The organism is Micrococcus sp. EWR3.9.1 (assembly GCF_052615555.1).
Genome location: NZ_JBQXFD010000010.1, coordinates 1 through 55186, shown reverse-complemented (window position 1 = coordinate 55186; position 55186 = coordinate 1). Strand labels below are relative to the sequence as shown.

Annotated in this window: 48 protein-coding genes, 2 tRNA genes and 3 pseudogenes; 18 read left to right on the top strand and 35 right to left on the bottom strand. The window is 74.4% G+C overall.

Annotated features, from left to right (window positions below; all coding sequences use genetic code 11):
• Positions 1–96 precede the first annotated feature (96 nt).
• The 3 genes from gcvP to ACUJ8O_RS07750 all read left to right on the top strand — a co-directional run bounded on the left by gcvP (position 97) and on the right by ACUJ8O_RS07750 (position 5164).
• Entirely contained in the window at positions 97–3033 is a 2937-nt protein-coding gene (gene gcvP / locus ACUJ8O_RS07760; RefSeq protein ID WP_069941309.1) for an aminomethyl-transferring glycine dehydrogenase, read from the top strand.
• 13 nt (positions 3034–3046) lie between these two features.
• Positions 3047–4213 (top strand): glycine cleavage system aminomethyltransferase GcvT, encoded by a 1167-nt coding sequence (gene gcvT / locus ACUJ8O_RS07755; protein WP_044659070.1) that lies wholly within the window; start codon positions 3047–3049, stop codon positions 4211–4213.
• 117 nt (positions 4214–4330) lie between these two features.
• Positions 4331–5164, top strand: a complete 834-nt coding sequence (locus ACUJ8O_RS07750) for a thermonuclease family protein (RefSeq protein WP_002856692.1) — start codon at positions 4331–4333, stop codon at positions 5162–5164.
• 11 nt (positions 5165–5175) lie between these two features.
• Here ACUJ8O_RS07750 and ACUJ8O_RS07745 read toward each other — a convergent pair whose 3' ends face one another.
• The gene (locus ACUJ8O_RS07745) at positions 5176–5859 is read right to left on the bottom strand and encodes a response regulator (protein WP_158184181.1); all 684 of its coding nucleotides are present in this window, start codon (positions 5857–5859) and stop codon (positions 5176–5178) included.
• A 151-nt stretch (positions 5860–6010) separates the two neighbouring features.
• Here ACUJ8O_RS07745 and ACUJ8O_RS07740 point away from each other — a divergent pair, with 151 nt between their 5' ends.
• Positions 6011–6184, top strand: a complete 174-nt coding sequence (locus ACUJ8O_RS07740) for a hypothetical protein (protein WP_002856694.1) — start codon at positions 6011–6013, stop codon at positions 6182–6184.
• Positions 6185–6205: 21 nt separating this feature from the next.
• The gene (locus ACUJ8O_RS07735) at positions 6206–7465 is read left to right on the top strand and encodes a sensor histidine kinase (RefSeq protein ID WP_371506761.1); all 1260 of its coding nucleotides are present in this window, start codon (positions 6206–6208) and stop codon (positions 7463–7465) included.
• Between the two features lie 252 nt (positions 7466–7717).
• Here ACUJ8O_RS07735 and ACUJ8O_RS07730 read toward each other — a convergent pair whose 3' ends face one another.
• The 3 genes from ACUJ8O_RS07730 to ACUJ8O_RS07720 all read right to left on the bottom strand — a co-directional run bounded on the left by ACUJ8O_RS07730 (position 7718) and on the right by ACUJ8O_RS07720 (position 10251).
• A complete protein-coding gene (locus ACUJ8O_RS07730; protein WP_020624818.1) occupies positions 7718–8203 on the bottom strand; it encodes a hypothetical protein in 486 nt (161 codons plus the stop codon).
• A 90-nt stretch (positions 8204–8293) separates the two neighbouring features.
• The gene (locus tag ACUJ8O_RS07725) at positions 8294–9349 is read right to left on the bottom strand and encodes a hypothetical protein (protein WP_155933753.1); all 1056 of its coding nucleotides are present in this window, start codon (positions 9347–9349) and stop codon (positions 8294–8296) included.
• Positions 9350–9405: 56 nt separating this feature from the next.
• Complete coding sequence (locus ACUJ8O_RS07720) at positions 9406–10251, bottom strand: hydroxymethylpyrimidine/phosphomethylpyrimidine kinase (RefSeq protein ID WP_036341136.1); 846 nt, start codon at positions 10249–10251, stop codon at positions 9406–9408.
• Positions 10252–10381: 130 nt separating this feature from the next.
• On the opposite strand from ACUJ8O_RS07720, the gene ACUJ8O_RS07715 reads away from it, so the two are divergent.
• From ACUJ8O_RS07715 to ACUJ8O_RS07705, 3 genes are all read left to right on the top strand, one after another.
• Positions 10382–10846, top strand: a complete 465-nt coding sequence (locus ACUJ8O_RS07715; protein ID WP_445373290.1) for a DUF4126 domain-containing protein — start codon at positions 10382–10384, stop codon at positions 10844–10846.
• Positions 10843–11166, top strand: a complete 324-nt coding sequence (locus ACUJ8O_RS07710) for a putative quinol monooxygenase (protein ID WP_010079505.1) — start codon at positions 10843–10845, stop codon at positions 11164–11166. The genes ACUJ8O_RS07715 and ACUJ8O_RS07710 overlap by 4 nt, the downstream gene beginning before the upstream one ends.
• A 99-nt stretch (positions 11167–11265) precedes the next feature.
• A complete protein-coding gene (locus tag ACUJ8O_RS07705; protein WP_102708201.1) occupies positions 11266–11901 on the top strand; it encodes a GNAT family N-acetyltransferase in 636 nt (211 codons plus the stop codon).
• A gap of 10 nt (positions 11902–11911) precedes the next feature.
• Here the strand turns inward: ACUJ8O_RS07705 and ACUJ8O_RS07700 are convergent, their stop codons facing one another.
• Positions 11912–12517, bottom strand: coding sequence for a TetR/AcrR family transcriptional regulator (locus tag ACUJ8O_RS07700; protein WP_445373289.1), 606 nt, complete (start codon positions 12515–12517; stop codon positions 11912–11914).
• A 126-nt stretch (positions 12518–12643) separates the two neighbouring features.
• Between ACUJ8O_RS07700 and ACUJ8O_RS07695 the strand changes: the two genes are divergently transcribed.
• Positions 12644–13858, top strand: coding sequence for an acyl-CoA dehydrogenase family protein (locus ACUJ8O_RS07695; protein ID WP_036341128.1), 1215 nt, complete (start codon positions 12644–12646; stop codon positions 13856–13858).
• 97 nt (positions 13859–13955) lie between these two features.
• Here ACUJ8O_RS07695 and ACUJ8O_RS07690 read toward each other — a convergent pair whose 3' ends face one another.
• From ACUJ8O_RS07690 to ACUJ8O_RS07655, 8 genes are all read right to left on the bottom strand, one after another.
• Positions 13956–14897, bottom strand: a complete 942-nt coding sequence (locus ACUJ8O_RS07690; RefSeq protein ID WP_078025373.1) for an endonuclease domain-containing protein — start codon at positions 14895–14897, stop codon at positions 13956–13958.
• Positions 14898–15144: 247 nt separating this feature from the next.
• Positions 15145–16488 (bottom strand): tRNA guanosine(34) transglycosylase Tgt, encoded by a 1344-nt coding sequence (gene tgt / locus ACUJ8O_RS07685; RefSeq protein ID WP_127435580.1) that lies wholly within the window; start codon positions 16486–16488, stop codon positions 15145–15147.
• A gap of 41 nt (positions 16489–16529) precedes the next feature.
• Entirely contained in the window at positions 16530–17489 is a 960-nt protein-coding gene (locus ACUJ8O_RS07680; protein WP_158184186.1) for an ornithine cyclodeaminase family protein, read from the bottom strand.
• A gap of 30 nt (positions 17490–17519) precedes the next feature.
• Complete coding sequence (locus tag ACUJ8O_RS07675; protein ID WP_158184187.1) at positions 17520–18311, bottom strand: glutamine amidotransferase; 792 nt, start codon at positions 18309–18311, stop codon at positions 17520–17522.
• Positions 18312–18385: 74 nt separating this feature from the next.
• A complete protein-coding gene (locus tag ACUJ8O_RS07670; RefSeq protein ID WP_155933740.1) occupies positions 18386–18958 on the bottom strand; it encodes a GNAT family N-acetyltransferase in 573 nt (190 codons plus the stop codon).
• 70 nt (positions 18959–19028) lie between these two features.
• A complete protein-coding gene (locus ACUJ8O_RS07665; protein WP_225941407.1) occupies positions 19029–19928 on the bottom strand; it encodes a DUF6707 family protein in 900 nt (299 codons plus the stop codon).
• Between the two features lie 2 nt (positions 19929–19930).
• Positions 19931–20470: an NUDIX hydrolase family protein gene (locus ACUJ8O_RS07660; RefSeq protein WP_036316089.1), complete on the bottom strand. Its 540-nt coding sequence runs from the start codon at positions 20468–20470 to the stop codon at positions 19931–19933.
• A gap of 56 nt (positions 20471–20526) precedes the next feature.
• Entirely contained in the window at positions 20527–21654 is a 1128-nt protein-coding gene (locus ACUJ8O_RS07655) for an NADH:flavin oxidoreductase/NADH oxidase (RefSeq protein WP_206496398.1), read from the bottom strand.
• A 125-nt stretch (positions 21655–21779) separates the two neighbouring features.
• On the opposite strand from ACUJ8O_RS07655, the gene ACUJ8O_RS07650 reads away from it, so the two are divergent.
• On the top strand, positions 21780–21968 hold the full coding sequence (locus ACUJ8O_RS07650) for a hypothetical protein (RefSeq protein WP_445373288.1): 189 nt from the start codon (positions 21780–21782) through the stop codon (positions 21966–21968).
• 12 nt (positions 21969–21980) lie between these two features.
• On the opposite strand, the gene ACUJ8O_RS07645 is transcribed toward ACUJ8O_RS07650, so the two are convergent.
• The 10 genes and pseudogenes from ACUJ8O_RS07645 to ACUJ8O_RS07600 form a co-directional block, all read right to left on the bottom strand.
• Positions 21981–24317 (bottom strand): hypothetical protein, encoded by a 2337-nt coding sequence (locus ACUJ8O_RS07645; protein ID WP_445373287.1) that lies wholly within the window; start codon positions 24315–24317, stop codon positions 21981–21983.
• 2 nt (positions 24318–24319) lie between these two features.
• On the bottom strand, positions 24320–24925 hold the full coding sequence (locus ACUJ8O_RS07640) for a DedA family protein (RefSeq protein ID WP_445373286.1): 606 nt from the start codon (positions 24923–24925) through the stop codon (positions 24320–24322).
• A complete protein-coding gene (locus ACUJ8O_RS07635; RefSeq protein WP_129867180.1) occupies positions 24922–25971 on the bottom strand; it encodes a pseudouridine synthase in 1050 nt (349 codons plus the stop codon). Before ACUJ8O_RS07635 ends, ACUJ8O_RS07640 begins: the two co-directional genes overlap by 4 nt.
• Before the next feature lie 56 nt (positions 25972–26027).
• A complete protein-coding gene (locus ACUJ8O_RS07630) occupies positions 26028–26417 on the bottom strand; it encodes an AMP-binding enzyme (protein WP_228070618.1) in 390 nt (129 codons plus the stop codon).
• A gap of 69 nt (positions 26418–26486) precedes the next feature.
• Positions 26487–27053: pseudogene (locus tag ACUJ8O_RS07625) on the bottom strand (AMP-binding protein); the annotation flags it as partial.
• Positions 27054–27126: 73 nt separating this feature from the next.
• A pseudogene (locus tag ACUJ8O_RS07620) lies at positions 27127–27603 on the bottom strand (AMP-binding protein); the annotation flags it as partial.
• On the bottom strand, positions 27600–28067 hold the full coding sequence (locus ACUJ8O_RS07615; protein ID WP_020625414.1) for a MaoC family dehydratase: 468 nt from the start codon (positions 28065–28067) through the stop codon (positions 27600–27602). The pseudogene ACUJ8O_RS07620 and the gene ACUJ8O_RS07615, both read right to left, overlap by 4 nt.
• A 21-nt stretch (positions 28068–28088) precedes the next feature.
• Positions 28089–28844, bottom strand: a complete 756-nt coding sequence (gene fabG, locus ACUJ8O_RS07610; RefSeq protein WP_020625413.1) for a 3-oxoacyl-ACP reductase FabG — start codon at positions 28842–28844, stop codon at positions 28089–28091.
• A 55-nt stretch (positions 28845–28899) separates the two neighbouring features.
• A complete protein-coding gene (locus ACUJ8O_RS07605; protein ID WP_020625412.1) occupies positions 28900–30114 on the bottom strand; it encodes an acetyl-CoA C-acetyltransferase in 1215 nt (404 codons plus the stop codon).
• 46 nt (positions 30115–30160) lie between these two features.
• The gene (locus tag ACUJ8O_RS07600; RefSeq protein WP_036316076.1) at positions 30161–31363 is read right to left on the bottom strand and encodes an acyl-CoA dehydrogenase family protein; all 1203 of its coding nucleotides are present in this window, start codon (positions 31361–31363) and stop codon (positions 30161–30163) included.
• A 177-nt stretch (positions 31364–31540) separates the two neighbouring features.
• Here ACUJ8O_RS07600 and ACUJ8O_RS07595 point away from each other — a divergent pair, with 177 nt between their 5' ends.
• Positions 31541–32803 carry a PucR family transcriptional regulator gene (locus ACUJ8O_RS07595; RefSeq protein ID WP_020627988.1) on the top strand — a complete coding sequence of 421 codons (1263 nt, stop codon included), beginning with the start codon at positions 31541–31543 and terminating at the stop codon, positions 32801–32803.
• Here the strand turns inward: ACUJ8O_RS07595 and ACUJ8O_RS07590 are convergent.
• From ACUJ8O_RS07590 to ACUJ8O_RS07570, 5 genes are all read right to left on the bottom strand, one after another.
• Positions 32793–34043, bottom strand: coding sequence for a glucose-1-phosphate adenylyltransferase family protein (locus tag ACUJ8O_RS07590; protein WP_445373285.1), 1251 nt, complete (start codon positions 34041–34043; stop codon positions 32793–32795). The two genes, ACUJ8O_RS07595 and ACUJ8O_RS07590, sit on opposite strands and share 11 nt — an antisense overlap.
• Positions 34044–34120: 77 nt before the next feature.
• On the bottom strand, positions 34121–35062 hold the full coding sequence (locus ACUJ8O_RS07585; RefSeq protein ID WP_445373284.1) for a DNA-formamidopyrimidine glycosylase family protein: 942 nt from the start codon (positions 35060–35062) through the stop codon (positions 34121–34123).
• Between the two features lie 14 nt (positions 35063–35076).
• Positions 35077–35589, bottom strand: a complete 513-nt coding sequence (locus ACUJ8O_RS07580) for a VOC family protein (RefSeq protein WP_069941965.1) — start codon at positions 35587–35589, stop codon at positions 35077–35079.
• Positions 35590–35726: 137 nt separating this feature from the next.
• Positions 35727–40781, bottom strand: a complete 5055-nt coding sequence (locus ACUJ8O_RS07575) for an ATP-dependent helicase (RefSeq protein ID WP_078025451.1) — start codon at positions 40779–40781, stop codon at positions 35727–35729.
• Positions 40778–41236, bottom strand: a complete 459-nt coding sequence (locus ACUJ8O_RS07570; RefSeq protein WP_174232859.1) for a 23S rRNA (pseudouridine(1915)-N(3))-methyltransferase RlmH — start codon at positions 41234–41236, stop codon at positions 40778–40780. The genes ACUJ8O_RS07575 and ACUJ8O_RS07570 overlap by 4 nt, the downstream gene beginning before the upstream one ends.
• Before the next feature lie 105 nt (positions 41237–41341).
• On the opposite strand from ACUJ8O_RS07570, the gene ACUJ8O_RS07565 reads away from it, so the two are divergent.
• Positions 41342–42430 (top strand): alpha/beta hydrolase, encoded by a 1089-nt coding sequence (locus ACUJ8O_RS07565; protein WP_078025450.1) that lies wholly within the window; start codon positions 41342–41344, stop codon positions 42428–42430.
• Between the two features lie 66 nt (positions 42431–42496).
• Here the strand turns inward: ACUJ8O_RS07565 and ACUJ8O_RS07560 are convergent.
• Together ACUJ8O_RS07560 and ACUJ8O_RS07555 are read right to left on the bottom strand one after the other, a co-directional pair.
• Positions 42497–42587, bottom strand: a tRNA-Ser gene (locus tag ACUJ8O_RS07560).
• 74 nt (positions 42588–42661) lie between these two features.
• Complete coding sequence (locus ACUJ8O_RS07555; RefSeq protein WP_078025449.1) at positions 42662–43168, bottom strand: nucleoside deaminase; 507 nt, start codon at positions 43166–43168, stop codon at positions 42662–42664.
• A gap of 83 nt (positions 43169–43251) precedes the next feature.
• Here ACUJ8O_RS07555 and upp point away from each other — a divergent pair, with 83 nt between their 5' ends.
• The 3 genes from upp (at position 43252) to ACUJ8O_RS07540 (ending at position 45745) form a co-directional block, all read left to right on the top strand.
• Positions 43252–43887: a uracil phosphoribosyltransferase gene (gene upp / locus ACUJ8O_RS07550; protein WP_010079486.1), complete on the top strand. Its 636-nt coding sequence runs from the start codon at positions 43252–43254 to the stop codon at positions 43885–43887.
• Between the two features lie 474 nt (positions 43888–44361).
• Entirely contained in the window at positions 44362–45150 is a 789-nt protein-coding gene (locus ACUJ8O_RS07545; protein ID WP_036316068.1) for a winged helix-turn-helix domain-containing protein, read from the top strand.
• A 70-nt stretch (positions 45151–45220) separates the two neighbouring features.
• On the top strand, positions 45221–45745 hold the full coding sequence (locus ACUJ8O_RS07540; RefSeq protein WP_002854135.1) for a SixA phosphatase family protein: 525 nt from the start codon (positions 45221–45223) through the stop codon (positions 45743–45745).
• Between the two features lie 79 nt (positions 45746–45824).
• Here ACUJ8O_RS07540 and ACUJ8O_RS07535 read toward each other — a convergent pair.
• Positions 45825–45898, bottom strand: a tRNA-Arg gene (locus ACUJ8O_RS07535).
• Positions 45899–46142: 244 nt separating this feature from the next.
• On the opposite strand from ACUJ8O_RS07535, the gene ACUJ8O_RS07530 reads away from it, so the two are divergent.
• Positions 46143–47987, top strand: a complete 1845-nt coding sequence (locus ACUJ8O_RS07530; RefSeq protein WP_445373283.1) for a phosphoenolpyruvate carboxykinase (GTP) — start codon at positions 46143–46145, stop codon at positions 47985–47987.
• 68 nt (positions 47988–48055) lie between these two features.
• Here ACUJ8O_RS07530 and ACUJ8O_RS07525 read toward each other — a convergent pair whose 3' ends face one another.
• Together ACUJ8O_RS07525 and ACUJ8O_RS07520 are read right to left on the bottom strand one after the other, a co-directional pair.
• Positions 48056–49246 (bottom strand): globin domain-containing protein, encoded by a 1191-nt coding sequence (locus ACUJ8O_RS07525; protein WP_069941745.1) that lies wholly within the window; start codon positions 49244–49246, stop codon positions 48056–48058.
• Positions 49247–49290: 44 nt separating this feature from the next.
• Positions 49291–49764: an RrF2 family transcriptional regulator gene (locus tag ACUJ8O_RS07520; RefSeq protein WP_078025445.1), complete on the bottom strand. Its 474-nt coding sequence runs from the start codon at positions 49762–49764 to the stop codon at positions 49291–49293.
• A 71-nt stretch (positions 49765–49835) separates the two neighbouring features.
• On the opposite strand from ACUJ8O_RS07520, the gene ACUJ8O_RS07515 reads away from it, so the two are divergent.
• On the top strand, positions 49836–52031 hold the full coding sequence (locus ACUJ8O_RS07515) for a RecQ family ATP-dependent DNA helicase (protein WP_069941743.1): 2196 nt from the start codon (positions 49836–49838) through the stop codon (positions 52029–52031).
• Between the two features lie 10 nt (positions 52032–52041).
• Here the strand turns inward: ACUJ8O_RS07515 and ACUJ8O_RS07510 are convergent, their stop codons facing one another.
• Entirely contained in the window at positions 52042–53517 is a 1476-nt protein-coding gene (locus ACUJ8O_RS07510; RefSeq protein ID WP_078025443.1) for a phosphomannomutase/phosphoglucomutase, read from the bottom strand.
• Positions 53518–53658: 141 nt separating this feature from the next.
• Between ACUJ8O_RS07510 and ACUJ8O_RS07505 the strand changes: the two genes are divergently transcribed.
• The gene (locus tag ACUJ8O_RS07505) at positions 53659–54810 is read left to right on the top strand and encodes an MFS transporter (RefSeq protein ID WP_256369580.1); all 1152 of its coding nucleotides are present in this window, start codon (positions 53659–53661) and stop codon (positions 54808–54810) included.
• A 45-nt stretch (positions 54811–54855) separates the two neighbouring features.
• On the opposite strand, the pseudogene ACUJ8O_RS07500 reads toward ACUJ8O_RS07505, so the two are convergent.
• A pseudogene (locus ACUJ8O_RS07500) lies at positions 54856–55186 on the bottom strand (hypothetical protein); the annotation flags it as partial.

The window sequence follows — 55186 nt, the reverse complement described above, 5'->3', positions numbered from 1 at the left end:
CCGCCCACCCGGGCGTCGGAAACTCTCAGGTCCATGACAGAGCGGGGAGGAGCAGACCCACGCCGTGACCACGGCAGGATCCCCCGGAGGTACCCCGTGACCAGCCCCCAGACCACCGAGAGCACGACCGCGCTGCCCCACGAGCGCGTCGAGCCCAAGGACACCGCCTCGGCCCCCTTCGTGGCCCGCCACATCGGCCCGCGCCCCGCGGACGTCGAGCACATGCTGCAGACCCTGGGCTACGACTCGCTCGAGGCCCTCGTGGACACCGCCGTCCCCGCCGGCATCCGCCAGCCGAAGCCCCTCGAGCTGCCCGCCCCGCTGACCGAGTCCGCGGTCCTGGAGCAGCTGCGCGAGATCGCCGGCCGCAACGTCATGAAGACCCAGATGATCGGGCAGGGCTTCTCGGACACCGTCACCCCGGGCGTCATCCTCCGCAAGGTGCTGGAGAACCCGGCCTGGTACACGGCCTACACGCCGTACCAGCCGGAGATCTCCCAGGGCCGCCTCGAAGCCCTCCTGAACTACCAGACGATGGTCCAGGACCTCACCGGCCTGGACATCGCCAACGCCTCTCTGCTGGACGAGGCCTCCGCCGCCGCCGAGGCCGTGCTCCTCATGCACCGCGCCAACCGTCGCAGGACCGACGGCGTCACCCTCCTCGACGCGGACCTCTTCCCGCAGACCCTCTCCGTGGTGCGCCTGCGTGCCGAGGCCGTGGGTATCGACGTGCGCGTGGCCGACCTCTCCGCAGGCATCCCGGAGGACGTCCGCGCCGAGGTCGAGGAGAAGGGCCTGTGCGGCGTCGTGCTGCAGCAGCCCGGCGACTCCGGCCGCATCCACGACCACGCCGCCGTCATCGCGCAGGCCAAGGAGGCCGGCGCCCTCGTGACCGTCGCGGCGGACATCCTCTCCCTCGCCCTGATCACTCCGCCCGGGGAGCAGGGTGCGGACATCGCCGTCGGCTCCACGCAGCGCTTCGGCGTGCCCCTGTTCTTCGGCGGCCCCCACGCCGCCTACATGGCCGTGAAGGAGGGCCTGCAGCGCAGCATGCCGGGCCGCCTCGTGGGCGTCTCCCACGACGACGCCGGCAAGCCCGCCTACCGCCTCGCCCTCCAGACGCGCGAACAGCACATCCGGCGCGAGAAGGCCACGTCCAACATCTGCACCGCCCAGGCGCTGCTCGCGATCGTCGCCTCGATGTACGCCGTCTACCACGGCCCCCAGGGCATCGCCCGCATCGCCCGCCACGCCCACGCCCAGGCCGTCCGCCTGGCGGAGGCGCTGCGGGCCGGTGGCGTCGAGGTCGCCGAGGAGCACTTCTTCGACACGATCACCGTCCGCGTGCCCGGCCGGGCCGAGCAGGTCCTGCAGGCCGCCGAGGAGAACGGCGTGAACCTGCGCCTGGTGGACGCGGACACCCTGCGGATCGCAGCCGATGAGACCACCGTCGACGCCGACCTCGTGGCCGTCCTGACGGCGTTCGGCCTGGACGCGGGCTCCCTGCCGGCCTCTGCGCACGAGGGCGCCGTGGCCACCCCGGCCGTGCCGGAGTCGCTGCGCCGCTCCTCCGCGTTCATGACGCACCCGGTGTTCAACACCCACCACTCGGAGACGAAGATGCTGCGCTACCTGCGCCGCCTCTCCGGCTACGACCTGGCGCTGGACCGCACCATGATCCCGCTGGGCTCGTGCACCATGAAGCTCAACGCCACCGCGGAGATGGAGGCCATCTCCTGGCCCGAGTTCTGCTCCATCCACCCGTTCGCGCCCGACCACCAGACCGAGGGCTGGCGGTTCCTGATCGCGGACCTCGAGGCCAAGCTCGCCGAGATCACCGGCTACGCGGGCGTCTCGGTGGCCCCGAACGCCGGCTCGCAGGGCGAGTTCGCGGGCCTGTGGGCCATCCGCCAGTACCACCTGGCCCGCGGTGAGGGTGAGCGGGACATCTGCCTGATCCCGGCCTCCGCCCACGGCACCAACGCGGCCTCAGCCGTGCTGGCGGGGCTGAAGGTCGTCGTCGTCGCCACCGCCGACGACGGCACGATCGACGCCGCCGACCTGGACGCCAAGATCGCGGCGAACGAGGGCCGCATCGCGGCCATCATGATCACCTACCCCTCCACGCACGGCGTGTACGACGCCGACGTCAAGGAGGTCTGCGCCACGGTGCACGCCGCGGGCGGCCAGGTGTACATCGACGGCGCCAACCTCAACGCGCTCGTGGGCCTGGCCCAGCCGGGCGAGTTCGGCGGAGACGTCTCCCACCTGAACCTGCACAAGACGTTCTGCATCCCGCACGGCGGCGGGGGCCCGGGCGTGGGCCCCGTGGCGGTGGGCGAGCACCTCGTGCCGTACCTGCCCTCCCGCGAGGCCCTGATGACCGCGGCCCCGCACGGCTCGGCCGGCGTGCTGCCCATCTCCTGGGCCTACATCCACCTGATGGGCGCCGAGGGTCTGCGCTCCGCCACCGCGCACGCGCTGCTGGGCGCCAACTACATCTCCCGCCGCCTCGCGCCCCTCTACCCGACGCTCTACACGGGCAACGACGGCCTCGTGGCGCACGAGTGCATCCTCGACCTGCGCGAGCTCACGGCCCGCACGGGCGTGACCGCCGAGGACGTGTGCAAGCGCCTCATCGACTACGGGTTCCACGCCCCCACCCTGGCGTTCCCCGTGGCCGGCACGCTCATGGTGGAGCCCACCGAGTCCGAGGACCTCGAGGAGATCGAGCGGTTCATCGAGGCGATGGAGGCCATCCACGCCGAGATCACCGCCGTCACCCCGGAGACCGTGGCGGACTCCGTCCTGCGCCGCGCCCCGCACACCCTCAACGTCCTGATGGCCGACGAGTGGGACCGCCCCTACTCGCGCGCCCAGGCGGGCACGCCGGTGCCGAGCCTGCGTCTGGACAAGTACCTGCCGCCGGTGGGCCGCATCGACGGCGCCTACGGCGATCGCAACCTCGTGTGCTCGTGCCCGCCGCCCGAGGCGTTCGAGGACGCCGTGGCCGACACCGCCGACGAGGACTGAGAGGATCACCCCCATGAGCGATTCGACGCGCAACTCACCTCTGCACCCGGTCCACGAGGCCGCGGGCGCCACGTTCACGGACTTCGGCGGCTGGAACATGCCCCTGAAGTACGGCTCCGAGCTGGCCGAGCACAAGGCCGTCCGCACCTCCGCCGGCCTCTTCGACCTCTCCCACATGGGCGAGATCCGGGTCACCGGCCCGGAGGCCGGGGCCATGCTGGACCACGCCCTCTCGAGCGTGCTCTCCACGTTGAAGCCCGGCCGCGCCAAGTACGCCCTGTGCCTGACGGACGCCGGCACCATCCTGGACGACACGATCGTCTACCGGATGGACGACGGCGAGGCCGGCTCTGAGCCCGACTACCTGGTGGTGCCCAACGCTGGCAACATCGCCGCGGTCCACACCGCCCTGAACCAGCGGGCGTCGGGCTGGGACGCCGTCGTCGAGGACGAGTCCTCGACCACCGCCCTCGTGGCCGTGCAGGGCCCGCAGGCCGAGAGGATCCTCGCCCGGGCCATGCCGGAGGCCGCGGCGCAGCTGGCCGAGCTGAAGTACTACGGCCACCTGACCCTGACCGTGCCCACGGACGCCGGTGACGTCATCGCCGTCGTCGCCCGCACCGGCTACACCGGTGAGGACGGCTTCGAGCTGTTCCTGCCCGCCGCCTCCACCGCCGAGGCCGGCGACCGCGGCTCCGCCGTGTGGAACACGATGCTCTCGGCCGCGGACGAGGCGGGCGTGGAGCTGACGCTGTGCGGGCTCGCCTCGCGGGACTCGCTGCGCCTCGAGGCGGGCATGCCGCTCTACGGCAACGAGCTGGACACCGGGCACCAGCCGCACGCCTCTGGCGTCGGCTTCGCGGTGCCCGCGAGCAAGGAGGCCGACTTCGTCGGACGATCCGCGCTGGTCGGCAGGGACGACGTCGAGGAGGTCCTCGTGGGGCTGCAGGGCGCGGGTCGGCGTGCCGCCCGGCACGGTTACGCCGTGCTGGACGAGTCCGGCGAGCGGGTGGGCGAGGTGACCTCGGGCGCCCCCAGCCCGACCCTCGGACACCCCATCGCCCTGGCCCGTGTCCGCCGCGACGTGGCCGCCGAGGGCACGTCCCTGCAGGTGGACCTGCGCGGCCGCGGCGAGCCGTTCACCGTGGTGGCCACGCCGTTCTACCGCCGGGAGCGCTGAGCCCGACGCAGCCGTCCCTCGGCCCGCCGCTCGGCGGTCCCGGGGCCCTTCGCTAGACTCGGGCTCCGGGCCGTCGTCGCGGCCCCCCGTCCCGCCGTCCACCTGCAGGAAGTCCGCATGACTCACGTCGCCGCCCGTGCCCGGGTCCCCCTGAAGGGGCTGCTGGTCTTCCTCGCCGTCGCCGCCGTCCTGCTCCTGCTGGGCATCGTCACCGTCCTCCGCGGCGTGGCCGCCGACGCCGCCCGCGTGGACATCGTCACCGTGCTGGACGGCAACACCGTGGTGGTGAACCAAGGCGGCACCGAGCGGACCGTGGTCCTCGCCGGCGTCACGAGCGCGGGCCGCAACCCCGAGGGCCTCAAGGTCGGCCCCAACCTCTGCATGGGGGAGGAGTCCTACGCCTGGCTGCGTGATCGGCTCCCGCAGGGGGCGACCGCGAGCATGACCACCTCGGACGAGGGCGCGCCCGAGGGGATGGAGAGCGCGGTCATCTCGATCGGCGGCGGCACCGTCAACGTGGCCATGGCGGAGGCCGGCATGGCCGCCCCCACGGAGGTCGCCGTCGGCAAGCGCCTGGCGGAGGAGATCGCCCAGGCCAATCAGGAGGCCGTGGGTCGCGGCGTGGGGCTCTACGACATCGAGGAGCCCTGCACGTACCAGAACCGGCTCTACGAGGCCCAGTTCGCCCTGGAGCAGATCCCGGAGGACGCGGAGGCGTCCCTGACGAAGATCGACGAGCGAGCGGTGGAGTACGCGGCCGGCCTGGACCAGGTGCGCCTGGTGCAGCAGGAGATCCGGGCCCTCGACCCGGAGAACGGCACGTTCGCCGACCTCGCCTACGGGCCGGCCAAGGAGTCGCTCCTGGCCGAGGCGGACCCGGTGGTGGAGCACGGGATGCAGGTCCTGAAGGACCTCAACACGCGGCGCAACGAGATCGCGGCCCGTGGCTGACCCCGCCGCGCTCAGTCCAGGGCGAGGGTGACGAGCCCGAGCTGGGCCGCCCGGATGATCAGCTGGAGGCGGTCGCGGACCTCCAGCTTGGCCATGATCCGCGTGAGGTTGGCCTTGACCGTGGACTCGGAGACGAAGAGGTTCGCGGCGATCTCCGGGTTCGACTGACCCCTGGCCAGCAGCCGCAGCACGCCCAGCTCCCGCTCGGTGAGGTCGGAGCCGTCGGGGCTGCCGGGCTGCACCGAGGTGGGGCCCACCGTCGGCCGGTCCCGCTCGATCGAGGCGAGCAGTTTGGTCGCCACGGCGGGGGAGAGCACGGACTCGCCGCGATGGACGGCCTGAATGGCGCCCAGGATGGCCGGCGGCTCCGCGTCCTTGAGGAGGTAGCCGCCCGCTCCGGCGCGCAGGGCCGGCACGAGGTAGTCCTCGGACGTGAACGTGGTGATCGCCAGGACCCGGATCGCGGGGTGGGTGTCCTTGATCCGGCGTGTGGCCTCCACCCCGTCCATCAGGGGCATCTGCATGTCCATCAGGACCACGTCCGGCTCGATGGCGGCGCACGCCTCCACGGCTTCGACGCCGTTGGCGACCACACCCACGCAGGTCATGCCGGGGGCAGAGTCGACGAGCACGCGGAGCGCGCCGCTCATGAGCGGCTGGTCGTCGGCGATCAGGATGCGCAGCTCTTCGGACACGCAGGTCAGCGTAACCGGTGCTGTGGCGCATGCCACCTTGTCGGCGTCGGGGCGAGGCCGGGGTGCCCGCCGGCCGTCATCTGCGCCATGCCGCGGCGCGGCCTGTGCGCGGCGTGCACCATTTGTGACGGGCGTCATACATACTGGGGCCATGAAGACTCGCGCTCTCCTCGCTTCCGCTCTCCTTCTCGCCTCCACCCTCGTCGGCGCTCCGGCCGCCGCCGCCTCGGCGGCCTCGGCCGAGGACGACGTCGTCACGACCCTGGGCCTCGGCAAAGGCACTGCGGAGTGGACGTGCCGCCACTTCGGCATCTGGTGCGACTGACCCCGGGGCGGTCCGCCCCCGATGCCTGATTCGAGCCCATCGACCCCCTCCGTCCGGAGCGGCGCGCCCTCCCGGGCGCGCCGCTCTTCGGCGTGGCGTCAGGCGCGCAGCCTGCGGTGGCGCGCGTTCTGGGCCGCGGCGCCGCTGAGCCGCGTCTATCTCGCCTTCGGGTCGGCGTTCCTGCTCGCCTCGACCGCGTCCGACATCGGTCTGTTCGGCCCGGGCCACGGCGCCATCCCGGTCCTGGACGGGATCGCCATCGCGTCGGCGACCAGCGCCTTCCTCGCCCAGTGGTGGCGCAGCACGGTGGGCTTCGCCCTGCTCCTGCCCGGGGCCGTCGCGACCGTCGTCGGCGGTTCCGAGGTGCTCTTCGCCGTCGTCGCGCCCGTGGTCCTCGGGGCCGTCGCGGCGACCGCCCGTTCCTGGGGGTTCGTCGTCACGGCCGCCGTCCTGGCGCTGACCTGGGGCGTCGCCCAGCCGTTCGCGGTGGGTCAGGCGAACGCGACGTGGTTCATCCTGCTGCTCATGTCCATGGGCCTCGGCGGCGGGCTCTTCATCCGCGAGAGCCTGACCCGGCGGGAGCGGGATCGCCGCCGGGTGTTCGAGGCGGAGGAACGGGCCCGGCTGGCTGCCGAGGCCGAGCGTCGCTCCCTGGCCCGCGACCTGCACGACGTGGTCGCGCACAACCTCACGATCATCTCGATGCAGGCCCGGACGGCACGCTACCTCGGCACCCCGGAGGCGGCTCAGGGCGTGCTGGACGTGGTGGGGGACTCCGCGAAGGACGCGCTGCGGGACCTGCGGCGCATGCTCTCCGTCCTCCAGGAGGACGGGATCGTGGACCCGAGCGGTGAGCCGGGCGTCGCGGGGGGCGCGGACGGCGCGACGTCCGCGGATCCGGTCCTGTCCGTGGCCCGCCTGGCCGAGGAGCTGCGCAGTCTCGGAATGACGGTGGAGACGGACGTCCGCTGCGACCAGAACGCGATGCCGATCTCCGTGCGGTCCACCCTGCACCGGGTGCTCCAGGAGGCCACCACGAACGTCGCCAAGCACGCCGGCGAGGGCGCGCGCGTGCGCATCGAACTCCGCGACGCGGGGTCGGACGTGGTGCTCGCGGTGGAGAACACCGTCACCGAGCGGTCCGGCCCGCCGCATTGGAACTCCTCCGGTGTGGGCCTGAACTCCATGCGGGATCGCGTGGCCACCTTCGGCGGCACGATCGAGGCCGGGCCGGGGGGCTGGGGGTGGCGGGTGCGCGCGGTGCTCCCCCGATCCGTCTGACCGGGGGCCGGCGCCGTCGCAGCCGGGGCCCACATTCATGTGATTTGCCTCACATCAGCGCCCGAAAGTCTGCACCTTCCGCCACTGTCGGGGGCGCCGTCGTCCCTCCTAGAGTGGGTCATGCCCCATTGAGACGGTGCACAGTGCGAATCACGAGCCGGGATACATGCCTGAGGGGATGCGGGCCCCGGACGCGGTTCCGAGAAGGACGATGGCCATCCGGCCATCGTCCTTTCTCGTTGTCGGGCGTGCTCAGGCCGGCTCGGCGGGCGACGGCTCCGGGGTGACCGTGCGGACGAGGGGACGGGCCGCCGTCCGGCCCAGGGCCATGAGCACGGCGGCCGGGAAGCCGATCACCGGGATGAGCATCGGCAGGATGCCCGCCGCGCCCTGCGTGAGCACCACCAGGCCGTAGAGCATGCCGATCAGCGCGTACGCCAGCACGTGGACCCACTGGTTGAGCACGTGCCGGAACGCCCAGTTCACGAGCAGGCACAGCGGCAGCCCCACCACCAGCCCGGCGACCCCGACCACCGTCAGCAGCGGTGTCAAGCTGCCGAAGGCCTGCAGGCCCGGGACCACGGCCAGGATCGCCACCACGGCGGCCATCACGAGGTTGGGCAGCAGCCAGGCCACGAGGAACCCGTTCAGTCCCATGCGCAGCTGCGGGCGGGGGCCGGAACGGGCCGCGCGGCGACGGGCACGGGCGGCGGACGCGACCGGGGCGGGGGTGGTCATGGCGGGAACTCTCCGGGAGGGGGATCGACGACGTCGGGCGGGTCCCCACTGTAGTGGGCCGGGCTGGACGGGCCCCGGGAGAATTCCCGGTCAGGCGCGCCGGTCGCCGTCCACGTGGAAGGTCAGGTCTTCGACGCCGGGGAAGGACTCGATCTCCTGGAACGCGTCCCAGGCGTCGCTGTCCGCCTCGGCGTCCGCGGGCAGGGTCACCGTCAGGGCGCCGATCTCCCCGTCGATCACCTGCAGGCGCAGCTCGAGCTCGTGTCCTCCCGCGGAGCCGGAGGCGAAGCGGCCGCGGACAGGCCAGACGCAGTCGTTCGGCACCGCGCGCCGGACGTCATCGTCGGTCTCGACGACGAGCGGCACCCAGTCCGGGACCTCGCCGGCTTCACGGATGGCCTCGGCCACCGAGGTGACGGTGCGCGCGTGCGGCAGCTGGGAGCGCAGCGCCTCAGCCCCGGGCAGGTCCCGGCCCTCGGCCAGCGCCGGGTCGAGCAGGGTCTCGAGCAGCACGCGCACCTCCACCGGCAGCTCGGCGGTGGCCTCGGGCTCGACCTCGTCGACCGTGTCCTCGTCCAGGCCGGCGGGGCCGGTGACGGCGAGTTCGACGGCGTCGCGGCGGGTCCGGCGGGCGTCCTCGTTGGCCAGCAGCATCGCCAGGGAGGCCGCTGCGGCCAGCGCGACGCGCGGGGCGGGGACGCCGACCCGCTGGAGCCCGCGCACCACGGCGCCGTCGATCCGGTCGTTCAGGCCGGTGGCACGCAGCGCGACCGCCGCGACCGCGCCGCCGACGGCCAGTCCGCCGAGCCCGCGCAGGGCACGCGCGGCGGGGGAGGGGGCCACCTCGCCGTCGGCGATCGCGGCGGTGTGGAGGGCGTTGGCGGTCTCGGCCGCGAGAAACGTGCCGCTGACGGCGGCCTCGAGCTTTGCGAGGGCCCGACGCTCGCGCCCTCGGCGGGCGTGCGGATCCAGCAGGGTGAGCCCGCCGACCGCGGCCGCCGCCGCCAGCCCGTAGAGCCGGCCGCCCGGGGCGAGGGCGCGCTGGCGCAGCGCGGGGACGACGGCCTCCGCGTTGTCGACGGGAACGGACGACGCCGAGTGGTGGACCTCGCCGGGGGCGGAAGGGGCGGGGGAGGGGAGCTTCATGCCCCCAGTGTGGCGCACCGCCCGGCTCAGGACGAGTCAGCGGCCCACGTGCGCGCTCAGGCGGAGCGCAGGCCGCCCTGCCACAGGGCGGCGAACGGCGTGCGGCCCTCCACCGCCTGCGCGATGCCGGCTCCCACGAACTCCTTGGCGCGGCGCGCGGCCTCGAGCGTGGTGGCGCCCTTGGCCAGCTCGGCGGTGACGGCCGCGGCGAGCGAGCAGCCCGCACCGGAGACGCCGGACTGGCCGATCTTCGGGGCGGAGAGCACCTCCACGGTGTCCCCGTCCACGAACACGTCCACGGCGTCCGGGCCGGGCAGGTGCATCCCGCCCTTGGCCAGCACGGCCGCGCCGGAGATCTCGTGGATGCGCCGAGCGGCCGCCGTCAGGTCCTCGACCGAGCGCACGGTCATGCCGGAGAGCTGCTCCGTCTCGAAGTGGTTCGGGGTGGTGAAGGTGGCCAGCGGCAGCAGCTCGGCCTTGAGCGCCTGGTCCGTGTCCAGGGCGTGGCCCGGCTCCTGGCCCTTGCAGATGAGCACGGGGTCCAGGACCACGTGGTCCCACTCGGCGCGGCGCAGGGCCGCGGCCGAGGTGCGGATGACCTCCGGGGAGCCCTGCATGCCCAGCTTCACGGTGCGCAGCCGCTCCGGGTAGTCGCCCTGGATGGCGTCGAGCTGCTGCTGGAGGATCTCGGTGGGCACGGGGAAGAAGCGGTGGTTCCAGTCGTCCTCCGGGTCGAAGGAGACGATGCAGGTCAGCGCCACGATGCCGAAGACGCCGAGTTCCTGGAACGTCTTGAGGTCGGCCTGGGCGCCGGCGCCGCCGGTGGCCTCGGACCCGGCGATGGTCAGGGCGAGCGCGGGGGCGGAGGCGGAGTGCTGGGGGGAGTGAGCGGTCTGGGGCATGCGCCCATGGTAGGACCGACCCCGGACGGGAAGCGCCCGACGGCCGGCGGTGTTCACTGGAGGGCGAGGGTCCTCTGACCGCAGCGTCCGCCCGGGCGCCCCGAGTGACCCGCGAAGGAAGGGGACGGAAGTGCTCGAGTTCCTCACCGCCACGGGCCTGGCCACCTCGGCCGGGCTCAACGCCTACATTCCCCTGTTCGCCCTGGGTCTGCTGGACCGGTTCACGGGGCTCGTCGACCTGCCCGCGGGGTGGACGTGGCTCTCCGCCGACGCCTCCCTCTGGATCCTCGGCGCCCTGCTCGCGCTCGAGCTCGTCGCGGACAAGATCCCCGGGGTGGACGCGGTCAACGACGTCGTCCAGACGGTCGTGGGAGCCGACACGGTCACGGTGGGGGCCGCCGCGCCCGTGCTCTCGGCGGCCGAGGACGTCTCGGCCGCCGGCCTCGTCGCGGCCGCGCTGTTCCTGCCGGTGCTGGTCGCCGTGCTGGTGGTCGCCGTCGTCGTGGGCCTGTGGCTGCTGGCCCGGCGGTTCCGCGCGCGGCGGACGCGAGGCCGTGCCGCGGCCGTGCCGGGTGGACCAGAATGGACGGCATGATCCTCATCAACCTGAAGTTCACCGTCCAGCCCGAGCGTGCCGACGAGTGGATGGACGCCGTCGCGAAGTACACCGCGGACGTGCGCTCCGAGCCCGGCAACCTGTTCTTCGAGTGGTACCGCCCGGTGGAGGGCGGCCCGAACGAGTACTTCCTGCTCGAGGGGTTCACGGACGAGGGAGCGCAGGCCCACGTCGCGTCCCCGCACTTCCAGGAGGGCCTGGACGCGATGCGCCCGCTGCTGGCGAGCACGCCCCAGATCATCTCCGAGCAGGTCGGTGCGGAGGGCTTCGGCCCGATGGGCGAGCTGCAGATCGACTGAGCCCGCCCCCGGCCAGAGGAGGCGACGGCGCCCGCGTCACGAGCGTGACGCAGGGCGCCGTCCCTGTATCCGGGGTCACACCCTGGCTACGGTGAGCGCATGAGCGCCGAGCAGAACAGCACCCAGACCCCCGGCCACCGCGCCGCCCACGTCCCTGCCGGCCAGGATCTCGGTCACCGCTGGTCCACCCGCGAGGCCGATCACGACGATCCGGCGGACCGCCGCGCCGTCCGCCAGATCGCCGAACTCGCCTTCGCGTCCACGGCCGAGGCCGACCTCGTCGAGGAGCTCGCCGGCGGCGCGGAGGGCTGGCTGCCCCAGTACTCCCTCGTGGCCATGACCGCCGCGATCCCCGGCACGGACCTGCAGTCGGACCCGATGGGCTACGGCACCCTGGTCCGGGCCCACATCGACGACGCCCAGGTGCTCGCCCTCGCCCCGCACGGCGTCCTGCCCGAGCATCAGGGCGAGGGCGCCGGCACCGCGCTCGTCAACGCCCTGCTGCAGAAGGCGCAGGCCGACGGCGAGGAGGTCGTGGTGGTCTACGGCTGGCCCGAGTACTACGCGAAGTTCGGCTTCCACCGGGCCTCCGAGCACGGCGTGCACGCGGCCTTCGCCCGGCAGCCCGAGGCGCTGCAGGTCCTCACGCTCCAGGACGGGGCCGAGGTGCCGGCCGGCGAGTTCCGCTACCCGCCCGCGTTCGGGGCGGAGAACGCGCAGGTCGCGGGCCGTTGAGAGTCCGGCGTCAGCCCAGGAGTCGGCGCACGGCGGCGAGCGTCCGCTCGGCCTCGGCCGGGGTGGCCGTGAGCCGCGCGATGACCTCCGCGAGGTCCGCGCGCAGGCCGGCCTCGGCGTCGTCGGCCGGGGCGTGGAGCCACGCCCGCAGGGCGCGGTTGTGGACAGCCACCACGGCCGCCGCCAGCCCGACGGCGATCCCGCCGCGCGCGGGCGTGTCCGGCAGGGCCGAGGCGAGCCAGCCGGAGAACAGCTCCGTGTAGCGGTGCGAGGTGAGCAGCTCGCGCGTGCGCAGCGCCTGGGAGCCGCGCAGCAGGCGGGAGCGCGCCCGGGCCCGGTCCGGATCGGCGGTGTGGTGCCGGAAGACCTGGAGGACCGCCTCCTCGAGGGCCTCCCGCACGCCGAGGGAGGTGCCGCGCAGGAAGTCGTCCAGGCGGGCGAGCAGCGCGGCGTGGTCGGCGAAGACCACCTCCTCCTTCCCGCCGAGGTGGCGGAAGAAGCTGGCCCGGCTCATGCCGGCCTGGCGGGCGAGCTGGTCGACCGTGACGGCGTCGTAGCCCTCGCGGTCCAGCAGGTGGATCAGGGCGGTGAGGGTGTCCTCGGCGGGCGTCGTCATGCGGGCCATGGTGCCATGGGCGCGGAGAAGGAATGAGACTGCGTCTGAATCTGTGAGATGGCGTGTCAGTCGGTGTAGGGTGATGACGGACACGCCCATCTCTCCGACCCCGCCCGGGAGGCCACCATGACCGAGACCCTGCCCACCGTCGAGCCCGAGTACGACGTCGCCACGCCGCTGGACACCGACTTCTACCTCGCGCTCGCGGACGTCTCCGACGCCGAGAAGGATGTGTGGCGTCGGGCCCGCGCCTTCGCGCTCGAGCCGGACGTGCTGCCCCGGATCCGGGAGGCGTGGGACCGCCACGAGTACCCGCTGGACCTCGTGGCCCGCCTGGGGCAGGCCGACCTGCTGCGCGACGGCGTCCCCGTGGACGGGCTGCCCGACGTCTCCCGCGTTGCAGCGGGCCTGGCCATGATGGAGCTCTCGCGCCTGGACGGCTCGATCGCCACGATGACGGGCGTGCAGGGCGGTCTGGCCATGCGCTCGATCCAGCTGTGCGGCAGCGAGGAGCAGCGTGCCGAGCACCTGCCGGCCATGGCGCGCGGCGAGCTCTACGGCGCCTTCGCGCTCACGGAGCCGACCCACGGCTCCGACTCCGTCTCGCTGGAGACCCGCGCCGAGCGCGTCGACGGCGGCTGGCGGCTGCACGGGCACAAGAAGTGGATCGGCAACGGGGCCGCCGGCGGCGTGACCGTGGTGTGGGCGCGCAGCGCCGAGGACGAGAAGGTCCGCGGGTTCATCGTGCGCCAGGAGTCCGAGGGCTACACGGCCGAGGTCATCAAGGGCAAGGTCGCGCTGCGGGCCATCGACCAGGCCCACATCACCCTCGACGGCGTCTTCGTGCCCGACGCCGACGTCCTGCCCGAGGCCCGCTCCTTCAAGGACACCTCCCGCGTCCTCTTCGCCACGCGCGTGGGCGTCGCGTGGTCCGCCCTCGGGAAGGCCGTGGGCTGCTACGAGGCGGCGGTGCAGTACGCGGGGCAGCGCATCCAGTTCGGCCGGCCGCTGGCCGCCGCCCAGAGCGTGCAGACCCGCCTGGCCGAGATGCTCTCCCAGCTCACCCAGGTGCAGCTGCTCGTGCTGCGTGCGACCCGGCTCGAGGACGAGGGCCGGCTCACCGGGCCGATGGCGTCCATGGCCAAGTACTCGGCGACGCGCGCCGCGCGGTCCATCGCCGCGAACGCGCGCGACCTGCTCGGTGGCAACGGCATCCTCATCCAGAACGAGGTGGCTCGCCACTTCGCGGACATCGAGGCGATCCACACCTACGAGGGCACCGAGACCGTGCAGGGGCTGATCATCGGCCGCGAGATCACGGGGGTCGGCGCGTTCGTGTGAGATGACGCGAGCGGGGGCGGCGTGAGCCAGAGATTTCTGCTGGTACGCACGCCCCCCTGCCGCCGATTCGTCTGGCTCGGCGGCCGAATCGTCTGGCTCACGCAGGCAGAGGGAGCCGCAGGTGGGCGGCGAGGTCGCGCAGCAGGGCGTCGAGACCGCGCCGAGTGAAGACGCTGGCGGTTACGCGCAGCACGATCCACCCCTCGGCCTGCATCCGGCGGTCGCGCTCGATGTCACGGCGCCACTGCCGCGGGTCCGTCCGGTGATGATCGCCCTCGTACTGCACGCAGACGTGGGCCTCGCGCCACACCAGGTCCGGCCGGACGGTGGACCCGTCGCTCAGCATCAGCAGCGGATTCACCTCCGGCTCCGGCACACCCGCGTCGGCCAGCGCCAGTCGCAGGAGCGTCTCGGCCCGCGAATCCGCGCCGTCCCTGAGCAGCGGCAGGGCCGCCCGCAGGGTCCGCGTCCCTCGCCGCCCACGCACCCGGAGCACCTCCGCCTCCAGATCACGCACGGTGCACCGTGGATGGTCGCCGGGACGACGCCGGCCCGCCGGGCCGTCAGCCCGTTGCAGCAGGCTGTCCCCGGCGGCGACGACGTCGGCCAACGGCAGACCCAGCTGCGCCAGCGCCGCCCAGGTGGCGGCCGGCGTCGTGATCCGCACCCGGGCACGCACCAGCACGGGGTCCTGCGGGTGCAGTTCATGCCCGACGACGCCGCTGCGGCGCGGCGCCCCGCCCTCGGCCCGCGTGCGCGCCAGATGGATGGGGCCGCGTTCCCACTGCCGCGGCAGCCACATCCCCCAGAGGCGAGCGGCGGTGGCGTGGGTGGCCGCGGTGCCGGGGTTCGTCCGCTGGAGGGCGCGGACGACGTCGGCCAGTGAGGGCTGACCCCCGGCGGTGTGCCGCAGCCCGTGGTGCGGGGCGTCGAATCGGGGGCCGCGCAGCTGCGAGGCCGTCAGGCCGGCCTGCAGCCCCGCGGCGACCGGGAAGACGGGGCTGGGGGCGGCGTCGTGGTGCGGAGGAGGGGCGACCATGCCGCCAGCCTCCCCTTCCACCAGCGGACCCGGCGCCGCGACCGCGAGGGCCGTGGAGGGCGAGCTGCGCCCGCGGCCCTGTGCAGGAGCCGCTGAATCGTCTGGCTCACGTCCCCCACGCGTCCGAGCGGCGCTGAGCCAGACGAATCGGTCGAGACAGCCCCCTCAGAACAGCAGAAACGTCTGGCTCGCGCCCGTCGCAGCGTGCTGGCTCCCCCCCGCAGCGTGCCGGCGCACCCAGCGCCCCTCAGCCCTTCGGGGCGTAGTACCGGCCGAGGGTCTCGGCCTTGAGCTCGGCGAGCGTGCCGTCCTGCATGGCCGCACGGATCCGGTCCACGAGCGAGACCGTGAACCGCTCGTTGTGGATGGAGAGGAGCGTGTGCGCCACCATCTCCTTCGCCTTGAACAGGTGCCGCAGGTACGCGCGGGAGTAGTGGGCGCACGTGTAGCAGTCGCACTCGGGGTCCAGCGGGCCGAAGTCGCGGCGGTACTTCACCCCGGGCAGGTTGTAGCGCCCGTCGCGGGTGTAGAACGCACCGGTGCGGGCCACCCGGGTGGGGGAGACGCAGTCGAAGGTGTCGGCGCCGTTCTCGACGGCGGTGAACAGGTCGTCGGGTTCGGAGATGCCCAGCAGGTGGCGCGGCTTGTCCTCGGGCAGCTCCTGCGCGCACCAGCCCACGATGGTCCCGAGGTTCTCCTTCTCCAGGGCCCCGCCGACGCCGTAGCCGTCGAAGCCGGACGTCACGCCGTCGAGCTCCCCCGCGGCCGGGAACTCGGCCCGCATCGCCGCGAGGTCGCGGCAGGCCTTGCGGCGCAGGTCCTCGTACTGGGCGCCCTGGATCACGCCGAACAGCGCCTGGTACGGCCGCGCCGCGCGGACCCCGGTGAGGCGGGCGTGCTCGTCGAGGCAGCGCTGGGCCCAGCGGCGGGTGCGCTCGAGCGCCTCCTCCTGGTAGCCGCGGGAGTTGTGCAGGGTGGTCAGCTCGTCGAAGGCGAACATGATGTCCGCGCCGAGGTTGTGCTGGATGCCCACGGACACCTCGGGGGTGAACCGGTGCCGGTCCCCGGTGAGGTGGGACTTGAACCAGACGCCGTCGTCGTCGACGTTGGCCAGGCGCTCCTTTCCGGGGGCGACGGCGTCGTCGGCGCCCTGCCCCTCAGGCGCGCCGGGGCCCTTCATGTCGATGACCTTCTTGAAGCCCGAGCCGAGGCTCATCACCTGGAAGCCGCCCGAGTCCGTGAAGGTCGGCCCGGGCCAGTTCATGAACGCGCCGAGGCCGCCGGCCTCGTCCAGGAGGTCGTCACCGGGCTGCAGGTACAGGTGATACGCGTTGGCCAGCAGCGCCTGCGCGCCGAGCTCCGCCATGGACTCGGGCAGCACCGCCTTCACCGAGGCCTGCGTCGCGACGGGGATGAACGCCGGCGTCTGGATCCGCCCGTGCGGCGTGGTGATCACACCGGTGCGCCCGAGCGGGGCGCCGTCCGCACCGCCGGTCTCCAGCCGGTGCGTCACCTCGAAGCCGAACTGCGAGGGATGCGCGGGGGCACCGGAGGCGGGCTGCGGCGTCGGGGCGGCGGGGGTCTCAGGCATGGGACCCAGGGTAGTGCGCAGGCACCGCAGGCCGCCCCGGCTCAGCCCAGCACCTCCCGCGCCACCGCGCTCGCCACCACCAGGTCCTGCCAGGGCATGCCGGTGGTGACGAACAGGGCGGGCGCGCCCTCCCGACGACGCGCGGTCCCGGCCACGAGCTCGGCCAGCGTCACCGTGTCCTCGATCCCGGCGAGGGCGCCGGAGGCCACCGCGAGGGTGACGTCGCCGGCCTCGCGGGCGGCCGAGTCCCGCGACTCCACCGCCACGGTCGCGCGGCGGGCCAGGGCGTCGTCGGTCTCGCGGGCGTCCGTGGTGTGCGAGCCCATCGCCACGACCGTCGCGTGCTCCGGCACGAGCGTCCCGTCGAACAGCGGGGCCGTCGCGGCCGTGCACGTCACCACGACGTCCGCCTCCGCCACGGCCTCCGGGCCCGCGGCGCTCGCGGTCACGCCCAGCTCCGCTTCGATGCGCGCGGCCAGGGCGGCGGCCCGGTCGGCGTCGCGGCCCACCACGGACACCCGTTCCAGCCCGAACACGTCCTGGAAGGTGAGCGCGTGCTCCCACGCCTGCACGCCCGTGCCGACCACGACCAGGTGCCGGGGCGAGGCGTCCGCGAGCAGCCGCACCCCGAGCGCGGACACCGCGGAGGTGCGCAGGCCCGTCAGCTCGACGCCGTCCAGCACGGCCCGCGGCGCCTGGCCGGGGGTGCCCGGGGCGCCGAACAGCACGTAGACGCCCTGGATGACCGGCAGTCCGCGCTCCGGGTTGTCCGGCGTGAGGGTGAGCAGCTTGGTGCCGACCTCGCTCCCGCGCGTCGAGGGCATCTGCAGCAGCTGCCCGGCGGCGGTGGACACGCGGGTGCGGGGGGCGTCGGCCTCCGGGTCCAGGCCGGCGGCGAGGGCCGCCTCCAGCGCGTCGACGGCGGCGCGCGGGCTCAGGGCGGCGCGCACGGCGGGGCCGTCGATCCAGGGCAGGGAAGCGGTGGCGCGGTGCGTGTCCATGCGGCCACGCTACGGGGTGGGCCGGGCGGCTCAGCCGAACAGCGTGCGGAAGTTCGCCAGGATCCGGCGCGGGTGCTCGGGGTCGACGGCGGCCAGCCCCGCCACCGTGGGCTCGTACTCGCCCGGGGCGAAGTACCCGTGGTCGCGGTAGATCTCGAGGCGCTCGAGGATCCCGGCCTGGTCCAGCTCCGGGTGGAACTGGGTGGCGTACTGGCGGGTGCCGAGCCGGAACATCTGCACGGGACAGTCGGCGCCCGCGGCGAGCAGCACCGCGCCGGGCGGCAGCGCGCTCATCGCCTCCTTGTGGCCCACGTACGCCGCGAACGTGCGCGGCACCCCGGCCAGCAGCGGATCGGCGACGCCCTCGTCGGTGAGCGTGACCTCGACGGGCGCGGCCGACTCGCCATGGGCGTTGTCCACGACGCCGCCGGCGTGCCGGCCCAGCGTGCCGACGCCGTAGCAGCAGCCGAGGAACGGCAGGTCTCGGCGCCGGACGACGTCGAGCATCCGCCCCAGCTCCGCCTCCACGGCGCGCTGCACGGGGGACTTGGTCTCCTCGGGATCGGAGCCCGTGAACGGGCTGCCGGGCAGGATCACGGCGGCGACGTCCGCCAGCTCCGCCTCCCAGTCCAGGCCGTCGGCCGCGGCCGGCTGCTGCACCGCGCGGTCCAGGCGCAGCACGCGCAGCCGGCCCTCCGAGTAGCCGCCGAGCCGCTCGACGGCCTCGACCTCGGCGGCCGCGGCGTCGTCCTCGGGGCGCGTCTGGACGAGGAGGAACGGCCGAGGGTGCGGGCTCGGGACGGCGCCGGTCGGGGTGGTCATCTCGGCAGACTAGCGGGGCATCGGGCCGGGAGGGCGTGACGGCGTCGTGGGGCGTCGTCGGGGGCGGGCCGCGGTCAGCGGTCGGCCCAGGGGCGGGCGTCGGAGGCCCACGGCAGGGGACGGACGCGTTCCTCGGGCAGCGGGTCCGCGGCCAGCCGGCCGTAGCGGTGCACGTCGAGCCGCCGCCCGCCCGCGCGGAGGCGGCCGCGCTGCGTGCCTTCGTGTCGGAGCCCGGCGGCCCGGGCGACGGCCCCCGCCGTCGGGCTGTCCGCCCGGTGGGCCAGTTCGATCCGCTCGAGGCCGCCCTCGGCCAGCTCGGCGTCCGTCACGGTGGTCGCCGCACGCGACATGATCGCGTCCCCGCGCCAGCCCTGATGCAGCCAGGCGGTGAGCGCGCCGGTGCCGTGCGCCTCGTCGCGCACGACGGCGACCAGGCCGATCAGCGTGTCCGTCCCGCGCTCCACCACGGCGACGGCGTCCGTCCCCTCCGCCTGGACCAGTCCGTCGACGTAGGCGCGGGCGGAGGCGTCGTCGGTGACCTCTGCGGGGTCGGCCATGCCGACGGTGCCCGCGTGGAAGGCCGCCAGGACGGCGGGCGTGCCCGTGGCGCGGAGGGGGCGGAGCTGGGCGGGTGCGGGGCCGGTCATGCCGGGAGCATAGCCCCGACAGGGGCTGGAGAGTGAGGTGCGCCACACGAGTCGGACCCCGGAGGGCGTGTCACCGGCGCGTGGCGGCCTTCGCCTCGAGCTCGTCGGCGAGGGTGCGCAGCGTGCCGAGCTCACGGGCGATCCGGGAATCCAGGTCCGCGTCCGTGAGCGTCTCCGAGCCGCCGCGGGCGCGCAGGTAGAGCAGCTGGTCGAACCGGGCGCGGCGCCACTGATACTCGGCCTCGGCGTCGCGGGCCTGCAGGGCGCGGGAGATCTCCCGGTCGTAGAGCGGCGGCTCGTTGAGCTGACGCTGGCGCACCTCAAGCACACGGGCCGCCCGGCCCGGCTCGGAGGGGACCTCGTCCGCCTCGAGCAGGCGCCGACCGAGGTTGGCGGCGGCGATGTGCTCGCCCTCCTCGCGCAGGATCAGCGACGCCAGGGACAGCGCGGCCTGGATGGACTTCCACCGCCCCACGGCCCCGTCCCACGGCAGGTTCGTCAGCAGGCCCAGGGTGGCGAGCGTGCCCTCGGTGTCCTCGTGCAGCAGGTAGAGCCGCTCGGCCATGCCGAACACGTCCTCCAGCTGGGAGCCGGAGCGCAGGTTCAACCCGTGGGAGAGCCGGGCCGCGGTGGCGGTCAGCTCGGTGTCCTCGAGGTGGCGCTTGCCGACGGCGACGATCCGCTCCTCGGGGGACCCCGCGTCCACGGGGGAGAAGGTGGTGTCCGGGACGGCCCTGCGCTCCTCCGGGCGGTCCGTGCGGACCCGGATCACGGAGCCGTGGGCGATCTTGACCTCGCGGCCGCCCTCGAGGGTGGCGATCACGAGCGCGGGGGTGCCGAAGTCGTCCCGCATCACCCGGGTCGAGGCCACGGGCGGGGCGGGCTCGCCGCGGCGGGTCAGGAAGCTGTCCCCGGGCTGCACGTCCTGGGACTTCAGATGGCGGAGGTAGCCGCCGACGACCGGTGCCATGCTCAGCGCCCCCATCCCACGTGGGCGAGGGCCTGGCGCACCAGGTCCCCGCGGCCACCGATGAACTCGGCCTGGATGTCCTCGCCGAGGGCCTCCTCGGGGGTGAGCCAGGTCAGCTCGAGCGCGTTCTGGCGCGGCTGGCACTCACCCGTCACCGGCACCACGTAGACCAGGGCCACGGCGTGCTGGCGGTCGTCCGTCAGCCCGGTCTCGGACGGTGCCGGGAAGTACTCGGCGACGGTGCAGGGGACCACCGACGGCGGCAGCTGCGGGAAGGCGAGCGGGCCGAGGTCCTTCTCCAGGTGGCGCATCAGCGCGGCGCGGATGGTCTCCCGGTACTGGACGCGGCCGGAGACGAACGTCCGCTGGAACGTGCCGGTCTCGTCCGCCACGTAGAGCAGGCCGATCTCGGTGACGTAGCCGAGGGAGTCCAGCCGCACCGGGATGGCCTCCACATACACCATGGGCAGCCGGCGCCGGGCCTCGTAGAGGTCCTCGTCGGACAGCCAGCCCGGATTCGGGTCGGGGGTGCGCACACTCATGGTTCTGTTCTACCGGAGTTCCGCGCCGGGGGCACACCGGGTCCCGCGTGTTCCGCTCACCACTTGGCTCGGAAGTACTGCCGGGCCATCGGCACCTGCTCCGAGGGGACGTCGAGGGCGAGGGCGGCCGCGGTCGGCCAGTTCGGGTTCGCCAGGGCGGCGCGGCCCACGCAGACGGCGTCGGCGCGGTCCTCGTCCACCACGGCCGCGACCTCCTCGGCGCCGGTCAGCGAGCCGACGGCGGACACCACGATCCCCTCGGTGCCCTCCTTCACGGCGGTGGCCAGCGGCACCTGATAGCCCGGGCCCTGAGGGCCCTCGTAGGTGTCCCCGATGCCCGCGGAGGACAGGTCGAACCAGTGCACCTGCCCCTGCAGCTCCTGCGCCAGGCGGACGGTCTCCTCGATGCTCCAGCCGCCCTCGACCCAGTCCGAGCCGGAGATGCGGATGCCGAGGACCTTGTCCGCGGGCCACACCTCGCGCACGGCCGCCACGACCTCCTTGAGGAAGCGGGTGCGGCCCTCGAAGTCCCCGCCGTACTCGTCGGTCCGGGTGTTGGTCAGCGGCGAGAGGAACTGGTGGATGAGGTAGCCGTGGGCGGCGTGCAGCTGCACGGCGCCGAAGCCGGCACGGTCGGCGCGCTCGGCGGCGTCGGCGAAGGCCTGGACGGTCTCCCGGATCTCGTCCACCCGCATCGCGTGGGTGCGGATCTCCATGGAGTTGGTGGCCACGCCGGAGGGGGAGAGGGTCTCCCAGGAGTCGGGGCCCTCGAGGATCGGCTGCCCGGCGCGCGCGCCCGGGTGCATGGGGACGGTCGAGGCCTTGGCGCCGGCGTGGCCGAGCTGGATGGCGGGCAGGGCGCCCTGGGAGGCGATGAACGCGGCGATCGGCGCCCACGCGTCCCGCTGCTCGTCGTTCCACAGGCCGGTGTCCCACGCGGAGATGCGTCCCTCGGGTGTGACGGCGGTGGCCTCGGCCACCACGATCCCGAAGCCGCCGGCCGCGCGGGCGCCCAGGTGCTGGAAGTGCCAGCCGTGGGGGACGCCGTCGCGCGCCTCGCATGAGTACTGGCACATCGGCGGCAGGATCAGGCGGTTGCGCACGCGCACGCCGTTGATCTCGATCGGTTCGAAGATCGCGGGCACGGCGGGGGCGTCGGTCTGCGGGGTGGCGGTCTGAGTCATGCACCCCACCCTACGAGCGGGTCCGGACACGGGAGGGCTCGCGTCCGCCGCGGGCGGAAGGGCGGGCCGGCCCGTGCGACGAGAGAAGTCGTCACCGCTGCTGCGTCCACCCCTACCCTGGGCCCATGCCCTCCTACCGCGCCCGCCTGCAGATCGGCGACCTCCTGCCCGGCCACCGGCCCGAAGAGGTCATGGACCTGGCCGAGGCCGCCGTCCAGGCCACGCACGTGCTCGCGGCCAAGGACATCGAGGTCGTCGCGCGCGTCCCGCGGATCGTGCTGCGCTTCACGGTGCCCGCTGGGCTCGGGCGCTGAACGGGGCCGGGCTCAGGCGCCGGCCGGGTGCGGCCGGCGGGCGGCGTCGCGCTCGATCTGGCGGGCCCAGGAGCGGCGCACGGCCGCGGCGGTGACCAGCAGCAGCGCCCCGAAGGCGGCCGCGAGACCCACCCACACGCTCTGCTGCGCCCCGAGCGGGCTGGGCAGCAGGCGGGGCAGGGCGAGGCAGAGCAGGGTCCAGGCCATGCCCAGGGCCACACCCATGCGGCCGCGCCCCCCGAGCACGAGGCGCAGGGCCGCCAGCAGCAGGGCCACCAGCACCAGCAGGGCGAACAGCTCGGTCGGGAACCAGTCGACATGCACACCCCAGGCGTGGAGGGCGGCGCCCACCGCGGTGGGTGCGCCGGCGAGGAGGGTGCCCAGCAGCACGCCGAGCGCGCCGTCCTCGGCCACCCGTGCGACGCGGCGGGCCGCCGGGCGGGCGCCGAGCCGCCGGACCACACGGAGCATGAGGACCAGGGCGAGCAGCCACGGGACGACGTCGAAGCCCCCGGGGGCCAGGACGGCCAGGGGGAACCACAGTGCCAGCACCAGCAGGGTCCCCGCGACCGCGCCCCGGATGCGGCGGTGCCGCGGCGACGCCCCCTGGCCCCGTCCCCACTGCCGGAGCACGTACATCCCGGTCAGCAGCCACAGCACCGGCCAGATCGCCGGGTGCAGCGGGGACAGCCCGAACACGCTCGCGCCGGGGCCGTGTCGGCCGTCGGCGGTGAGCGGGTAGGCGCCGGCGTCGAGCGCGCCGAGCCCCGGGACGCGGCCGGCCAGACCCAGGCCCCACGCACTGGAGAGCACGAACAACGCCCACACGACGGTCAGCAGCGTCTGGCCGCGTCGGTCCGCAGCGGTCGGTGAGCCGGCCGGCCCCTCGGGCGGGGCGGGGGTGTAGCCGGGGATCAGGGGCAGGGCGCCCGTGACCGGCCCCGCCGGGGAGAGGGCGATGGCCTCGGCCCGGACGGCCTGCGCCTTCGTGGAGAGCCGCTGCCGCCGCCGCCACTCGGGCAGGGCCACCCGGGCCCGGGCGAACAGCTCCTCGTCGGTGAGCCGCTCCTCCGGGTCGGACAGCAGCGGACGGTCGGCGGCGGCCGGGAAGACCTCGGGGCCCTCGAGTTCGCGCGCGGCCCGGGCGAGCGCGCGGGACTCCCGCTCCTCGTGCTCGCGACGGCGGCGGGCGGCGTCCTCCGCCGCACGGCGCTCGGCCTCCCGGGCGCGGTCCTCGAGGAGCCGGGCCTGGGCGAGGGCGCGTTCGGCGTGCAGCACGGTGTGGGCGCGGACGCGTGCGGCCTGGCGACGACGTCGCTCGGCCTCGCGGCGGGCAGCCTCCTCCGCCTCGCGACGGCGCCGCTCGGCCTCCTCGGCCCGACGGCGCCGCTCGGCCTCGACGCGTTCGGCCTCGAGGCGACGGCGTTCGGCCTCGGCCGCCTGCCGACGGCGCTCCGCCTCCGCCTCCGCCTCGAGCCGGAGCCGCTCCCGCTCGGCGAGCGCGGCCTCCTCGCGGGCCCTCCGCTCCGCCTGCACGCGGGCGCGCTCGGCGGCGACCTCCGCCTCCCGGCGGCGCCGTTCCTCCCGCTCCTGGCGGCGGGCGTCCGCCTCGGCGGCGGCACGGGCCTTCTCCTCGGCCGCCACCCGACGGCGCCGCTCGGCTTCACGCCGACGGCGCTGCTTCTCCTCCTCGCGGCGGCGGCGGGCCACCCGCGCGGCCTGGGCCCGGCGGGCCTCCTCGTCGAGGCGGGCCTGGAGGGCGGCGGCGTCGCGGGCCCGGGCGGCGTCGCGGGCCTGTGCGGCGGCGGCGGCCTCGGCGGCGACCCGCTCATGCTCGGCGGCCCGGCGACGGGCGGCCTCGGCGGCGCGCTCCCGGCCGGCTCGCAGGCGGGCCCGCCGGCGCTCCTCGGCCGCAGCGCGGCGGCGTGCGGCCTCCGCGGCCTTCTCCGGGTCCCGGCCCGGGGCGGGGAGGATGCGCTCGACCGTACCGACGAGCGGGTCGGTGAAACGGGCGAGGTCCGGGCTGCCGAGGCGGTCCAGGATCTCGCTGAGGTCGCGGCGTGGGCGCTGCTGGGCGGGAGCGCCCGGGGTGCGCAGACGGTCCATGGCGCGGTGCACATCCGCGCGGCGGTCCTCGCGCACGCGGCGCTCGGCGGCGGTCTCGGGTCGGCCCGAGCGCAGGGCGCGCTCGTGACGGCGCAGATCGCGGCGGGAGATCTCCCCGGGCGCGGCCAGGGCGCGGCGAGGGCGCGCGGCGGGAGCACGCGTCGCGTCGTCGTCGGGACGGGGCGCCGAGGCGTCCCGGAGGCGCTCGAGGGCGGCGCGGGACTCGGAGGACGCGTCCTGCATGCTCACCCCTTCCGGCCCCGGCGACGGTGGGCCATGATCCCCGCGATCATCAACCCTGCAAGGGTACCGAACACCATGCCGACCACCGCGGACGCCCACCACGGCAGGCCGGTGGCCCGGCCGGTGATCCAGCCGAGCCCCACCATGGACGAGGACCACGCGAGCGAGCCCGCCCCGGACAGCCACAGGAACACGGGCCAGCGGATCCCGCCGAGCCCGGCCGCCGCCATCGACGCCGTCCGCCCGCCCGAGACGAACCGCAGCACGGACAGCCCCGCCAGGCTGCCCGCCGGCCCCACCCGCACCAGCAGAGCCCGGATCCCCCGGTGGATCCGCCGCCACCACGCCCAGCGGTCCAGGCGGTGGGCGAGGCCGTGGCGGAACAGCGCGTAGAGGCCGACGTCCCCGGCCCAGCAGCCCAGCCACGCCGCCAGCACCGCGGCCACGGGGGAGACCCGGCCCTCGGCTGCGAGCGCCCCCGAGCCGATGACCACCACCTCCGACGGGACGGGCGGGATCGGGGCGTCCAGGGCCACGAGGAGCGCGGTGAGCGGGTGGAACCACGCTCCGAGCGCGTCCATCAGGGCGGCCGGGTCCCCGCCTGTCACCGCGGTCGCTCCTGCAGCTCGGCGGGGGAGGTGAACTCCCGCTCCTCGCCCGTCACCGGGTCCGTGAAGCGCAGCGACCGGGAGAGCAGCTGCAGGGGCCGTGTGACGTCGTCCGGGGCGAGGTCGAGCAGGTCCGGGTAGAACGGGTCGAACGCGATGCCCAGGCCCAGGGCGGCCAGGTGGATGCGCAGCTGGTGGGTGCGCCCCGTGCGCGGGGTGAGCCGCAGGTGCGCCACGCGCCGCCCCGCCAGCGTCCCGGCGGAGACGCCGACGCCCAGCAGCTCCACCCGGGACTCGGCGTTCGCCCCGGCGTGGGGCCGGTTCGACCGCCGGGTCCGCACCGGCGCGCCCGCCCGGCGTCCCGAGGCGGCCGGCGGGATCTCCTCCACCACGGAGCGCAGGATCCCCTTGTCCTTGCGGATCCGGCTGCGCACGGTCAGCGGGAACCGCCCCAGGACGGGGTCCGCCGGGGCGCCGGGGCGACGGGCGCCGTCGTCGGGGGCCTCCGGCAGGAGCACCACGGCCTCGTAGGTCTTGGCCACGGCCCGCCGCTCGAAGAGCAGGTGGTAGGCGCCGCGGGTGGCCGGGTTCGCGGAGAACATCACGACGCCGGCCGTCGCCCGGTCGAGCCGGTGCAGGGGCACGAGGTCATCGAGGCCGAGCTCGTTGCGCAGCCGCACCAGCGCGGTCTCCTGGACGAAGCGGCCGCCCGGGGTGGTGGGCAGGAAGTGCGGCTTGTGGATGACCACGAGGTGCTCGTCGCGGTGCAGGAGCGTGTGCGTCACGGGCAGCGGGGCCTCGTCGGGGACGTCCCGGTAGTACCAGAGGTCGTCGTGCACGCCGAGCGGCGTGTCCGCCGGGATGGGGGCGCCGTCCGCGGCCACGACCTGCCCGGAGGCGAAGCGCCGCCGGATGCCGTCCGGGTCCACGTGGCCGAAGCGGTCCAGGACGTACTCCTGGACGGACGCCCAGGGTCCGGAGGCGGGCAGGCGCAGGCGGGTCGCGTTGACGCCGTTACGCAGGGGAAGGGGGGAGGGGACGGCCACGTTCCCGATTCTCCCAGGAGGGGAGGACAGGGAAGCGCGGCCGTCGTCGCGGGCGGCTACGGCGTCGCGGAGTGCGACTCGGGGGAGGCCGGCTCGGCCAGCGTGGTCGCCAGGTCCCGCTTGCGGATCTTGCCGGTGGCGGTCTTGGGGAGGCTGTCCACCACGACCACCTCGCGCGGGTACTTGTACGCCGCCAGGGAGACCTTGGCGTGCTCGATGACCCCCGCCGGGGTCACGCTCATGCCCGGCCGGGTGCTCACGACCGCCACCACCTCGCTGCCGAGGGAGGGGTGCGGACGCCCCACCACGGCCACCTCGGAGACCGCCGGGTGCGTGGCGATGACCTCCTCCACCTCGCGGGGGTACACGTTGTACCCGCCGCGGAGGATGAGCTCCTTCTTGCGGTCCACCACGTAGATGAACCCGTCCTCGTCCCGGTACCCCATGTCCCCGGTGCGCAGCCACCCGTCCACGAGGGTGGCCGCCGTGGCCTCGGGGTTGCGGTAGTAGCCCTTCATGATGGTGGGGCCGCGGAAGAGCAGCTCCCCCACCTGGTCCTCCCCGGGGCCGAGCAGGTGTCCCTCCGCGTCCACCACGCGGCACTCGGTGCCCCACAGCGGCTTGCCGATGGACATGACGCGGCGCTCCTCCCGGGAGACGTTCACCGCCACCGAGCTGGTCGACTCGGAGAGGCCGTACCCCTCCAGGATGGTCGCCCGCGGGAACTTCGCCTCGAAGCGCCGCAGCACCTCCTGGGGCAGGGCCGAGCCTCCGGAGACCACCTGGCTCACGGACGAGAGGTCCCGCCCGGTGTCGGGGTCCTCCACCATGCCGATCAGCATGGTCGGCACGGCGGAGATGCGGGTGATCCCGTGGCGCTCCACCAGGTCGAGCGCGGCGGCGGCGTCGAAGCGGGGGAGCAGGACCATGGTGCAGGCGTGGCGGACGCAGATGTTCAGCACGCTCGTGAGCCCGTACACGTGGAAGAAGGGCAGCACGGCCAGGACCACGTCGTCGGGCCGGATCGGGATGCGCGCGCCGGAGACCGTCGTGTTCATGTAGATGCCGAAGTGGGTGAGCTCGGCGCCTTTGGGGGGGGCCGGTCGTGCCGCTCGTGTAGATGATCACCGCGGTGTCGTCGGCCTGGGTGGGGGCCATGTCCACCGAGGGGCCGGGGGCCAGCAGCTCCGCGAAGTCCCGGGTCCCCGCGGGCCGCTCCCCGGCGCCCGTGGAGACCACGTACACCGTCGGACCGCCGTCGGACCCGCCCGCCTGGGCCGCGCCCTTGACCGCCGCCTCGGCCGCCGTATCCACGGTGATGAGCACGGCCGTGTCCGAGTCGGACAGGTGATGGGCGATCTCGCGCGGCGTCAGCAGGGGGTTGAGGGGGACCATGACGAAGCCGGCACGGACGAGGCCGAAGTAGGCGAACAGGAACTGCGGGATGTCCGGGAGCTGCACCGCCACCGAGGTGCCCGGGGCCAGGCCCAGCCCGCTGAGGTTCGCGGCCACCAGGTCGGCGGCGGCGTCCACCTCCGCGTAGATCCAGGCACGGTCGCCCAGGATCACGCAGGGGCGGTCCGGGTGCTCGGCGGCGCTCTCGCGCAGGAGCACGGAGATGTTGAACGTCATGACGCGTCCTTTCCCGGGCGGAGGAGGAAGAGCGAGTCCGACACGCAGGCCGGCTTCGCCACTCCCTCGATCTCCACGGTGGTGGTCACCATGGCCAGCGCCCCCTGGGGGCCGCGGTCCAGGCGGGTGAGCTCGGCGCCGGCGCGGATGCGCGCGCCGACGGGGGTCGGATGGGGGAAGCGGACCCGGTCCGATCCGTAGTTGACGACCATGGCCATCCCCTCCACCCGGTAGATCTCCCGCACCATCGAGGGCAGCAGCGCGAGGGTGAGGAAGCCGTGGGCGACCGTCGAGCCGAAGGGTCCCCGGGCCGCCCGCTCGGGGTCCACGTGGATCCACTGGTGGTCGTCGGTCGTGTCCGCGAACAGGTCCACCTGCTCCTGGGTGACGGTGCGCCAGCGGCTGTGGCCCAGGTGGGTGCCCACGGCCCGCTCGAACTCGTCCAGTCCGTCGAAGGTCTGCATGGCGTTCTCCTCGTGGGGGGCTCAGGCCTTGGGTCCGCCGGCCACGTAGAGGACCTGGCCCGAGATGAAGGAGGCCTCCTGGCGGGCGAAGAAGGAGGCCGCGGCGGCGATGTCCTCGGGGGTGCCGGTGCGGGCGACGGGGATCTGCTCCGCCGCCTTGGCCACGTACGTCTCGTAGGGGACGCCGATCCGCTCGGCGGTGGCCCGGGTCATGTCCGTCTCGATCAGGCCCGGCGCGATGGCGTTCACCGTGATCCCGAAGCGGCCCAGCTCGATAGCGACGGACTTGGTGAAGCCCTGGATCCCGGCCTTGGCCGCGGCGTAGTTCGCCTGCCCCCGGTTGCCCAGCGCGGACGTGGAGGAGATGTTCACGATCCGCCCCCACCCCTGCTCCGTCATATGGCGCTGGGCGGCGCGGGTCATGAGGAAGTGCCCGCGCAGGTGCACGTCCATCACCGTGTCCCAGTCCTGGGCGCTCATCTTGAACAGCAGGTTGTCCCGGAGCACGCCCGCGTTGTTGATCAGCACGGCGGGCGCACCCAGCTCGGCGACGACGGCGTCCATCACCTGGGCGACCGACTCCTCCCGGGCGACGTCGGCGGCGAAGGCGCGGGCCGTCCCGCCGGCCTCCTCGATCTGCCCGACGACGTCGGCGCACGCCTCGGCCGAGAGGTCGACGGCGGCGACGGCGAAGCCGTCCTCCGCCATGCGTCGGGCCAGGGCGGCGCCGATGCCGCGCGCGGCTCCGGTGACGACGGCGATGCGGGGCTCGGTCATGGGGTTCCTCCGGGAGGGTCGGTGCGGGTGCGGGTGCGGACGGGGCGGGAAGGACTCAGGACAGGCGCTCGATGACCATCGCCATGCCCTGGCCGCCGCCGACGCACATGGTCTCGAGGCCGATGTGCTTGTCGTGCTCGCGCAGCGAGTTCAGCAGGGTGGCGGTGATCCGGGCTCCGGTCATACCCCAGGGATGGCCCAGCGCGATTGCCCCGCCGTTGACGTTGAGCTTGTCCAGGGGGATCCCCAGGTCCTCGGCGGAGGGGAGCACCTGCGCCGCGAACGCCTCGTTGATCTCCACGAGGTCGACGTCGTCGATGCTCATCCCGGCCCGCGCCAGCGCCTGCCGGGACGCCTCCACGGGGCCCAGGCCCATGATCTCGGGAGAGAGGGCGGAGAGGCCCGTGGACACGATCCGGGCGAGCGGGGTCAGCCCCAGCTCGGCGGCGCGAGTGTCGCTCATGACGACGAGCGCCGCGGCGCCGTCGTTGAGGGGGCAGGCGTTGCCGGCGGTGACGGTGCCGTCGGGCCGGAAGACGGGGTTCAGCTGGGAAACGGCCTCGAGCGTGGTGCCCGCGCGCGGGCTGTCGTCCCGGGTGACCCGGATGCCGTCGGGCAGGACGAGCGGGGAGATCTCCCGGTCCCAGAAGCCGGAGGCCTGGGACTTCTCCGTGAGCTGCTGGGAGCGCACGGCGTACTCGTCCTGGGCCTGGCGGGAGACGCCACGCAGCTGCGCCACGTTCTCAGCCGTCTGGCCCATGGCGATGTAGACGTCCGGCAGCTCGCCCTCCTCGGCGGGGTCCGTCCACACGGGGGCGTCGCCCTCGGCCCGGCGGGCCGAGCGCTCCCACGCGGAGCGGAACGCCGGGTTGCGGGTGTCCTCGTCGGAGGCGCCGCGGTCCAGCCGGCTGGCCGACTCGACGCCGGCGGAGACGAACACGTCCCCCTCCCCGGCGCGGATGGCGTGGAACGCCATGCGGGTGGACTGCAGGCTGGATGAGCAGAAGCGGGTGATGGTGGTGCCGGGCACGGAGGGCAGGCCGGCCAAGACCGCGACCACGCGGCCGAGGTTGCCGCCCTGCTCCCCGCCGGGGGCGCCGCAGCCCAGGATGAGGTCCTCGACCTCGGCGCGGTCCAGCTCGGGGACCCGGTCCAGGGCGGCGGTGACCATCTGGGCGGCCATGTCGTCGGCGCGCAGGTCGCGGAGGGACCCCTTGCGGGCGCGGCCGATGGGGGAGCGGACGGCGGAGACGATGACGGCTTCAGGCATGGTGGTGCTCCTTCGGGAAGGGGGGCGGGGAGAGGGCGGGGAGGTCTCAGGCGAAGGCCGACACGCCGGTGATGGCGCGGCCGACGATCAGCGACTGCATGGAGTCGGTGCCCTCGTAAGTGTAGACGACCTCCATGTCCGTCAGATGGCGGGCGACGTGGTTCTCCAGCAGCAGCCCGTTCCCTCCCAGGATGTCCCGGGCCATGGAGGTCACCCGGCGGGCCTGGCGCGCGGCCGACATCTTCGCGAGCGAGGCCATCGGGCCGGTCAGGCGACCCTGGTCCTGCAGCTCCAGGAGGCGGAAGCACGTGAGCTTGATGTTGGTGACGTCGGCCAGCATGGTGGCCAGCTGCCCCTGGACCAGCTGGTGGCCGGCGATCGGCTTGCCGAACTGGACGCGCTGCCCGGCGTAGGCGACGGCGGCCTCGTACGCGGCGACGGCGTGGCCGAGCGTCTCGACGGCCACGCCGCCGCGGGTCGTGCTCAGGACGCGGTTGACGTCCTTGAAGGAGGAGCAACCGGGGAGCCGGTCCGCCTCGGGGATGCGCAGGCCGGAGATCACGATGTCCGGCTGGAGGATCGCGCGCTTGCCGATCTTGCCGGTGATCACGGTCGGCTCGAAGCCGGCGGGGAACTCCGTGTCCGGCTCCCGCTCCAGCACGAACGCCTTCACCTGGCCGTCGGCCACGTCGCGGGCGTAGATGACGATGACGTGGGCGTAGGAGGCGTTGCCGATCCAGCGCTTCGCGCCGTCGAGCACCCAGGTGTCGCCCTCTCGGCGGGCGGTGGTCTCGAGGGCCACCGAGTCGGACCCGTGGTCGGGCTCGGTGAGCGCGAAGGCGCCGATCATCTCCATCCGGGCCATCCGGGGCAGCCAGCGCTCCTTCTGCTCGTCCGAGCCGAAAGCGTTGATCGAGCCCATCGCCAGCCCGGAGTGCACCCCGAAGAAGGTGTTGAAGGATCCGTCCCCGCGGGCCAGCTCCATCGACACCAGGGCTCCGGCCATGCGGCTCATGCCGGGGCAGCCGTACCCCTCGATGACGGTGCCCGCCACGTTCAGCTCCGCCAGCTTGGGCACGAGCTCGAACGGGAACTCGGCGCGCTCCCAGTAGTCGTTGATGACGGGCATGAGCTCGGCGTCGACGAACGCGCGGACGCGGTCGCGCACCTCGCGCTGCTCCTCCGTCAGCTCGTCGTCGAGGAGGTAGATGTCGTGGTCGGGCAGGACGCCCGAGCGGGTCTCGCTCATGTCGGCTCCTCTGGGGGGGCTCGGGTGGGATGGGTCCGGGTGCGGACGAGGTCTCCGCCCACCGTATGACCGGCGCCACAGTGGCACTATGGGCACGGAGCACAGAGTCGGTTGTGCAGCCAGGACACGAGTCCCGCCCGGCCGGACGCCGCCGGCGGGGGCGGCGAGGAGGACGGCATGGTGCAGGAGGCAGGGGTCCCCGAGGAGTCCGGGGACGCGGAGCGCCGTCTGCGGGAGGCCTGGTCGGCGCTGCTGGAGGACGCCGACCGGATCGCCGACGAGATCGCCGCCGCCACGCTGGGCGGCGACCAGGGCGGGGCGTGGTCCACGCCGGAGCTGCGGGCCAGGCTGCGTCGTAGCACGCGGGAGCACGTCCGTCGGGGCCTGCGGGGCCTGGCCGGCGTGCCCTCCGGGGAGGGCGCGGGAGGGCGCCTGGTCGACACGTGGCGGGCCACCGGCGTCGAGCGCGCCCGCCAGGGGGTGCCCCTGGAGACCGTGATCTCCACCTACACCTCGGGCAACCGGCTGCTCTGGGAGGAGCTGGGACGGCGGGTCCGCGAGGGCAGGCTCGACATCACGACCGAGGAGCTCCTCGAGGCGGGGCGCCGGCTGTGGGAGGACCTGAGCGTCACGGGCGAGGTCCTCAGCGCCGCCTACCGGCGGGAGACCGCGCGCCTCACCCTGCGCGACCTGCGCCGTCAGGAGGACTGCCTGGCCGGGCTGCTGGAGGGGAAGGGCGCGGACCCCGTCTACGCGGAGCAGGCCGAGGAGATCCTGGGCGTCCGGGCGACCGCCCCCCTCGCCTGCGTCGTCGCCCTCGCCGAGGACCCGGGGAGCGACGTGCTCCATCACCCCGAGGACCGCATGGGGCGACTCGGGGCGACGTCCCGCTGGGCTGTGCGCGAGGGGGCGCTCTACGGTGTCGTCGAGCCTCCCTCGACGGACGAGGAATGGCTCACGGAGGCGCTGGGCCCGCTGGTCGAGGGCCAGGTGGGAGTGGCCTGGGCCCGGCAGGGGATCCCCGAGACGGCGGCGGCGTTCCGGCTGGCGACGCGGGCGGCGCACACGCTCCCGCCGGGCGAGCGGCGGCTCGCCTGGGCCTCCCATCGGCTGCCGGAGGTGCTGCTGGAGTCCAGCCCGGAGGTCGCCGCGCTGCTGGTGGAGGAGGTGCTGGGACCGCTCCGGGCGCTGCCCGCGGACCAGCGCGCCACTCTGATGGAGACCCTGCGGGCGCTGCTGCGCCGCTCGGGCTCCGCGACCCTCGCCGCGGAGGACCTGATCTGCCACCGCAACACCGTCATCTACCGCACCAAGCGCCTGGTGGAGCTGACGGGGTGCAGCCTGCAGGACCCGCGGGGACGCCTGATGCTGGAGCTGGCCGTGCTCGCCGCAGACCGGGCCGGCGGGCCGGTCCGGAGGGCGCGGCCGATCAGTCCCTGACGGGGGCGCCCGAACCGGTGGTCTCGTCCGAGGAGGCGGGCCCGCGCTCGCCCGGCTCGAGGACCACGACCTCGTCGGCCGGCTCCGCGCGCCCCGTGGCGCCCTCGGCCGGGATGGCGGCGCCGACGTCGGCGATCACCGTGTCCAGCACCGCGCCCGAGGGCACCGTGCACTCGCCCAGCAGGATGCTCCCGCGCACCACGGCGCCGGCCTCGACCACCACGCTGGGGCCCACGACCGAGTCGGTCACCTCGCCCGCGATCCGGCAGCCGGGGCTGAGCAGGGAGCCGGTGACGGTCGCCTCGGGGGCGACCCAGGCCGGCGGAGCGGCGTGCGGATTGGTCAGCAGCGGCCAGCCTTCGGCAGCGACGTCCAGGCCGGTGCCGTCGAGGATCTCCCGGTGGGCGCGGACGTACGCGTCCAGGGTGCCGATGTCCCGCCAGTACCCGACGAGGCGGTGCTCCCGCACGCGTCCCCGCGCCACGAACGCCGGGATGATGCTCTCCCCGTAGTCGCCGAGGGAGGAGCCCACGGGGTCGCCGTCCTCATCGGTCTCGCCCTCGTCCTTGGTGGCCGCCTCGTCCTCGCCCGCCACGAGGTCGCCGACCACCTCGGAGAGCGCGGCGACGTCGAACACGAACACCTCGGTGGCCACGAGTGTGCCCGCCGGGTCCTCCGGCTTGTAGGCGTAGTCGGTCACGGCGCCGTCGTCGTCCACCCGCACGACGCCGAAGCGCGAGGGGTCCTCGTCCGTCTCGGTGGTGACCACGGTGAGCTCGGCGCCGGAGCGGGCGTGCTCGGCCAGCACGGGGCGCAGGTCCAGCTGGTACAGGTGGTCCGCGGAGAGCACCACGACGGTCTCGGCGCCGAACTGCTCCAGCAGCGGCAGCTGCTGGGCGATCGCGTGGCCGTTGCCGCGGGCGAAGCCCTCCTCGGCGCGGCCCTGCGCGGGGGGCAGGAGCCGCAGGCCGTGGCGGGTGCCGTCGAGATCCCACGGCCGGCCGCCGGCCAGGTGCTGGTTGAGCGTGAAGGGGCGGTACTGCTCCACGACCCACACGTCCCGCAGGCGCGAGTGGGCCAGGTTGGACAGGACGACGTCGATCAGCCGGTACTGGCCCGCCAGCGGCACCATCGGCTTGGCGCGGGCCGCGGTGAGCGGCATGAGGCGGCCGCCGGTGCCGCCGGCCAGCACGAGCGCGACGACGGCACCCTCCGGGTCCGTGGGGAACGGGTCGGCCATGACTTCTCCTCGGGTCGGGGGCGGGTTCAGCGTAGGGAGCGGGGACGACACGTGGCCACCGTTCGGGTGCGTCCGGCTCAGCGCTGGCAGTGCGGGCACCACCACAGCCGCCGCGCGTCGTCCTCGGGGGAGCCGTAGTCCTCCTGGCGGACCGGGCCGCGGCAGCGCAGGCACGGGGCGCGGTCGTGCCCGTAGACCCAGTACGACGGCGCCCCGCCGCCGCGCGCGCCGGGCGTCCGGCCGGGTGCCGTGCCGGGTGACGGACCGGCCGGGACCAGCACCTCGACCCCGAAGGGTCGCGCCGGGTTCGGACGCACGCCCGTGGTCCGGCGCCGGGCGCCCGCGGCGGGGGCGGCGGGCGGGACGTTGGCGCGCAGCAGGTCCCGGGCGAGCAGCACGAGTCCGGCGACGTCCTCGACCTCGCCGATCGGCCGGTGCGGGTCGATGCCGGCCAGCAGGAGGGTCTCGCAGCGGTAGATGTTGCCGATCCCGGAGACGAGCCGCTGGTCGAGCAGGGCCAGGCCGACCGGCCGCTCGGGCCGGGCCGTGAGCCGCCGCACGCCCTCGGCGAGCAGCGCGGCGCCGTCGTCGGGCGTGTCCCAGGCCGGGTCCAGCAGGTCGGGGCCGAGGTGGCCGAGGACGGTGGCCTCGTCGGCGGTGGGCACGAGGGTGAGCAGGCCCAGCTGGGCGCCGAGCACGCGGTGCTCCGCCGTCTCCAGCACCGCCCGCACCTGCCAGGCGGGGGCGCCCCACCGGGCGTCGATGGCCGAGACGAGCCAGCGGCCCTCCATCTTCAGGTGCGAGATCAGGGTGAGCGGACGGGCCCCGGGGCGGGCCGTGGGCGGGGTCAGCCGCATCAGCAGGTACTTGGCGCGCGGCAGGACCTCGGCCACCGTCCAGCCGGTCAGGTCCGCGGTGGCGTGGCGGGGCACGCGCAGATCCGCGTGCGTCAGGACCCGGCCCTCGAGCACGGGGCGGAGCCGGTGCGCGACGCGGACGAGGGAGTCGCCTTCAGGCACGGGCCGTCACCGGCTCAGGCCGCGTTGAGCTGCCAGGTCACGCCGAAGCGGTCCCCGACCCATGCGAAGCGGCGGGAGAAGCCGTCGTCGTCGGGCGGCATGCAGTCACGGCCGCCGCCGGCGAGGAGCGCGTCGTGGATGGCGTCCACCGCGGTGGCGTCCGGCAGCTCGACGAACAGGCTGATGGCCGGGGTGAACGTGAACCCGTGCGGGGTGAAGGAGTCGAAGAAGCGCAGCCGCTGGCCGGCGATCTCGAGCTCGCCGTGCAGGACCTTGCCCGCCCAAGCGGCGCCGCGCGGGGAGGATTCGTCGAAGAGGTCGCGGCGGACCTCGGTGACCGGCAGGTGCTCCACGAACGCGGTGAGGTAGGCGTCCATGGCCGCACCGGCGTCACCCTCGAACAGGAGGAACGGGGTGACGGAAGGGTCCGAGGGGTGCGGCAGGGAGTCCTCCAGGGCCTCGGGGGCGGGGGACGTGCCCGTGGGGGCGGTGCCCACGTCCTCGGGCGGGGCGGCGTCGATGCTCATGGGCCGAACCTACCCCCGGGCCCCGCCTCCGCGACAGGGCCACCCCGGGCAACGCGGGTTGAGTTGTCGCGGGTGTTCGACGGCGGGACCCGCGACAACTCAACCCGCGTTGCGGACGGGCGGACGGGCGTGGGTTCTCAGTTCCGGAACCGAATGCCCGATGGGCTCGAGTAGAACCCCGCGGCCAGCAGCGCCTCGGCCAGCGGCGTGCCGAGCACGGGCCCGCCGTTGACCTTCTCCAGGCTCAACCGCTCGGTGTGGCCGGTGCGCAGCGCCCACACGAGCGCCTCCGCCGCGGCCCGCAGCTCGCCCGATTCCTCCGTGAACGCGAGCAGCGTGCGCCCGCCACGCTCCATGTAGAGGGCCAGCCGCCCCGCGATCAGCACGACGACGGCGCCCGCCTTCCGGCCCGGGCGGTGGCCCGTGGGCACGACGCCGTCCGGCCCGGCCGGCACGGACGGCCAGTCCAGCGCGGCGCCGTAGGGGTTCGCCGGATCCGTCGCGGCCAGGGCGAGGGCGAGCGGGGCGGTGTCGACGGCGGCGTCCTCCTCGTCCCGCTGGAACCCGCGCAGCCGGTCCACCACCGCGCCGGTGGAGAACTGCGCGCCGCCCAGCCCGTCGACGAAGTGGCCGCGGCGCACCTGGCCCGCGTCCTCCATCCGGGTGAGCAGCCGGTACTGCCCCGCGAACCCGCCGGGGACCTCCTCGGCCACCACGGAGCCGCGCGTGATCACGCCGTACCGGTCCAGCAGCAGCTCGGCGGTGGCGTGGGCGCGGATCGTGGGATCCTGCTCGGCGGCCGGCAGCAGGGACCAGCGGCCGGCCGAGCGGGCCTGCTCGGCGGCCGAGAGCCCGACGGTCCCCGCCGTGAGACCGGCCGTGCCCCGGGCGCCGCCCTCGGACGAGGTGAGCCCCGCGTACCGGCCACGCCCGCGCACCCCGGCCAGCCGCCCGCCGAGCCCGCGCCCGGCCGCCGCCCCCGCGGCCCCGCCCGTCCGCGCGGTGCGGGCCCGCGGCGTCTGCCGGCCGGTGCGGTGCGCGGTCTTGCCGAGCGAGAGCAGGCCGCGGACGGGGGCGAACGTGTCGTTGCCGACCCGGCCGTCCCACACCAGGCCCCACAGCGCGGCCAGCACCGCGGGGCCGCGGGCCAGGTCGGCCGGGTCGCGGTGCGGGTCGGGCCCGCCCGTCCCGCCCGCAGTCCCCGTGCCGCCGTCGCCGGCCGCCGCCTGCACCGCCCGCACCCGCTCCACGAGCTGGGGGAAGAACCAGGCCCCGCCGCCGGCGAGCACCTCGAGCACGGCCGCGCGCAGGGCGGCGTCGGCGGGCGTCTCCTCGGCGGGCTCGGGCAGGCGCAGCGTGAGGTCCACGGCGTCGGCGGGGTGCAGGGCCACCCAGCCGTCGTTGCCGGTGGCCTCCCCGACGCCCGACCACACGTACTCGCCCGTGGCCAGCAGCTCGTCGAGCAGGGCGGGGGCGTAGTCCCGCACGCGGGCGGGCAGCACCAGGGACTCCCACGCGCTCGCGGGCAGGGGCGTGCCGGCCAGCTGGTCCAGGACGGTGGCCACCCCGTCCACGCCCTCGAGCGTGGCCGGCGGCCGCCAGGCCCCGTCGCGCCCCGTCCGCGGCCGCAGGTGCTGCCAGTCGGCGAGGAACCGGGCGTAGGCGGCCTGGTCCACCGGCTCGACCTCGGCGCGCAGCGCGGCGAGGGAGCGCATGCGGATCCGCCGCAGCACCTCGGCGTCGCACCACTCGGCGTCCAGGCTGGCGGCCCCGGGGGTGCCCTCCGGCCGGAACGCGCCCGTGCTCACGCGGCGCTCGGTGGCCAGACGCTGCAGCACCGAGAGCACGACGGCGCCCCCCAGCCCCAGCGCGGCCCCCGCCTCGGCGGCGGTGAAGGGGCCGTGGGTGCGGGCGTAGCGGCCCACGAGGTCCCCGAGCGGGTCGTCGACCGGGTCGAGGAATGCGGTGGGCACTCCGTGCGGGATCGGCGTGCCGAGCGCGTCCCGCAGGCGGGCGGCGTCCTCGACGGCGGCGAACCGCTCGACCCCGTCCTGGCGCAGGCGGAACGCGCGGCCGGCGCGCTCGAGCTCCGCCAGCATCCCGGCGACGGCGGCCTCGTCCGCGGCCTCCTCCGCCTCCCCCTCGGCCCGTGTGCGCCGCGCGGCCTCGGCCACGGACAGCGGCCCCAGCAGGCGCAGCAGGTCCGCCACGCCCTCGACCCCGCGGGCGCGCCGGTCGGGCGCGAGCCGCTGCAGCTGGGCCTCGACCTCCGCGATGACCTCGGCGTCGAGCAGCTCGCGCAGCTCCTCCGTGCCCAGCAGCTCGGACAGCAGCGCGGGGTCGAGGGAGAGCGCGGCGGCGCGGCGCTCGGCCAGCGGGGAGTCGCCCTCGTAGATGAACTGGGCGATGTAGCCGAACAGGATGGACTGGCTGAACGGCGAGGGTGCAGTCGTCGTGACCTCCACGAGCCGGACGGCCCGTGAGGACACCCGCCCCGCGAGCTCCTTGAGCGCAGGGAGGTCGTAGACGTCCTGGAGCACCTCGCGCACGGTCTCCAGGATCACGGGGAACCGCGGGTGCTTCCGTGCCACGTCCAGCAGCTGCGCGGACCGCTGCCGCTGCTGCCACAGGGGGGTCCGCCGCCCGGGGTCACGGCGCGGCAGCAGCAGGGACCGGGCCGCGTTCTCCCGGAACCGGGCGGCGAACAGCGCGGACCCGCCGACCTCCGCCGTGACGATCTCGTCCAGCTCCTCGGCCGTGAACTCGAACAGCTCCGCGCCCGGCGGCTCCGCGTCCATCAGCGGGATGCGCAGCACGATCCCGTCGTCGGCCGCCATCGCCGCGCCCGAGCCGGTCTCCAGCCCGTACCGCTGCGCCAGCCGCGCTCCCACCGCGAGCGCCCACGGGGCGTGCACCGCCATGCCGTAGGGGGAGTGCAGCACCACGCGCCAGTCGCCGAGCTCGTCCGTGAACCGCTCCACCACGAGCGTCTGCTCGGTGGGCAGCACCCCGGTGGCCTCGCGCTGGTCCTTCAGGTAGGCCAGCAGGTTGTCCTGCGCCCACGGGTCCAGGCCCGCGGCCCCCAGGCGGGTGCGGCCGGCCTCGGGGTCCGCGTCCAGCTCGCGGCGGAAGCGCCCGACGGCGTCGCCCAGCTCCGCCGGCCGGCCCGCGGCGTCGCCCCGCCAGAACGGGAGCTTGCCGGGCTGCCCGTAGGCGGGCAGCACCAGGACGCGGTCCGCGGTGATGTCCACGATGCGCCAGCTCGTGGCGCCCAGCAGGATGACGTCCCCCACGCGGGACTCGTAGACCATCTCCTCGTCGAGCTCGCCGACCCGGCGCCCGCCGGAGCGGGCCGAGCCCGCGGACGCGGTGCCCGCCGACTCGGCCGTGTCCCCGGCCGCCGCGCCGCCGGGGGTGCCGTCCGCGCCGCCGTCGGAGGCCAGGAACACCCCGAACAGGCCGCGGTCCGGGATGGTGCCGCCCGAGGTGACCGCGAGGCGCTGGGCGCCGGGGCGGGCGGCGAGCGTGCCGTTCTCCCGGTCCCACAGGATGCGCGGGCGCAGCTCGGCGAACTCGTCCGAGGGGTAGCGGCCGGCCAGCAGGTCGAGCACGGACTCGTAGGCGGAGAACGGCAGCGTCGCGAACGGCGCGGACCGGCGCACGAGGTCGAACCACTCCTGTGCGTCCAGGTCCGCGACGGCGACGGCGGCCACGGTCTGCTGGGCGAGGATGTCCAGCGGGTTGGCGGGGATCCGCAGCGACTCGATGCGCCCGGCCGTCATGCGCTCGGCCACGACGGCGGTGTCCACGAGGTCGCCCCGGTGCTTGGGGAAGAACACGCCCCGGGAGACCTCGCCCACCTGGTGGCCGGCGCGGCCCACGCGCTGCAGACCGGAGGCCACCGAGGGCGGCGACTCCACCTGGATCACCTGGTCCACCGCGCCCATGTCGATGCCCAGCTCGAGCGAGCTCGTGGCCACGACGCAGCGGATCTGGCCGGTCTTCAGCGCCTCCTCGACGATGGCGCGCTGCTCCTTGGACACGGAGCCGTGGTGGGCGCGGGCGAAGTCGGAGACGGTGCCCGATCCCGTGCCGGTCTGCCCGGCCACCTGGGCGGGGCCGTGGAAGCCGGTCGGGTCCGGTGTGCGGAAGCCGGGGACGGCGTCCGGGTGCTCGGCCGCGGCGGCCGCCTCGGCGCGGGCCTCCCAGATCTCGTTGAGCCGGCCGGTGAGGCGCTCGGCCAGGCGCCGGGAGTTGGCGAACACGAGCGTGGAACGCCGCTCGGCCACCAGGTCCACGATCCGCTCCTCGACGTGCGGCCAGATGGACCCGCCCGTCACCGCGCCCTCGTCGCCGAGCCCGCCCGTCGAGGAGCCGGGTCCCAGGTCGTGGGCTGCGGCGGGGGAGGAGAGGTCCGTCAGGTCCGGCACCGGCACCGTGACCGTCAGGTCCCAGCGCTTGGCCGAGGCGGGCCGCACCACCGTCACCGGCTGCGTGCCGCCGAGGAACCGGGCCACCTCGGCGGCCGGCTCGACCGTGGCGGACAGGCCGATCCGCTGCACGGGCGCGTCCAGCAGGGCGTCCAGGCGCTCGAGGGAGACGGCCAGGTGGGCGCCGCGCTTGGTCCCGGCGACGGCGTGCACTTCGTCCACGATCACCGTGCGGACCCCGGTCAGCGCCGCGCGGGCCTGCGAGGTGAGCATGAGGTACAGCGACTCAGGCGTGGTGATGAGGATGTCCGGCGGATCCTGCTGCAGGCGCCGCCGCTCGGCCGCCGGGGTGTCCCCGGAGCGCACGCCCACCCGGACGCGTGGCACCGGCCTGCCCTGGTGCGCGGCGGTCTGCGTGATGCCCACCAGCGGGGCCCGCAGGTTCCGCTCCACGTCCACGCCGAGCGCCTTCAGCGGCGAGACGTAGAGGACGCGGGTGGCCGCCGTCCCCTCGGCGGCGGGCTCGCGCACGAACGAGTCGAGCGCCCAGAGGAAGGAGGAGAGGGTCTTGCCCGAGCCGGTCGGCGCGATCACCAGGGCGTGCCGCCCCGAGGAGATCGCGTCCCACGCGCCGAGCTGGGCCGGCGTCGGGGTCTCGAACGCGCCCGTGAACCAGGCGCGCGTGGGTTCGGTGAACCGGCCCAGGACGACGTCGGCCGCGGGCGTGGCCGTGCCCGCTGCGCTCTCCGCGGGCCCGCTCATGCGTGGTGGTACGGTCGGCCGGCGGAGATCTCCTGGGCCCGGTAGACCTGCTCCGCCAGGATCAGCCGCACGAGCTGGTGCGGGAAGACGAGCGGGGACAGGGACCAGACGCGGTCCGCGCGGGCGTGGACCCGGGCGTCCACCCCGTACGCGCCTCCGATCACCATCGTCACCGGGGCGCCGACGTCGAACCGGCTCTGCAGGTGCCGCGCCAGACCCGGCGAGTCGAACGCCGTCCCCCGCTCGTCCAGCAGGATCAGGTGCTCGTCCGCGCCGACCGCGCCCAGGATCCGGTCCGACTCCTCCGTGCGCGCCGCCTCCTCCTGCCGCGCGGAGTGCGGCAGCAGACGCCACGAGAGGTCGTAGGGCTTCTTGAGGCGCCGCTCGTAGCGGTCGATCCCGTCGACGACCCACGCCTCATGCTTCTTGCCGATGGCCAGCACCCGAACAGACATGGCCCCATGATCGCACCGGCCGCGGACACGGTACGGGGGTCGGCCCCCGCCGCTCGGTTACGCTCGCCGGGGCGGGGTGCCTGGCTCCGCACCGGAAGGGGGCCCATGACGTCGACCGCACGGTCCCCGCGGGTGTCCCGCCGCGCCGCGCTCGGCCTCGGGGTCGGCGCCCTCGCGGTGGGCGGGGTGGCCGTCGTCACCGACCTGGCCGGCGCGCCCGCCGGGCCGCTGGGCGCCAACGCGACGGCCCTGTACGGCATGCGCAGCTCCACCGGGCACACGTACGCGACCCTGCCCGGGCGCGCCGGACGCATCGACGTGTACCGGCCGCCGGGCCAGGGCCCGTTCCCGGTCCTCGTGTGGAACGCGGGCTCCGGCTGGCGCAGCGATCGCGGCTACAGCGACGGTGTCGACGTCGCCCGCGGCCTGGTCCCGCACGGCTACGCCGTCGCCGCGTTCTCGGTGCGCAGCTCCAAGCAGGGCACGTTCCCCGCCCAGGTGGAGGACGCGACGGCGGCGGTCCGCTGGGTGCGGCGCAACGCCCCGGGCCTGCAGCTGGACGCGGGGCGGGTGGCCGTGGCCGGCTCGTCGTCGGGCGGTTGGAACGCCCTCATGGCCGGCCTCACGGGCGGACAGGACCTGGACCGCGAGCAGGTGCCGCTGCCCGGCCGGGAGGTGCCCGACGGCGGCCACGCGATCCCGGAGGAGGACCGCGTCCAGGCGATCGTGGACTTCTTCGGCCCCACGGACTTCCTGACGATGAACCGCCAGATGCTCCCGGGCGCGTGCGCGGACTACAACCGCGCGAACCGGCTGAAGCACTGCCACCTCGACGACCGCAGCACCAAGTCGGACATGCTGGGGGTGCCGGTCCTGGCCTCGGGCGGCCTGACCCGGCTGGCCTCCCCGATCGCGCACGTGCGCCCGGACTCGCCGCCCCTGCTGGTCGTCCACGGGCGCAAGGACGTCACGGTCCCGTGGGGGCAGAGCCTCGAGCTGTACCGGGCCGCGGAGACCGCCGGACTGCGCACCGCGTTCTACTCGGTGGCCGAGGGCAGCCACGACCTGGGCATGATGACCGCGAAGACCCGCAGCGCGGAGGTGCTCCGCAACGGTGTGCCGGCCAGCGCCGTGCACGCCACCATCTCGTGGTCGGCGGTGGCCTCGTTCCTGGACGCCGTCCTGCCGCGCTGAGCCGACGGCCGGACCCGCCCCGGCATGGAGAAAGCCCGGGAGCACGAGGCTCCCGGGCTTCACATCTGGCGGTGACGGTGGGATTTGAACCCACGGTACGGGGTTACCGTACACAGCATTTCGAGTGCTGCACCTTCGGCCGCTCGGACACGTCACCAGACCAGGACACCCTACCCGAGCCGTGGCGGCGCGCCCAAACCGGCCGCCCGCCGTCGTCGGGCGCGAGCGCGTTCAGTCGCGCTGGGCGGCGAAGAACCCCCGCAGCAGCGCCGCGCTCTCCTCGGAACGGACGCCGGCGCGGACCTGCACCTGGTGGTTGAAGCGGGGGTCGCGGACCACGTCCAGCACCGAGCCGCACGCGCCCGCCTTCGGGTCCCACGCCCCGAATACGACGCGCGGGATGCGGGCCAGCAGCAGCGCACCGGCGCACATGGGGCAGGGCTCGAGGGTCACCACGAGGGTGCAGTCCGTCAGGCGCCAGCCGTCGCCCGCCCCGGCGGCGGCCCGCAGCTCCGCTCCGCGGCGCAGCGCGAGGACCTCGGCGTGGGCGGTGGGGTCGTGGTGCTGCTCGCGCTCGTTCCCGACGACGGCCAGGACGGTCCCGTCACCGGCCACGAGCGCGGCGCCGATCGGCACGTCGCCGGCCGCTCCGGCCGCGCGGGCGGCCCGGAGGGCCAGGCCCATCCACGCGTGCTCCTGCTCGGCCGTGGGCGTGGGGGAGGGGACGGGGGCGGACACGCGGCCAGCCTAGCGGCGGTGCAGGCGCCCCGCGGGCGCGGGGGACGGGCGCAGGGGCGCGCGTGGACGGTACCGTGGGCGCCATGCGCGTCCACATCGTCGACCACCCGCTCGTGGCCCACAAGCTCAGCGTCCTGCGGGACAAGAAGACCCCGTCCATGATCTTCCGGCAGCTCACGGAGGAGCTCGTGATGCTGCTCGCCTACGAGGCGACGCGCGACGTGGCCATGGAGGAGGTGCGGATCGAGACCCCGGTGACCGAGACCACCGGCTTCCGGCTGGCCCGGCCGCGTCCGCTGGTCGTGCCGATCCTGCGCGCGGGGCTCGGGATGCTGGAGGGGATGACCAAGATGGCGCCGTCCGCCGAGGTCGGGTTCCTCGGCATGGCCCGCAATGAGGAGACGCTGGACATCGTCACCTACGCGGAGCGGCTGCCGGCCGACCTGTCCGGGCGTCACGTGTTCGTCCTGGACCCCATGCTGGCCACGGGAGGCACGCTGATCGAGGCCATCCGCTTCCTCTACCAGCGCGGCGCGGCGCGGGTCACGTGCCTCTGCCTGCTCGGGGCGCCCGAGGGCATCGAGCGGCTGGAGGCCTCGCTGGGCGACGTCGAGGTGGACCTGTACCTGGCCGCCGTCGACGAGCGCCTGGACGAGCGGTCCTACATCGTCCCCGGCCTCGGCGACGCCGGCGACCGGCTCTACGGTCTGGCGGAATGACCTGAACGGACCTCCGCGTCCGCCACGAGACGACCACGGCCCCCGCCCCCACCCGGCGGGGGCCGTGGTCGTCTCACGGGAGCGTCTCCGGCGGAGGCGTCAAGCGGGGCCGTGAATGTGTCGTCCATCTAGTGGACGTCACGACCTGCTGTGACCCGTCATCATGGCGTCACATGGAAAACCTGGAAGTCGCCTGCATAAATATTCCGCATACTCGCTCGTCCTGCGCCGCGCCCTGCCCTGTTGAACAATGAAAGAGTCGCGCGGGCGAGCCGACCGGCCGCGCGACGCTATTCCGATCCGCGAATAGTGATGTTGAGCACATTCAGAACTCTTTCTCTCAAATAGTGAGACAAAAGCGCGAACGTTACTTGCCAGTCCCCTCGGTGAAGTCACATTCTTGTCATGTGACGCCTCGTCCGCCGCACCGACCGAGCGGTGGAGGGGCCATGAGCCGAAAGAGGAGTGGTGGCCATGGGTCAGTCCGCCGGATACGTGCACATCTCCGTCCGCAACGCGCAGCGTCGGGCCGACGGCATGTCCCGCCGAGGCCAGGCCCGCGCAGGCCTGCGCCTGGCCGGTGGCACCGACGCCCCCGACTCCCAGACGGCGCCGACGCCGGTCCTGGCGCCGAACGGCATCCCGGGTCCCCAGGCGGTGGCCCGGGAGAACGAGGCCCGTGGGTTCGTCATCTACGTGGGCATGGACGAGCTGGCCGCCTCGGCCGCCGGCACCTCCCTCACGCGGCTGGCCAATGAGCTGCGCCACTACGTGGAGTCCCTCGTCCCCGGGGCGGAGTCGCACGCCGCCGTCGCCCTGGCCCCCGCCGGCGCGGAGGGCCGCGACATCGAGGTCGTGCGCCAGGTGCTCGGCGACCCGACCGTGCAGGGCGGCACCCGTCCCGACCTGGCGCAGGCGCCGGCCCCCGTGTCCACGCGCCAGCCCGGTGTGCTGATCGATCTGTCCCGGCGCGAGGTGCAGCTGGACGGTGAGTCGCTGAACCTCACCTTCAAGGAGTTCGAGCTCCTGAACTACCTCGTGGAGAACGGCGAGCGCACCGTCGGCCGCGAGGAGCTGCTCGACGCCCTGTGGCGCAACGCCGACGAGGTGCCCAACGAGCGCACCATCGACGTGCACATCCGCCGCCTGCGCGCCAAGCTCGGCCGCCTCGCGAACACCGTGCGCACCGTGCGCGGCCAGGGCTACCGCTTCTACCGCCACCCCGAGGTGGTCGTGTGGGCGGCGCCGGAGTACAGCATCTGACCCGCGCCCGCCCGTGTCCGACGACGGCCCCCGCTCACCCGAGCGGGGGCCGTCGCCGTAGCCTGGCCGCATGAGCACCGCCGACGCGAAGACCCTGATCGTCCTCCGGCACGCCAAGGCCGGCTGGCCCGACGCGGCCGACGACCATGCCCGCCCGCTCGCCGAGCGAGGCCACGCCCAGGCGCCCGCCGCCGGCGACTGGCTCCGCGAGCACGACCTCGTCCCGGACGCCGTCGTGTGCTCCGATGCGCTGCGCACCCGTCAGACGTGCGTGTGGGTGTGCGAGCGCCTGGGCGAGCTGGCACCCACGCCCTACCTGGACCCGCGGCTCTACGGCGCCGACGCGGCGCGGGCCCTGGCCGTCGTCAACGAGACGGAGGAGACCACGCGACGGCTGCTGGTGGTGGGCCACATGCCGTGGGTGCAGGAGCTGGGCATGCGGCTGATGAGCCTGGACTCGGACCAGGACGCGGCGCTGCGCATGAGCGAGCACTACCCGACGCTCGGGATGCAGGTGTTCCGGGTGGAGAAGCCGTGGGCCGAGCTCGACGGCCGCGACGCCGCCCTGACGCACTTCGTGGTTCCGGGGCGCTGACCTCCGCGGCGGCGCGCGTGGCAGAGGCGCGCCGACATGACGAAGGCCCCGCTCCAGCAGGAGCGGGGCCTTCCGATCGTGCGCCCAAAGGGATTCGAACCCCTGACCTTCTGTTCCGTAGACAGACGCTCTATCCAGCTGAGCTATGGGCGCATCATCCGATCCGCCGGAGCGGCTCGAACTCGTAGAACACTACAGGACCTCTCCGGCGAAGTGCAAATCGACGGTCTGCGGCGGTCTGTGTCGGGGGTGTGGCGGGGGCGCGGCCATGATAGCCGGGCTCGGGTACCATGGCAGGACCGTGCGGCCACAACGATGTGGTGCGCGCTTCGGCGGTGCACGCATCGGAGTGGACGGGACGGAACGGCCCCGGACCCCAATGGGAGGACTCTCCACCATGGCTGACAACGCCACCACCTCGTTCGCGGATCGCGCCCTGGCGGACGCGCCCACGGACTACGCCCAGCTGCGCGAGTGGGTCGCTCAGATTGCAGAGCTGACGCAGCCGGACTCCGTCCAGTGGGTCGACGGCTCCGAGGAGGAGCGCGACCGCCTCGCGGACGAGCTCGTGGCGGCGGGCACCCTGACCCGCCTGGCCGAGGACAAGTTCCCCAACTCCTTCGCCGCGTTCTCCGATCCCGCCGACGTCGCACGCGTGGAGGACCGCACCTTCATCTGCTCCGAGAAGGAGGAGGACGCCGGCTTCACCAACAACTGGATGGACCCGGCGAAGATGCACGGCATCCTCGACGACGCGTTCACCGGCGCCATGCGCGGCCGCACCATGTACGTGATCCCGTTCGTGATGGGCCACCTCGACGCCGAGGACCCGAAGTACGGCGTGGAGATCACCGACTCCGCCTACGTGGTCCTGTCGATGCGCATCATGGCCCGCATCGGCCAGGACGTGCTGGACAAGATGTCCCGCGAGCAGGCCTTCTACGTGCCGGCCGTGCACTCCGTGGGCGCCCCGCTGGAGCCGGGCGAGCAGGACGTGCCGTGGCCGTGCAACGAGACCAAGTGGATCGTGCACTTCCCCGAGGAGCGCTCCATCTGGTCCTTCGGCTCCGGCTACGGCGGCAATGCCCTGCTCGGCAAGAAGTGCTACGCGCTGCGCATCGCCTCCGTGATGGCCCGGGACGAGGGCTGGCTCGCCGAGCACATGCTGATCCTCAAGCTGACCAACCCCGAGGGCCGGTCCTACCACATCACCGGCGCCTTCCCGTCGGCCTGCGGCAAGACCAACCTCGCCCTCATCGACCCCACGATCGAGGGCTGGAAGGCCGAGACCCTGGGCGACGACATCACCTGGATCCGCGCCGGCAAGGACGGCGAGTTCCGCGTGATCAACCCGGAGACCGGCTACTTCGGCGTCGCCCCCGGCACCGGCTGGTCCACCAACCCGAACGCCATGCGCGCGATCTCCAAGGGCAACTCCATCTTCACCAACGTCGCCCTCACCGACGACGGCGGCGTGTGGTGGGAGGGCATGACGGACGAGGTCCCCGAGCACCTCACCGACTGGCGCGGCAACGACTGGACGCCCGAGTTCGGCACCCCGGCCGCCCATCCGAACTCCCGGTTCTGCACGCCCATCGAGCAGACGGACATGCTGGCCGACGAGTACCGCGACCCGCGGGGCGTGAAGCTGGACGCCATCCTGTTCGGCGGCCGCCGCAAGACCACCGTGCCGCTGGTGACCGAGGCCTTCGACTGGGAGGACGGCATCCTCAAGGGCGCCACCCTCTCCTCGGAGACCACCGCGGCCGCCGCCGGCGCCGTGGGCGTCGTGCGCCGCGACCCGATGGCCATGCTGCCGTTCCTCGGCTACGACGCCGGCGACTACCTGGCCCACTGGGTCAGGGAGTCCGGCAAGGCCGACCCGGAGAAGCTGCCGCGCATCTACCTGGTCAACTGGTTCCGCCGCAACCGCGACGGCGGCTTCGCCTGGCCCGGCTTCGGCGAGAACTCCCGCGTCCTGAAGTGGGTCGTGGAGCGCCTCGAGGGCAAGGCCGAGGCCGAGGAGACCCCGATCGGCCTCGTGCCGGCCGCGGGCTCGCTCGACCTGTCCGGCCTCGAGGTGTCGGCTGAGGACCTCGAGGACGCCCTCAAGGTCGACGCCGCGGAGTGGGCCGAGGAGAACGAGCTCATCGAGGAGTGGCTCGGCCGGTTCGGCGAGTCCCTGCCGCAGGCCATCCGCGACCGCTTCGAGGCGCAGAAGCAGCGCTTCGCGCAGGCCTGAGCCCCGCCGCACGCGGAACGGCCCGCACCCCGTGAGGGGTGCGGGCCGTTCCGCGTTCCGGGGCCGGATCAGGCGGCGAGCCAGAGGTCCGGGCCGAAGATCTCGTAGCGGATGGACGTCGCGGGCACGCCGGCGTCGATCAGCTTCGAGCGGGTGGACTGCATGAACGCGAGCGGGCCGCACAGGATGTAGTGCCCGTCGCGGGGCAGTTCGACGTCGTCGAAGTGCATCACACCCTCGACGGTCGTGACGCCCTCGGGGTCCTGCTCGGGTCGCACCCCGAGGAAGAGGCGGGCGTCGCCGTGCGGCAGCGCCGCCAGGGACTCCGTCACCTGTTCGCGCAGGGCCACCGCCTCCCAGGACGCGTCGCCGTGGAAGAAGAGGACCTGGCGGTCCGAGCCCTGCTGGGCGAGCGCGTCCAGGATCGCGGCGGCCGGGGTGATGCCGATGCCGGCGGTCGCCAGGACCAGGGGAGCGGTGGAGTCCTCGTCCTCGAGGGTGATGTCGCCGTAGGGGTTGGACAGCTCGATGACGTCGCCGACCTCCACGTTCTGGATGAGCATGGGCGAGACCTCGCCGCCCTCGTCCAGCTTCACGGTGATGACACGTTCGGTGGTGGACTCGGCCTTCTCGGAGAGGGAGTACTGGCGGCACTGGCGCAGGCCGTCCTCGACCTTCAGGCGCACGGACACGTAGCCACCGGCCCTGCCGCGGGACTGCGGGGTGTCGTCGGCCGGCTCGAAGCGGAAGGTGACGGCCGCGTTGCCGGTGGGCTCCTTCGCGACGACCCTCCAGTCCGTCCACATCCTGTCGTTGGCCTGCTGGGCGTAGAGGCCCTTCTCGATCTTGATGAGGGCGTCGGCCATGAGCCAGTAGACCTCGGTCCAGGCGTCGGCCACCGCGGGCGTGACGGCGTCGCCGAGCACCTCGCCGATGGCCCAGAAGAGGTTCTCGTAGACGATCGGGTACTGCTCCTCGACGATGCCGAGGGCGGTGTGCTTGTGGGCGATGCGGGACAGGACGGCCTCGGGCAGGGTGCCCGGGTTCTCGAGCAGGTGCACCGCGAACCTCACGATGGAGCCGGCGAGGGCCTGGGCCTGCTCGCCGTTGCGCTGGTTGGCGCGGGAGAAGACGCCGTCGAGGAGCTCGGGGTGGGCCTCGAACATGTGGGCGTAGAACAGGGGCGTGATCTCCGGCATGTGCTCGGCGACGACGGCGGCGGTGGCCTCGATGACGGGGCGGGACTTCTCGGACAGCACGGGGGTCTCCTCGGGAGCCTTATATGTGCATTGCCGATGCAAGATTACACCGTGGCCGCGTGGGATCCCATCGCGGGCAGGCCCAGGGAGACCGGCCCCGTGGCGCCCGCTCGGCCCGGACGCACGAGGTCACGGACCGTCAGGAGGTCGAGCTCGGCCATGAACGCCTCCCGGGCGCGCGCGAGGGCCTCCCGCAGGCGGCAGTCCGCCGCGAACGGGCACGGGACGCCCGTCTCGTGGCCGGCGCAGTCCAGGACCTCTGCGCGGGGGCTCAGGTCGCGCACGAGCTCTCCGACGCGCTGGTCCAGCCCCGCCTCCGTGATCCGGGCGCCGCCCAGCCGGCCGCGGGCCACCTGGATGGTCCCGCGGCGGCGCAGCTCGGCGACCGCCTTGATCACGTGGTTGTAGGGCACCTGGATCCGGTCCGCGATCTGCTGGCTGGTGAGCCGTTCGCCCTCGGCGGCCGCGAGCGTCATCAGCACACGCAGGCAGACGTCGGTGTAGGCGCTCAGCTTCATCCCGCCATCATCCCACCGGTGCACGGCGCCGCCGCGCCTGCGGTGTCCGGGCCGGTTGGCATACTGACGCCATGGACGCCACCTCGCACCCCGACGCCGGCCCCCGCCTCCCCGAGACCTCCGCGCCGGGGGGCGACGCCGCGCTGCACGAGGAGGCCCTGGCCGTCCTGCGTCGGCTCGTGGACCGGCCGGACGCGCGATTCAAGGACGGGCAGTTCGAGGCGATCGAGGCGCTCGTGGCCCACCGCCGCCGCGCCCTGGTGGTGCAGCGCACCGGCTGGGGCAAGTCCGCCGTGTACTTCGTGGCCTCCCTCCTGCTGCGTGCCCGCGGCGCGGGGCCCACGCTGATCGTCTCCCCGCTGCTCGCGCTCATGCGGGACCAGGTCGCGGCCGCCGCCCGGGCGGGCGTGCGCGCGGTGTCCGTGAGCTCGGCGAACGCCACGGAGTGGGACGAGGTCCGGGCCCGGCTCGCGGCGGACGAGGTGGACGTGCTGCTGATCTCCCCCGAGCGCCTCACGAACCCCCGGTTCCGGGACGAGCAGCTGCCGGACCTCGTGGCGCGCATGGGTCTGCTCGTGGTGGACGAGGCCCACTGCATCTCCGACTGGGGCCACGACTTCCGGCCGGACTACCGCCGCATCCGGGACCTGATCGGGCTGCTTCCCGCCGAGGGGCCGCGCGCGGTGCCCGTGCTGGCCACCACCGCCACGGCCAACGCCCGTGTGGTGGCGGATGTGGTGGAGCAGCTCGGCGTCGCCTCCGAGCAGGACGTGTTCGTGCTCCGCGGCCCCCTGGCCCGCGCCTCGCTGCGCCTGGGCGTGCTGCGCATGCCCAGCCCGGCCGCGCGCCTGGCCTGGCTCCTCGACCACCTCGCGGACCTGCCGGGCTCCGGGATCGTCTACGCCCTCACGGTCTCCGCCGCCGAGGACACGGCGCGCGCCCTGCGCGAGGCGGGGCACGAGGTGGTCGCCTACACGGGCCGCACGGACCCGGAGCGGCGCGCCGAGATCGAGGAGGACCTCAAGGCCAACCGGGTGAAGGCCGTCGTGGCCACCTCGGCGCTCGGCATGGGCTTCGACAAGCCGGACCTGACGTTCGTGGTGCACTTCGGTGCGCCGGGCTCGCCCGTGGCGTACTACCAGCAGGTCGGCCGCGCCGGCCGCGGGACGGACCACGCGGACGTGCTCCTGCTGCCCGGGCCCGAGGACCGTCGCATCTGGGAGTACTTCGCCACCGCCTCCATGCCGGACGAGGAGCAGGCGCGCGCCGTGCTGGGGGCGCTCGCGGACCACGGCGGGGCCCTCTCCGTGGCGGCGCTCGAGCCGGCCGTGCGGATCAAGCGCACCTCCCTGGAGCTGCTGCTCAAGGTCCTCGCCGTGGACGGGGCGGTCGAGCGGGTGGGCGGCGGCTGGCGTGCCACCGGGCGGGAATGGACGTACGACGCCGAGCGGTACGCCCGCGTGGCCGAGGCCCGCCGGGCCGAGGAGCGGCTCATGCTCGACTACCAGACCACGGACCGGTGCCGCATGGAGTTCCTGGCCCGCACCCTGGACGACCCCACCGCCGCGCCGTGCGGCCGCTGTGACGTCTGCGCCGGCCCCTGGTACCCGACGGGATCGGACGGGGCGGCGCGGGAGCGCGCGGAGGCCGCCCTGCGCCGCACCGGCGTGCCGATCGAGCCCCGTCGCATGTGGCCCTCGGGCATGGACCGGCTGGGCGTGCCCGTCAAGGGGCGGATCGCGCCCGAGTCACAGGCCGAGGAGGGTCGCGCGCTCGCCCGCCTGACGGACCTCGGGTGGGGCACCGTCCTGCGGGACCTGCTGGACCGGGAGGACGCCCCGGTGCCGGACGAGGTCCTGCGGGGCGCCGTCGACGTCCTGGCCGGCTGGGGGTGGCGGACGCGGCCGATCGCCGTCGTCGCGATGCCCTCGCGCACCCGCCCGCAGCTGGTGGGGTCGTTCGCCGAGGGGATCGCCCGGATCGGCCGGCTGCCGTTCCTCGGCTCGCTCGACCACGCGCGCGGCGGCCCCACGGCCGGGCCGGGCGGCAACAGCGCCTACCGGCTCGGGTCCGTGTACGGCCGGTTCGCCGTCCCCGAGGCGATGGCGCAGATGCTGCGCACCGCCCCGGACGCCGGCCGCCACGGCCCCGTGCTGCTGGTCGACGACCTCGTCGACTCGCGGTGGTCGCTCGCCGAGGCTGCGCGGGTGCTGCGCGAGGCCGGCGCCCAGGGGGTGCTGCCGCTCGTCCTGGCCCAGGCCGGATGAGCCGCCGAGGTCAGCGCTCCGCGCGGACGATCGCCAGCACGGCGTCGCGGAGCGCCTCCATGGTGGCGGCCGTGCGGGCCTCGCCGTTGTAGCGCAGGAACGGCTCCGTGTTGGACGGGCGGAGGTTGAACCACCACGTGCCGTCCTGGGCGGCGACCGTGGTGCCGTCCATGCGGGTCACCGTGGTGGCCACCCCGGCGAAGTCCTCGTGCACGGCCTGGCCCTCGCCGACGCCCTCGCCCACGGCGGGGGCGAACTGCGCCACCACCGCGGCCACGGCGGCGTCCTTGTCCGCGACCTGCGAGTTGATCTCTCCGGAGGCCACGTACGGCTCGTACTCCTCGGCCAGCTCGGACAGCGGCTGCTCCTGGCCGCCCAGGGCCGCCAGCACGTGCATGGCCGCGAGCATGCCGGTGTCCGCGTTGAAGAAGTCGCGGAAGTAGTAGTGCGCGGAGTGTTCGCCGCCGAACACGGCGGACTCGGCGGCCATGACCGCCTTGATGAAGGAGTGGCCCACGCGGGTCTCCACGGCCCGGCCCCCGTCGGCCGCCACGAGCTCGGGGACGGCGCGGGAGGTGATCAGGTTGTGGATGACCACGGGGGTCTGCTCGCCGTCGGCCTTCGCGCGGGCGATCTCGCGGCGGGCCACGAGGGCGGTGATCGCGGAGGGGGAGACCGGGGCGCCCTGCTCGTCGATCACGAAGCAGCGGTCGGCGTCGCCGTCGAAGGCCAGGCCGATGTCTGCGCCGTGCTCCACGACGGCGGCCTGCAGGTCCCGGAGGTTCTCCGGCTCCAGCGGATTGGCCGGGTGGTTCGGGAAGGTGCCGTCCAGCTCGAAGTAGAGCGGCTCGATCTCCAGCGGCAGGGCGGCCAGCTCGGCGTCGCCGAGGACGGCCGGGGTGGTCTTGCCCGCCATGCCGTTGCCCGCGTCCACCACGACCTTCAGGCGGCGCACCCCCGTCAGGTCCACGAGCGAGCGCAGGTACGCGGCGTAGCCGGGGAGGATGTCCTCCTCCGTCACGGTGCCGGCGGTCTCGGCGGCGGGGATCTCACCGGCGTCGAGGTAGGCCTGGGCCGCGTCGCGGATCTCGAACAGCCCGGTGTCCGAGGAGACCGGCACGGCGCCGGCCTGGGCCATCTTCATGCCGTTGTACTCGGCCGGGTTGTGCGAGGCGGTGAACACCACGCCCGCGGCCTGCTTCACGCCCGCCGCGTAGTAGAGCATGTCCGTGGAGATCAGCCCCAGGGTGACGACGTCGGCGCCGCGGCGCGTGGCGCCCTCGGCGAAGGCCGTCATGAACGCGGGCGAGGAGGGGCGCATGTCCCCGCCGACCAGCACGGTCTGACCGGCCAGGCCCAGCACGTCCACGAAGGCCGCGCCCACCGCGCGGACGCTCTCCGCCGTGATGGACTCGCCCACGATGCCGCGGACGTCGTACGCCTTGAAGGAATCGTGCAGGTCGAGGGAGGGGGTCGAGGTAGTCACCCGACCGATCGTAGTGGACAGCCTGGATACAGTGATGGCGTGCCCCCGACCACTCCGCCCCCGCCCGCGGGGCCCCCGGCCGTTCCGCCGTCGGGACCCGCACCGGCCGCCCCCGGGGAGGCCGCGTATCGCAGGCTGCTGATCGGGCTGTTCCTGGCCGGGGTGGCCACGTTCGCCCAGCTCTACTCCCCGCAGGGTCTGCTGCCGCTGGTCAGCGACGACCTGGGCGTCCCCGCGGACCGCGCCGCCCTGCTCGTCTCCGCCAGCACGCTCGGCCTCGCCCTGTCGGTGGTGCCGTGGTCCGTGGCCGGGGACCGGTGGGGCCGCCGACGCGCCATGGTGGTCTCGATGGTCTCCGCCAGCGCGTGCGCGCTCGCGGGCGTCCTCGCGCCCACGTTCGAGGCCATGCTCCGCCTGCGCCTGCTCGAGGGCATGGCGCATGGGGGCGTCGCGGGACTCGCCGTGGCGCTGCTGGCGGAGGAGGTGGCCCCGCACGCGGTCGCGGCGGCCGCCGGCACCTACATCGCCGGCACCACCCTCGGCGGTCTCTCCGGCCGGCTCCTGGCTCTGCCCGTCGCGGAGGCGTCCTCGTGGCGCGGCGGGATGCTGGCCGTCACCGTGGTCGGGGTGCTGTGCACGGTCGGCTTCCTGGCGATCACGCCGCGCGCCCGGCGTTTCACGCCGTCGCCCACCTCCCCGGCGACGCTCGTGCGCATCGTGCGCGGCCACCTGCGCTCGCCGGAGCTCGTCGCCGTCTACCTGCAGGGGGCGCTGCTGATGGGCGGGTTCGTGGCGCTGTACAACTTCGTGGGGTACCGCCTGCTCGGCCCGCCGTTCTCCTGGACGCCGACGGCGGCCGGCCTCGTCTTCCTCGCCTATCTCGCGGGCACGTGGTCGTCGCCGCGCGCGGGCCGGCTGGCCGCGCGGGTGGGCCGGCTGCCCGTCCTGGCCGGCGCGACGGCGGCCATGGCGGCGGGCGTCGCCCTCACGTCGGTCCCGCATCCGGCGGTGCTGGTGCCCGCCCTCGTGCTCGTGACGGGCGCGTTCTTCGCCGCCCACGCCGTGGCCTCCGCGTGGTCCGGGACGGCCGCCCCCACGGGCCGCGCCCAGTCGACCTCCCTGTACAACTTCGCGTACTACGCCGGCTCGAGCCTCTTCGGCTGGCTGGGCGGCGTGTTCCACGAGTCCCACGGGTGGCCGGGGACGGTGCTGATGGTCCTGGCCCTGGTGCTGACCGCCCTGGCGAGCGCCGTCGTCGTGCTGCGCGGACGCGGGACGGCCCCGGCGCGCTGAGCCGCGGCCGTCGTCGGGGCGGGTGTCAGTGGGTCGACCCGCGGGTCACCAGCCGAGGGCCTCGGCATCCGTGCCGGTGGCGGACCGGGCCTGGTCGCGCCAGGCGGCGAGGACCTCCGGGTCCTGCAGCTCGAGCCACGCGATCATCTGCTGGTAGGTCACGCAGTAGGTGTCCTCCTCGACGCAGACCTCCCGCATGACCTTCTCCACGGCCGGGTTGAACGCGTTGAGACCCCAGTCGTTGAAGTGGTTGCCGAAGACCAGCGGGGCGCGGTTGCCCGCGAGCGCCGAGTCGTACATGTAGCGGTAGGTGCGGTACTGGAAGTCGGTGAGTCGGGCGACGTCCTCCGGGATGTCCCTGCCGCCGTTGCCGGAG

Bases quoted from the DNA above. Each gene is read 5' to 3' on its own strand.
- gcvT (WP_044659070.1), top strand. From the start codon at position 3,047: ATGAGCGATTCGACGCGCAACTCACCTCTGCACCCGGTCCACGAGGCC.
- ACUJ8O_RS07750 (WP_002856692.1), top strand. From the start codon at position 4,331: ATGACTCACGTCGCCGCCCGTGCCCGGGTCCCCCTGAAGGGGCTGCTG.
- ACUJ8O_RS07740 (WP_002856694.1), top strand. From the start codon at position 6,011: ATGAAGACTCGCGCTCTCCTCGCTTCCGCTCTCCTTCTCGCCTCCACC.
- ACUJ8O_RS07735 (WP_371506761.1), top strand. From the start codon at position 6,206: ATGCCTGATTCGAGCCCATCGACCCCCTCCGTCCGGAGCGGCGCGCCC.
- ACUJ8O_RS07730 (WP_020624818.1), bottom strand. From the start codon at position 8,203: ATGACCACCCCCGCCCCGGTCGCGTCCGCCGCCCGTGCCCGTCGCCGC.
- ACUJ8O_RS07725 (WP_155933753.1), bottom strand. From the start codon at position 9,349: ATGAAGCTCCCCTCCCCCGCCCCTTCCGCCCCCGGCGAGGTCCACCAC.
- ACUJ8O_RS07720 (WP_036341136.1), bottom strand. From the start codon at position 10,251: ATGCCCCAGACCGCTCACTCCCCCCAGCACTCCGCCTCCGCCCCCGCG.
- ACUJ8O_RS07710 (WP_010079505.1), top strand. From the start codon at position 10,843: ATGATCCTCATCAACCTGAAGTTCACCGTCCAGCCCGAGCGTGCCGAC.
- ACUJ8O_RS07705 (WP_102708201.1), top strand. From the start codon at position 11,266: ATGAGCGCCGAGCAGAACAGCACCCAGACCCCCGGCCACCGCGCCGCC.
- ACUJ8O_RS07700 (WP_445373289.1), bottom strand. From the start codon at position 12,517: ATGACGACGCCCGCCGAGGACACCCTCACCGCCCTGATCCACCTGCTG.
- ACUJ8O_RS07695 (WP_036341128.1), top strand. From the start codon at position 12,644: ATGACCGAGACCCTGCCCACCGTCGAGCCCGAGTACGACGTCGCCACG.
- ACUJ8O_RS07690 (WP_078025373.1), bottom strand. From the start codon at position 14,897: ATGGTCGCCCCTCCTCCGCACCACGACGCCGCCCCCAGCCCCGTCTTC.
- tgt (WP_127435580.1), bottom strand. From the start codon at position 16,488: ATGCCTGAGACCCCCGCCGCCCCGACGCCGCAGCCCGCCTCCGGTGCC.
- ACUJ8O_RS07680 (WP_158184186.1), bottom strand. From the start codon at position 17,489: ATGGACACGCACCGCGCCACCGCTTCCCTGCCCTGGATCGACGGCCCC.
- ACUJ8O_RS07675 (WP_158184187.1), bottom strand. From the start codon at position 18,311: ATGACCACCCCGACCGGCGCCGTCCCGAGCCCGCACCCTCGGCCGTTC.
- ACUJ8O_RS07670 (WP_155933740.1), bottom strand. From the start codon at position 18,958: ATGACCGGCCCCGCACCCGCCCAGCTCCGCCCCCTCCGCGCCACGGGC.
- ACUJ8O_RS07665 (WP_225941407.1), bottom strand. From the start codon at position 19,928: ATGGCACCGGTCGTCGGCGGCTACCTCCGCCATCTGAAGTCCCAGGAC.
- ACUJ8O_RS07660 (WP_036316089.1), bottom strand. From the start codon at position 20,470: ATGAGTGTGCGCACCCCCGACCCGAATCCGGGCTGGCTGTCCGACGAG.
- ACUJ8O_RS07655 (WP_206496398.1), bottom strand. From the start codon at position 21,654: ATGACTCAGACCGCCACCCCGCAGACCGACGCCCCCGCCGTGCCCGCG.
- ACUJ8O_RS07650 (WP_445373288.1), top strand. From the start codon at position 21,780: ATGCCCTCCTACCGCGCCCGCCTGCAGATCGGCGACCTCCTGCCCGGC.
- ACUJ8O_RS07645 (WP_445373287.1), bottom strand. From the start codon at position 24,317: ATGCAGGACGCGTCCTCCGAGTCCCGCGCCGCCCTCGAGCGCCTCCGG.
- ACUJ8O_RS07630 (WP_228070618.1), bottom strand. From the start codon at position 26,417: ATGGGGTACCGGGACGAGGACGGGTTCATCTACGTGGTGGACCGCAAG.
- ACUJ8O_RS07615 (WP_020625414.1), bottom strand. From the start codon at position 28,067: ATGCAGACCTTCGACGGACTGGACGAGTTCGAGCGGGCCGTGGGCACC.
- fabG (WP_020625413.1), bottom strand. From the start codon at position 28,844: ATGACCGAGCCCCGCATCGCCGTCGTCACCGGAGCCGCGCGCGGCATC.
- ACUJ8O_RS07605 (WP_020625412.1), bottom strand. From the start codon at position 30,114: ATGCCTGAAGCCGTCATCGTCTCCGCCGTCCGCTCCCCCATCGGCCGC.
- ACUJ8O_RS07600 (WP_036316076.1), bottom strand. From the start codon at position 31,363: ATGAGCGAGACCCGCTCGGGCGTCCTGCCCGACCACGACATCTACCTC.
- ACUJ8O_RS07595 (WP_020627988.1), top strand. From the start codon at position 31,541: ATGGTGCAGGAGGCAGGGGTCCCCGAGGAGTCCGGGGACGCGGAGCGC.
- ACUJ8O_RS07590 (WP_445373285.1), bottom strand. From the start codon at position 34,043: ATGGCCGACCCGTTCCCCACGGACCCGGAGGGTGCCGTCGTCGCGCTC.
- ACUJ8O_RS07580 (WP_069941965.1), bottom strand. From the start codon at position 35,589: ATGAGCATCGACGCCGCCCCGCCCGAGGACGTGGGCACCGCCCCCACG.
- ACUJ8O_RS07575 (WP_078025451.1), bottom strand. From the start codon at position 40,781: ATGAGCGGGCCCGCGGAGAGCGCAGCGGGCACGGCCACGCCCGCGGCC.
- ACUJ8O_RS07570 (WP_174232859.1), bottom strand. From the start codon at position 41,236: ATGTCTGTTCGGGTGCTGGCCATCGGCAAGAAGCATGAGGCGTGGGTC.
- ACUJ8O_RS07565 (WP_078025450.1), top strand. From the start codon at position 41,342: ATGACGTCGACCGCACGGTCCCCGCGGGTGTCCCGCCGCGCCGCGCTC.
- upp (WP_010079486.1), top strand. From the start codon at position 43,252: ATGCGCGTCCACATCGTCGACCACCCGCTCGTGGCCCACAAGCTCAGC.
- ACUJ8O_RS07545 (WP_036316068.1), top strand. From the start codon at position 44,362: ATGGGTCAGTCCGCCGGATACGTGCACATCTCCGTCCGCAACGCGCAG.
- ACUJ8O_RS07540 (WP_002854135.1), top strand. From the start codon at position 45,221: ATGAGCACCGCCGACGCGAAGACCCTGATCGTCCTCCGGCACGCCAAG.
- ACUJ8O_RS07530 (WP_445373283.1), top strand. From the start codon at position 46,143: ATGGCTGACAACGCCACCACCTCGTTCGCGGATCGCGCCCTGGCGGAC.
- ACUJ8O_RS07520 (WP_078025445.1), bottom strand. From the start codon at position 49,764: ATGAAGCTGAGCGCCTACACCGACGTCTGCCTGCGTGTGCTGATGACG.
- ACUJ8O_RS07515 (WP_069941743.1), top strand. From the start codon at position 49,836: ATGGACGCCACCTCGCACCCCGACGCCGGCCCCCGCCTCCCCGAGACC.